This window comes from Pseudomonas syringae (genome assembly GCF_021606685.1).
GTDB lineage: Bacteria > Pseudomonadota > Gammaproteobacteria > Pseudomonadales > Pseudomonadaceae > Aquipseudomonas > Aquipseudomonas syringae_R.
On the sequence record NZ_WKCB01000005.1, the window covers coordinates 1 to 57671 of the forward strand.

At 60.3% G+C, this 57671-nt stretch carries 43 protein-coding genes, 1 tRNA gene and 1 pseudogene (1 of these 45 running past the window's edge); 22 read left to right on the forward strand and 23 right to left on the reverse strand.

The features are described from left to right. On the reverse strand, window positions 1-684 hold a 684-nt coding region (locus tag GIW02_RS03235; protein WP_236421773.1), incomplete at its 3' end, for a type II secretion system F family protein. 201 nt (window positions 685-885) lie between these two features. Between GIW02_RS03235 and GIW02_RS03240 the strand changes: the two genes are divergently transcribed. From GIW02_RS03240 to GIW02_RS03255, 4 genes are all read left to right on the forward strand, one after another. Beyond that, window positions 886-1299, forward strand: a complete 414-nt coding sequence (locus GIW02_RS03240; RefSeq protein WP_268935283.1) for a pilin — start codon at window positions 886-888, stop codon at window positions 1297-1299. 35 nt (window positions 1300-1334) lie between these two features. Then, entirely contained in the window at window positions 1335-2732 is a 1398-nt protein-coding gene (locus GIW02_RS03245; RefSeq protein ID WP_236410826.1) for an O-antigen ligase family protein, read from the forward strand. 48 nt (window positions 2733-2780) lie between these two features. After that, window positions 2781-2853 (forward strand) — tRNA-Thr (locus GIW02_RS03250). 167 nt (window positions 2854-3020) lie between these two features. Next, on the forward strand, window positions 3021-3326 hold the full coding sequence (locus tag GIW02_RS03255) for a DUF6388 family protein (protein ID WP_033903347.1): 306 nt from the start codon (window positions 3021-3023) through the stop codon (window positions 3324-3326). A 48-nt stretch (window positions 3327-3374) separates the two neighbouring features. Here the strand turns inward: GIW02_RS03255 and nadC are convergent, their stop codons facing one another. Further along, a complete protein-coding gene (gene nadC / locus GIW02_RS03260; protein ID WP_236410827.1) occupies window positions 3375-4223 on the reverse strand; it encodes a carboxylating nicotinate-nucleotide diphosphorylase in 849 nt (282 codons plus the stop codon). A gap of 246 nt (window positions 4224-4469) precedes the next feature. Between nadC and GIW02_RS03265 the strand changes: the two genes are divergently transcribed. The 5 genes and pseudogenes from GIW02_RS03265 to GIW02_RS27190 all read left to right on the forward strand — a co-directional run bounded on the left by GIW02_RS03265 (window position 4470) and on the right by GIW02_RS27190 (window position 10279). Then, complete coding sequence (locus GIW02_RS03265; RefSeq protein WP_236410828.1) at window positions 4470-6620, forward strand: DUF1631 domain-containing protein; 2151 nt, start codon at window positions 4470-4472, stop codon at window positions 6618-6620. Window positions 6621-6681: 61 nt separating this feature from the next. Further along, window positions 6682-7245 carry a 1,6-anhydro-N-acetylmuramyl-L-alanine amidase AmpD gene (gene ampD, locus GIW02_RS03270; RefSeq protein WP_236410829.1) on the forward strand — a complete coding sequence of 188 codons (564 nt, stop codon included), beginning with the start codon at window positions 6682-6684 and terminating at the stop codon, window positions 7243-7245. Next, window positions 7242-8078 (forward strand): regulatory signaling modulator protein AmpE, encoded by an 837-nt coding sequence (gene ampE, locus GIW02_RS03275; RefSeq protein ID WP_236410830.1) that lies wholly within the window; start codon window positions 7242-7244, stop codon window positions 8076-8078. The genes ampD and ampE overlap by 4 nt, the downstream gene beginning before the upstream one ends. Before the next feature lie 1139 nt (window positions 8079-9217). Then, window positions 9218-9421: pseudogene (locus GIW02_RS27185) on the forward strand (HAMP domain-containing protein); the annotation flags it as partial. Between the two features lie 153 nt (window positions 9422-9574). Continuing rightward, window positions 9575-10279: a methyl-accepting chemotaxis protein gene (locus tag GIW02_RS27190; protein WP_456362083.1), complete on the forward strand. Its 705-nt coding sequence runs from the start codon at window positions 9575-9577 to the stop codon at window positions 10277-10279. Between the two features lie 22 nt (window positions 10280-10301). Here GIW02_RS27190 and GIW02_RS03285 read toward each other — a convergent pair whose 3' ends face one another. Together GIW02_RS03285 and cra are read right to left on the reverse strand one after the other, a co-directional pair. After that, entirely contained in the window at window positions 10302-11078 is a 777-nt protein-coding gene (locus GIW02_RS03285) for a TatD family hydrolase (protein ID WP_236410832.1), read from the reverse strand. Between the two features lie 2 nt (window positions 11079-11080). Beyond that, window positions 11081-12076: a catabolite repressor/activator gene (cra, locus tag GIW02_RS03290; RefSeq protein ID WP_236410833.1), complete on the reverse strand. Its 996-nt coding sequence runs from the start codon at window positions 12074-12076 to the stop codon at window positions 11081-11083. A gap of 294 nt (window positions 12077-12370) precedes the next feature. Here cra and ptsP point away from each other — a divergent pair, with 294 nt between their 5' ends. From ptsP to GIW02_RS03310, 4 genes are all read left to right on the forward strand, one after another. Continuing rightward, entirely contained in the window at window positions 12371-15229 is a 2859-nt protein-coding gene (gene ptsP / locus GIW02_RS03295; RefSeq protein ID WP_236410834.1) for a phosphoenolpyruvate--protein phosphotransferase, read from the forward strand. Further along, window positions 15230-16150 (forward strand): 1-phosphofructokinase, encoded by a 921-nt coding sequence (gene pfkB, locus GIW02_RS03300; protein ID WP_236410835.1) that lies wholly within the window; start codon window positions 15230-15232, stop codon window positions 16148-16150. A gap of 11 nt (window positions 16151-16161) precedes the next feature. Continuing rightward, window positions 16162-17877: a PTS fructose-like transporter subunit IIB gene (locus tag GIW02_RS03305; RefSeq protein WP_236410836.1), complete on the forward strand. Its 1716-nt coding sequence runs from the start codon at window positions 16162-16164 to the stop codon at window positions 17875-17877. Window positions 17878-18070: 193 nt separating this feature from the next. Further along, window positions 18071-19612, forward strand: coding sequence for an alkaline phosphatase D family protein (locus tag GIW02_RS03310; RefSeq protein ID WP_236410837.1), 1542 nt, complete (start codon window positions 18071-18073; stop codon window positions 19610-19612). A 149-nt stretch (window positions 19613-19761) separates the two neighbouring features. Here GIW02_RS03310 and GIW02_RS03315 read toward each other — a convergent pair whose 3' ends face one another. Together GIW02_RS03315 and GIW02_RS03320 are read right to left on the reverse strand one after the other, a co-directional pair. After that, entirely contained in the window at window positions 19762-22287 is a 2526-nt protein-coding gene (locus GIW02_RS03315) for a sulfite reductase flavoprotein subunit alpha (protein ID WP_236410838.1), read from the reverse strand. Between the two features lie 136 nt (window positions 22288-22423). Beyond that, on the reverse strand, window positions 22424-24709 hold the full coding sequence (locus GIW02_RS03320; RefSeq protein WP_236410839.1) for a TonB-dependent siderophore receptor: 2286 nt from the start codon (window positions 24707-24709) through the stop codon (window positions 22424-22426). A gap of 206 nt (window positions 24710-24915) precedes the next feature. Between GIW02_RS03320 and GIW02_RS03325 the strand changes: the two genes are divergently transcribed. The 4 genes from GIW02_RS03325 to GIW02_RS03340 all read left to right on the forward strand — a co-directional run bounded on the left by GIW02_RS03325 (window position 24916) and on the right by GIW02_RS03340 (window position 27156). After that, a complete protein-coding gene (locus tag GIW02_RS03325) occupies window positions 24916-25596 on the forward strand; it encodes a Fe2+-dependent dioxygenase (protein ID WP_236410840.1) in 681 nt (226 codons plus the stop codon). Window position 25597: 1 nt separating this feature from the next. Further along, complete coding sequence (locus tag GIW02_RS03330; RefSeq protein WP_236410841.1) at window positions 25598-26347, forward strand: tetratricopeptide repeat protein; 750 nt, start codon at window positions 25598-25600, stop codon at window positions 26345-26347. A 169-nt stretch (window positions 26348-26516) separates the two neighbouring features. Next, the gene (locus GIW02_RS03335; protein WP_236410842.1) at window positions 26517-26699 is read left to right on the forward strand and encodes a type II toxin-antitoxin system HicA family toxin; all 183 of its coding nucleotides are present in this window, start codon (window positions 26517-26519) and stop codon (window positions 26697-26699) included. Between the two features lie 55 nt (window positions 26700-26754). Then, window positions 26755-27156: a type II toxin-antitoxin system HicB family antitoxin gene (locus tag GIW02_RS03340; protein WP_122773679.1), complete on the forward strand. Its 402-nt coding sequence runs from the start codon at window positions 26755-26757 to the stop codon at window positions 27154-27156. 58 nt (window positions 27157-27214) lie between these two features. Here GIW02_RS03340 and GIW02_RS03345 read toward each other — a convergent pair whose 3' ends face one another. The 5 genes from GIW02_RS03345 to GIW02_RS03365 form a co-directional block, all read right to left on the reverse strand. After that, window positions 27215-28378 (reverse strand): type III PLP-dependent enzyme, encoded by a 1164-nt coding sequence (locus GIW02_RS03345; protein WP_032886216.1) that lies wholly within the window; start codon window positions 28376-28378, stop codon window positions 27215-27217. 477 nt (window positions 28379-28855) lie between these two features. Further along, window positions 28856-30013 (reverse strand): osmoprotectant ABC transporter ATP-binding protein OsmV, encoded by a 1158-nt coding sequence (locus GIW02_RS03350; RefSeq protein WP_099587069.1) that lies wholly within the window; start codon window positions 30011-30013, stop codon window positions 28856-28858. Further along, complete coding sequence (locus GIW02_RS03355) at window positions 30010-30663, reverse strand: ABC transporter permease (protein ID WP_236410843.1); 654 nt, start codon at window positions 30661-30663, stop codon at window positions 30010-30012. The genes GIW02_RS03350 and GIW02_RS03355 overlap by 4 nt, the downstream gene beginning before the upstream one ends. An 11-nt stretch (window positions 30664-30674) precedes the next feature. Beyond that, window positions 30675-31571, reverse strand: coding sequence for a glycine betaine ABC transporter substrate-binding protein (locus tag GIW02_RS03360; protein WP_236410844.1), 897 nt, complete (start codon window positions 31569-31571; stop codon window positions 30675-30677). A gap of 19 nt (window positions 31572-31590) precedes the next feature. After that, window positions 31591-32307, reverse strand: a complete 717-nt coding sequence (locus GIW02_RS03365; RefSeq protein ID WP_032886220.1) for an ABC transporter permease — start codon at window positions 32305-32307, stop codon at window positions 31591-31593. A 331-nt stretch (window positions 32308-32638) separates the two neighbouring features. Between GIW02_RS03365 and GIW02_RS03370 the strand changes: the two genes are divergently transcribed. The 3 genes from GIW02_RS03370 (at window position 32639) to GIW02_RS03380 (ending at window position 35885) form a co-directional block, all read left to right on the forward strand. Continuing rightward, entirely contained in the window at window positions 32639-34222 is a 1584-nt protein-coding gene (locus GIW02_RS03370) for a peptide chain release factor 3 (RefSeq protein ID WP_236410845.1), read from the forward strand. A gap of 1070 nt (window positions 34223-35292) precedes the next feature. After that, window positions 35293-35538, forward strand: coding sequence for a hypothetical protein (locus tag GIW02_RS03375; RefSeq protein WP_236419075.1), 246 nt, complete (start codon window positions 35293-35295; stop codon window positions 35536-35538). An 83-nt stretch (window positions 35539-35621) separates the two neighbouring features. Then, the gene (locus GIW02_RS03380; protein WP_236419077.1) at window positions 35622-35885 is read left to right on the forward strand and encodes a hypothetical protein; all 264 of its coding nucleotides are present in this window, start codon (window positions 35622-35624) and stop codon (window positions 35883-35885) included. Window positions 35886-36003: 118 nt separating this feature from the next. Here GIW02_RS03380 and GIW02_RS03385 read toward each other — a convergent pair whose 3' ends face one another. The 11 genes from GIW02_RS03385 to GIW02_RS03435 all read right to left on the reverse strand — a co-directional run bounded on the left by GIW02_RS03385 (window position 36004) and on the right by GIW02_RS03435 (window position 52597). Beyond that, on the reverse strand, window positions 36004-36975 hold the full coding sequence (locus tag GIW02_RS03385; protein WP_124422362.1) for a peptide ABC transporter ATP-binding protein: 972 nt from the start codon (window positions 36973-36975) through the stop codon (window positions 36004-36006). Next, window positions 36975-37943 (reverse strand): ABC transporter ATP-binding protein, encoded by a 969-nt coding sequence (locus tag GIW02_RS03390; protein WP_101266469.1) that lies wholly within the window; start codon window positions 37941-37943, stop codon window positions 36975-36977. The genes GIW02_RS03385 and GIW02_RS03390 overlap by 1 nt, the downstream gene beginning before the upstream one ends. Before the next feature lie 10 nt (window positions 37944-37953). Continuing rightward, window positions 37954-38865, reverse strand: coding sequence for an ABC transporter permease subunit (locus tag GIW02_RS03395; RefSeq protein ID WP_027604858.1), 912 nt, complete (start codon window positions 38863-38865; stop codon window positions 37954-37956). A 10-nt stretch (window positions 38866-38875) separates the two neighbouring features. Further along, complete coding sequence (locus GIW02_RS03400) at window positions 38876-39886, reverse strand: ABC transporter permease subunit (protein WP_003171721.1); 1011 nt, start codon at window positions 39884-39886, stop codon at window positions 38876-38878. 76 nt (window positions 39887-39962) lie between these two features. Further along, window positions 39963-41561: an ABC transporter substrate-binding protein gene (locus tag GIW02_RS03405; protein WP_236419078.1), complete on the reverse strand. Its 1599-nt coding sequence runs from the start codon at window positions 41559-41561 to the stop codon at window positions 39963-39965. Window positions 41562-41641: 80 nt separating this feature from the next. Further along, entirely contained in the window at window positions 41642-43045 is a 1404-nt protein-coding gene (locus GIW02_RS03410) for an OprD family porin (RefSeq protein WP_236421774.1), read from the reverse strand. Window positions 43046-43218: 173 nt separating this feature from the next. Next, a complete protein-coding gene (locus tag GIW02_RS03415; protein ID WP_236416738.1) occupies window positions 43219-44823 on the reverse strand; it encodes an ABC transporter substrate-binding protein in 1605 nt (534 codons plus the stop codon). Window positions 44824-45127: 304 nt separating this feature from the next. Beyond that, a complete protein-coding gene (locus GIW02_RS03420) occupies window positions 45128-46756 on the reverse strand; it encodes an ABC transporter substrate-binding protein (RefSeq protein WP_236416741.1) in 1629 nt (542 codons plus the stop codon). A gap of 258 nt (window positions 46757-47014) precedes the next feature. Beyond that, a complete protein-coding gene (locus tag GIW02_RS03425; RefSeq protein ID WP_236416755.1) occupies window positions 47015-48616 on the reverse strand; it encodes an ABC transporter substrate-binding protein in 1602 nt (533 codons plus the stop codon). 102 nt (window positions 48617-48718) lie between these two features. After that, window positions 48719-51460: a hypothetical protein gene (locus GIW02_RS03430; RefSeq protein ID WP_236416757.1), complete on the reverse strand. Its 2742-nt coding sequence runs from the start codon at window positions 51458-51460 to the stop codon at window positions 48719-48721. A gap of 426 nt (window positions 51461-51886) precedes the next feature. Continuing rightward, a complete protein-coding gene (locus tag GIW02_RS03435; RefSeq protein WP_236416769.1) occupies window positions 51887-52597 on the reverse strand; it encodes an SIMPL domain-containing protein in 711 nt (236 codons plus the stop codon). A 205-nt stretch (window positions 52598-52802) separates the two neighbouring features. On the opposite strand from GIW02_RS03435, the gene GIW02_RS03440 reads away from it, so the two are divergent. After that, a complete protein-coding gene (locus tag GIW02_RS03440) occupies window positions 52803-54065 on the forward strand; it encodes an ATP-binding protein (protein WP_236416771.1) in 1263 nt (420 codons plus the stop codon). Next, window positions 54058-54618: a response regulator transcription factor gene (locus tag GIW02_RS03445; protein ID WP_003171731.1), complete on the forward strand. Its 561-nt coding sequence runs from the start codon at window positions 54058-54060 to the stop codon at window positions 54616-54618. The genes GIW02_RS03440 and GIW02_RS03445 overlap by 8 nt, the downstream gene beginning before the upstream one ends. A gap of 107 nt (window positions 54619-54725) precedes the next feature. On the opposite strand, the gene GIW02_RS03450 is transcribed toward GIW02_RS03445, so the two are convergent. Beyond that, window positions 54726-57671, reverse strand: partial view of a dermonecrotic toxin domain-containing protein gene (locus GIW02_RS03450; protein ID WP_236416788.1) — the 3' portion only. 96 nt of this gene lie beyond the right edge of the window; only the last 2946 of its 3042 coding nucleotides appear in the window; the start codon falls outside the window, past its right edge; it ends in the stop codon at window positions 54726-54728.

Here is a 57671-nt window from a genome sequence, read left to right on the forward strand (position 1 = left end):
GCCCAGCGCCAACCCCCACCAGGCGCGCTGCATGAACTCGGAGAGGGCGATCACCTGCAGGGTAAATGCCGGCAGTTGGCCGTCCACTCCGGCGAACAAGGTCTGGAACTGAGGCACCACGTGCACCAGCAACACGCCGGTGACCAGGCCGGCGACCACCAGCACCGCGGCCGGGTAAGTCATGGCCTTTTTGATTCGGGTTCTGAGCTGCTCACTTTTTTCCCGGTGGATCGCCACGCGCTCCAGCAAGGTTTCGAGTGCCCCGGCGTGTTCGCCGGCCGCCACCAGGTTGCAGTACAAGTCATCGAAGTAACGCGGTTGTTTGCGCAAGGCTTCGTTCAGGCTGGTGCCAGCAGCGATCTCCTGTTTCAGGCCCTGCACCAGTTCACGCATCGACCGGTTGTCGAAGCCCTCGCTGATGATGTCGAAGGCTTGCAGCAGCGCAATCCCGGCCTTGAGCAGCGTGGCCAGTTGGCGAGTGAACAGGGTGATATCGTCGGTTTTTATCGACGGCGCGAGGTTGGGCAGCAGCGCGGATTTCTTGTACACCCGCCCAGGGCTGATGCCTTGCTGGCGCAGCTGCGCCTTGATCAGCGCAGCATTGTGCCCACGGGTTTGCCCGCACACTTTGCGTCCTTTGCGGTTGGTGCCTTCCCAGGCGTAAGTCGTCGAAGCGTTGTTCATGTCGCGGTTCCGCACACAAGGGTCGAAGCTTCATAGCTTAGTCAGGTGGCGGATTCGGACAGGCCGTTGGCCAAGGATAAAATGTCAGAATGTGCGTCTTGCAGGCGCTTGACCGCGTACGGATGAGTACACTGGCGCCGCTGCACACCACGGGGCGCAGGAAGCGCCTTGTCATGAGTTCTATTCTGGAGAGTGAATGTGATGCGTCAGAACGGTTTTACCTTGATCGAGTTATTGATCGTCGTGGCAATCATCGGCATTTTGGCCACCATCGGCCTGCCGATGTACACCACCCACCAGGCCAAAGCCAAGTTCACCGCTGGCCTGGCTGAAATCAGCGCGTTGAAGGCCGGGTACGAAGACACCCTCAACCAGGGCACCGTACCCACCCTGGCACTGATCGGCGGCACCAGCCCCACCGCCAACTGCACGATCGACGTGACGGGCGACGTAGCCACCGGTGCGGGTGCCATCAGCTGCGAGTTACTCGACGCTCCGGCACCGGTGCTGGGCAAGACCATCAGCCTGACGCGCAGCGCCACCACCGGTTGGAAGTGCACCACAAACGCTGAAGCAAAATATGTCGGCAAGGGCTGCGGCGCCGACGGGGCATAACTGCTAAACCATCCACAGGGATGTAGAGGTGGCCGATGGTGTTATCCGTGCAGCAGCGTGGCAGTGTTTTCCTGGTAGTGACCGCGTGTTTGTTGATTGTTGGGGTATGTGCACCGTTCGGTGGGCATGACCTGCAACGTGCAATGCAGATCGCCATCGGGTTTTGCGCGGTGCTGTATGGGCTGGCGGTCACCCCGGCGCAGCGCTTGGTGGATCGGCCCACGGCCATCGGTGTGGCGTTGATTGTGGTGCTTGGCCTGATGTCTTCGGCGCTGGCGCACCAGCCGCTGTGGGCGTTCACCGAAGTGGCGTTGTTTGTCAGTTGCGCCGCGATTGCGGTGGCGTTTGCGTCGCTGCGGCGCAGTGGTGGTGAGCCTTTGGATCGTGTGCTGATCCTGGTGGTACTGCTGATCTGCCTGATCAAGTCGAGCCAATACCTGTATGCCGCGGCACTCGCGTTTTCCAGTGGTGGGCGCTCGCTTGACCCTGACCTGCTGCTGTCCGGCTTTTCCAACAAGCGTTTCTACGGCCAGTTCCAGACGTTTACCCTGCCGCTGCTGGCGCTTCCCCTATTGTTGCCCTCTGTCTCCCGCACCCTGCGAGGTGCGGTATTTGCGTTGCTGTGCGTTTGGTGGTTGATCGCGATCAGCGGCGGTACACGCGGCACGTGGCTGGGCATGGCCGTGGCCGGTGTGGTGGTGGCGCTGCTGGGGCCGGGACGGCGTTGGCTGGGTTGGCAGTTGGCCGCTGTGCTGGGCGGACTCTTGCTGTATTGGCTGGGGTTTACGCTGTTGGCGGATTACTTGGGGATCGAGATCACCAAGGACGCCAGTGACCGCCTTACCACCTCGCTGTCAGGGCGCGGCCCGATCTGGTGGCAGGCCTGGCATATGCTTCTTGAGCGCCCGTGGCTGGGCTTTGGGCCGATGCATTTTGCCGATATTGCCAACCGGATTGCTGCCCATCCTCACCAGTCCATCCTGCAGTGGGCGAGCGAATGGGGCGTGCCCTCGGCGCTGTGCGTGGCGGTGCTGGCGTGGCGAGCTGGCTGGGCCACGTTCGGTGTGTTGCGTGAACGCGCGCAGTGCACCGAGCGTGCAGACCTGCTGCGCTTATGCCTGTTTGCGGCGTTGGTCGCGGCGCTTGTGCAGTCCATGGTCGATGGTGTGATCGTGATGCCCAACTCGCAGGTCTGGTTGGCGCTGGTGGTGGGCTGGCTGATGGCGCTGCATCGGTGGCGAACGCCGGTCAGCGTTGTTCCGCCGATGGCCTGGAACCTGTGGAAGGGCCTGAGTGTGCTGGCCGTTGGTCTGCTGGTAGTGATCGCGCTGCGCGACGTGCCCCATCTGCAGCAAGCCCAGCAACACTACCTGGATGCCCATGAAGGCCGCCTGCAGCCACGCTTCTGGGCCCAGGGGGTCATTGCGCGCTGAAGGCCGCAAGTTGCCGGACGCCCGATGCGGTGCTAGCTTTAGTCCACCGCCCGTGTAGCTCAGTTGGTAGAGCAGCGCACTCGTAACGCGAAGGTCGCAGGTTCAATTCCTGTCTCGGGCAAAAGGGCAGCACCGTTTCAAATGCAACGCTTCAAAGGCAGCACTGTTTTCAGATGATCCCAGAATGGTTCTGAAGGCCAGACGAGTCGGCATTCGTGCCCGCTCTTTTGTATCTGCGCAACCTTGATGACCCAGATGCATCCCCATTCCTTGATCTAAGAGAACAACATGACCACGACAGAAATGACCCAGGAAGTTCGGCACCAAGCAGCCCTCGAAAAATACCTCGAGGAATCGCCGCAGCTTAAAGAAGAGATCAAGGACCTGAGCGCCGATGATCAGCGCGACCAGATTCAGTGGGCATTCGAGGACGAGGCCGAGAGCCAGGGTTACCAGCCTTGGGAGTTGACCCTCAAGTACACCTCGACACCTGAAGAGTTTGAAGCCGCACGGCTGGCCCTGCACAAAGAGGCAGCCGAGGTGCTGGGTGTTGAGTGGGAAGAGTATTGCGAGATGAACGACCTGGTCGTTTAAGCGCGTACTTGAGGCAGGAGCGAGCGCGCTCGCTCCTGCACACACACGTCAGATACTGAGGCGCATCGACAGATCGACCGCCTTCACATCCTTGGTCATCGCACCGATGGAGATGTAGTCCACGCCGGTTTCGGCGATCGGCAGCAGGGTGCTTTCATTGATCCCGCCGCTGGCTTCCAGCTTGGCCTTGCCGCCGTTGAGGCGCACGGCTTCACGCATATCGTCCAGGCTCAATTCATCCAGCATGATGATATCGGCGCCTGCCGCCAGTGCGTCGCGCAGTTCTTCCAGGCTCTCTACTTCGATTTCCACCGGCTTGCCCGGGGCGATCTTGTGCGCGGCCGCAATGGCCTGGCCGATGCCGCCACAGGCAGCGATATGGTTTTCCTTGATCAGGAACGCGTCATACAGCCCGATACGGTGGTTGTGGCAGCCGCCGCAGGTTACCGCGTATTTCTGCGCCAGGCGCAGGCCCGGCAGGGTTTTGCGTGTGTCCAGCAGCTTGACTTGGGTGCTGGCGACAAAGTCCGCCAGGTACTGAGCACGTGTGGCGACCCCGGACAGCAATTGCAGGAAGTTCAATGCGCAGCGCTCGCCGCTGAGCAGCGAGCGAGCCGGGCCTTCGAGGTGAAACAACACTTGGTTGGGGCTGACGCGATCACCGTCGGCCACCTGCCAGTGCACGGCGACCCGTGGGTCCAGTTGGCGGAACACCGCGTCGACCCACGCAGTACCGGCAATGACGGCGGTGTCGCGGGTGATGATGGCTGCGGTGGCCAGCCGTTCGGCCGGGATCAACTGTGCAGTGATGTCGCCGCTGCCGATGTCTTCCAGCAGTGCGCGGCGCACGTTGGCTTCGATTTCGGCGGTGAGGTCGGCAAGACGGAGATTCGGCATAACACGCTCCACAAACAAAGTGCCCCGATTATAGGGGCAGTGCGGGCTCCAACCCAGACTCAACGCACATTTACCGCGCAACGACAGAGTTTGCTGGCGCAACCCCCCTCATTTGCAAGATAATCTCGCGCCTTGCAATTGGCGTCATAGCTTTGACGTCCTGGTGATAACCGGTTTTTCATAGCGCCCACACGGGCCCTGTACCCGAGCTTTACCCACCCAATACCGCCGTTTCAGGAGGCCAGGATGCACAATGACGGAAAGGTGGTGCCAATCAACAAGGCACAGGCCACGCCATCGCCGCTCGCCCGACTGCCGGTGGTGTTGCTGCAGGTTCGCGACAAGGCTGCACAGCAGTTGCAGCAGGGTCTGCAGGACCTGTTCGATAACGCCGACGACACCCTGTTCGAAATGGCCGACAAGGCCCGTAGCAACGTCGATCACCATATCTTTTTTGAAGCCATGCGCGACCTGCGCCTCAAGCGCAAGAATTTCGAGCGCGTGTTCATGGAGCGGCTGTTCGAAGCCTTCGCCGACCTGGGCCAGGCTGGACGGGGTGAGCGGCAACTGGTGCCGGTGGTGTCCTATGACGTAGCCAAGGGTGCCTCGCGTGATGATCTGGAAAAAGCCGTGGCACTTGAGGCCATGCTGGGCCGGGTGCGCCACCGCGATGGCTTGGCGCTAGGGCAACTGACTGCGCGCTTGAGCGCGTTGCTGGGCAATCGCCTGGACGACCGCGAGAACCCGCTGGGCCCGGCGCTGCTCTGCGAGTTTTTCCTGCGGGCGGGGCGCAGCCTGGGCGTGGAGATCCGGGTCAAACTGATCATGCTCAAGCTCTTCGAAAAATACGTGCTCAGTGACGCCGACCAACTGTACGGCGAGGCCAACCGACTGCTGGTGGCGACCGGCGTGTTGCCAGCCCTCAAGGCCGTGCCATCGCGGCGTCCCGGTGGGCGTGCAGCCGGTGAGCAGCCGAGTGAGCAAGCGCCGCCGAGCGCCGAGCTGCCAGGTGACGAAAACGGCCAGGAAGCCTTCGTCGCCTTGCAGGCATTGCTGGCCACGATGCGTGGCAGTGTCGCGCCCACTCTCGAAGCCAGCGCCGAGCCGCTGCCCATTGCCACCCGCGATCTGCTGCGCCTGCTGTCGCACTTGCAGCAATACGTGCCGGAGCCGGAGGCTGAAGATGATGTCGACCTGCGCAACCAGCTTGAGCAGTTGCTCACTCGCGTCAGCGTCAAGAGCGGCAAGTCGCGGGTCCTGGAGGCTTGGGACGAAGACGTGATCAACCTGATCGCCCTGTTGTTCGAGTTCATCCTCAACGACCGCACGGTGCCCGATGCGCTCAAGGCGCTGATCGCGCGCCTGCAGATTCCGCTGCTGAAAGTGGCGGTACTGGACAAGCGTTTTTTCACTCGCGCCAGCCACCCGGCGCGATGCCTGCTCAATGAAATCGCGGCGGCGGCCATGGGCTGGAGCCCGCGCGAAGACTACCAGCGTGACCCCCTCTACCTGCGCATCGAGCAAGTGGTGCAGCGTTTGCTCAACGAATTTGTCGAAGACCCGGCGATTTTTTCCCAGTTGCTTGCGGAGTTCGGCGCGTTTACCGCCGACGAGCGCCGGCGCAGCGAGCTGCTTGAGCAGCACACCCGCGATGCCGAAGACGCGCGCGTGCGCACCCAGGCGGCCCGCCAGCGGGTGGCCGCGGTGCTGGATCAACGTTTGTTGGGCAAGGTGTTGCCCAAGGCGGTGGTGCAGTTCCTGCAACAGGCCTGGAGCCAAGTGCTGTTGCTGGCCAGCCTCAAGCAGGGTGAGCAGTCGGTGCAATGGCAGGCGGGGCTGCGCACCATGGACGAGTTGATCGGGAGCGTCAGCCTGCAGCAAGACACCCAGGCCGCTCGCCATCTGCTGGAGCAACTGCCGGGCTTGCTCAAGGCGTTGCGCGACGGCTTGACCAGCGCCGCGTTCGACCCGTTCAGCACGCGTGAATTTTTTCTGCGGTTGCAGGCCCTGCATGTCCAGGCGCCCAACGGTGTCGACGGCCTGATCGAAGTGCGCGAACCCTGTGCTTTCGGCGCCGCGCCGCACGATCCCAGCGCCGAGCTGCCGGCCAATGATCCCGACCTGCTCAAGGTTCAACGGTTGCGGATCGGCACCTGGATAGTGTTCCAGGAGCGCGCCAGCACCCCGTTGCGCTGCCGGCTCACCGCGATCATGGCACCGGCCGGCGGCTATATCTTTGTCAGCCGAACCGGCCTCAAGGTCCTGGAGCGCAGTGCCGGGCAGTTGGCGCTGGCGTTCAAGTGTGGCGAGCTGCATGTGCTGGACGACGGGCCGCTGTTCGAGCGTGCGCTGGCGGCGGTGGTGGGCAAGCTGCGACAACTCAATCACGGCAAGTGATCGCAACCACAGGGGCGAACGCGGCATACTGGTAACACGTTGTCTCGTTCAAGGAACCTGTATGCAGTTGGACCCCACCAGCGGTTGGTGCCAGGGCATCCGTCATTGCCCTTCGCCCAACTTCAATGAGCGCCCCGCAGGCGAAATTTCACTGTTGGTGGTGCATAACATCAGCCTGCCACCGGCGCAGTTTGCCACCGGCAAAGTGCAGGAGTTTTTCCAGAATCGCCTGGATGTCACGGAACATCCCTACTTTGAGGGGATCGCCGACCTACGGGTGTCCGCGCATTTCCTGATTGAGCGTGACGGTGCGGTGACGCAGTTTGTGTCCTGCATCGACCGGGCCTGGCACGCCGGCGTTTCGTGCTTTGAGGGGCGTGAAACCTGTAATGACTTTTCCCTGGGGATAGAGCTGGAAGGCACGGATGACCTGCCGTTCACCGACGCCCAATATGCGGCGCTGATCGACCTGACCCGCCAACTGCTGGCGGCCTACCCAGGTATCACTGCGCAGCGCATCTGTGGCCACAGCGATATTGCCCCGGGACGCAAGACCGATCCCGGCCCCGCTTTTGATTGGGCGCGCTTTCGCAGCGCCCTGCAGGATGGAGGACACGCACGATGAGTTTTCTGGTGTTGGTGCTGGCCGTGTGGATCGAGAAATTCTCGGCCCTGCGCCAGCGGTTGCAGCGCGATGGCGGTTGGCTGCGCGAGCTGGCCAGGCTGGAAGCGAGCCCGCGCATGGGCAAGCAGCCCTGGCTGATTCTGACGGTATTGGTGTTGTTGCCGGTGGCGTTGCTGGCGCTGTTGCTGCTGGTGCTGGAGCCAGTGGCCTACGGCTTGCTGGCCTTGCCAGTGCACCTGCTGGTGGTGATCTACAGCCTGGGGCGCGGTGATGTGCTGGCCGGTCTTGGCCCGTTTCGCGATGCCTGGCGGCGTGGGGATCTGCAAGCCGCCGAGCATGTGGCCGAGCGCGATCTGAACCTGAGCGCAGACAGCGGTGAACAACTGCTCGAGCGCGTTCAGGGGCATTTGCTCTGGCAGGCCTACCAAAGCTTTTTTGCGGTGATTTTCTGGTACTTCCTGCTGGGGCCAGTCGCCGCGCTGGCGTATCGCCTGCTGGCCCTGGCCAGTGAACACAGCAAGAACCCGTTGGTGGCCGAACGTGCCGGGCAGATGCGGCATGCCTTCGACTGGCTGCCGGTGCGCCTGCTGGCAGCCAGCTTTGCACTGGTGGGCAACTTTGTCGCGGTCAGCCGCGTGATGCTCCATGAGCTGTTGAGCTGGGACATCAGCGCCGCGCAATTGATGGAGAAAGTCGGCCTGGCCGCCGCCGAAATCCCGCCGCCAGTGGTAGGCGCCGATGGCATCAACAGCCTGGACCGTCTTTGGGAACTGCTGCTGCGCGCGGCGGTGCTGTGGTATGCCGGGTTTGCTATCTGGACCGTGCTGCCTTAATCGAGTCAGCACGCTCAACACGGTGGGAGGGAGCAACTCCCTCTCGCCGTTCGTTAACCTTACGTTACAAAACTCCCTTCCAATTTGAGCTATACAGACAGAGCGCCAAATAGTGGCTTTCTGCCGCCGCCCTGCGCCTCAAATAAAAATAATAGAAAGGGAGATCACCTGTGAAGCGCTTGCTCTATCCCGCCGTTGCGCTGATGAACCGTCTGAGTTTCGGTATGAAGTTCAGCCTGATCAGCGTGCTGTTCCTGCTGCCCATGCTGGCGACCAACTACTACCTGGTGCGCGATTCCTGGCGTGAATTCCAGGGCACACGCACCGAACTGCAAAGCCTCGACCTGCTCGGCAGCAGCCTGGCGCTGCGCCGTGACCTGGAAACCCTCAACAACCAGGTGCAGATCAACGCGACCCTCGGCCAAGCCGGCAAGGCCGGTGACCTGGAGGGCAAGATCAGCACCCTGGAACAGCGCGTGTTGAGCCGTCTGCAAAGCCTTGAGGCGATGACCTCCGAGCCCGAACAGATCGCTGCCTTTGAGGGCAAGCGCGATGAGTTGGTGGCCGCCTTCAAGGCCCAGCAACAGGAAACCTCGCTATTGAGCAAAAGCGCGCTGATCGGCAAGTTGCTCAACAACGCGCACATGCTCAGCCAGATCGTCGCCAGCCAGGCCGGCCTGAGCCGCGACCCCCAGAGCGATCTGCGCCAACTCACGGCGCTGATCACCAGCGTGACCCCGCACGTCACCCAGACGTTGGGCGAGGGGCGGGCGATGGGTGCCTATTCCCTGGGCCAGGGCTTTCTCAATTCCTCGTCCAGTACGCGATTTGACGAATTGCTGCAGCAGTTGGAAAAACTCCAGGCTGAATACGGCCTGAAATTGCACGACGCCCTCGGCGCCAGCAAGCCCGCGCACGCGGCCCTCGACAGCCTGGCCAAGGCCAGCAACGCCAGCCTCAAGCAAGGCAGCGAGCTGTTTGAAGAACAGGTGGTGATGGCCGAAACCCTCGATGCGCCGTGGCAGGTTTTTTACGACAACGTCAGCCAATTGATGGCGCAGACCTATCAGCTCGATGAGGCCACCCTGGCGTTTATCGGGCAGCAACTGGAGCAACGCCTGGCGCAGAACCGCACGCACATGGTCGCGCTGATCGCAGCGCTGACGGCGGTGTTTTTGCTGATCTTCTACTTGTACGCCGGGTTCTATGCCTCCACGCGTACAACGCTGCGGCGCCTGGGGGCGATGATGGACAAGGTCGCGGCCGGCGACATGACGGTTACCTTTGTTGCCCACAGCCGTGATGAGCTGGGCGACCTTGGCCAGGTGTTCAACGGCACCGTGGCGAAGATCCATGACTTGATCGAGCGCGTCGGGCACACCGTCGCCCAGGTCGAACTCCAGGCCGGTCAAGTGCAAGCGGTGTCGGCCCAGAGCAACCAGGCCGTTTCCGGCCAGCGAACCCAGATCGAGCAGGTGGCCACGGCCATGAACCAGATGTCGTCCACCGCCCAGGAGGTGGCGCGCAGTGCCGCTGCAGCGGTCAGCAGTGCCCACAGCGTCAACGATGAAACCGTCAGCGGCCGTGGCCTGGTGCAATCCCAGCAGGGCAGCATCGCGCGGCTGGCGTCGGAGATCGATCAGTCGGTGCGGGTGATCAACCAATTGGCCAGCGACAGCCAGTCCATCAGCAGTGTGTTGGAGGTGATCAAGAGCATCGCCGAGCAGACCAACCTGCTGGCCCTCAACGCCGCCATCGAGGCGGCACGGGCCGGCGAGCAGGGGCGTGGTTTTGCAGTGGTGGCCGACGAAGTGCGCACCCTGGCCCGACGTACCCAGCATTCCACCGAAGAGATTGAGCAGATGATCAGCCGCTTGCACAACGGCGTGGCCGCAGCGGTGAAGGCCATGAGCAGCAGCCATGTAATGGCCAGCGGCACGGTGGGGGAGTCGGAAAAAGTCCAGCAGGCCCTGGAAAATATCCTCGGCGCCGTAGGCATGATCGTCGATCAGAACCAGCAAATTGCCGCCGCCGTGGAGCAGCAGACCGCTGTGGCGCACGATATCGACCAGAACATCGTCGCCATCAACCGGGCCGGTGAGCATGCGGCCGAGGGCGCGAATCAGACCGAGGCGGCGAGCCGGCAGCTATCGATGCAGGTGGTCGAGTTGAAGCAGTTGATCGGCGCGTTTCGAGTGTAGGGTTGGCGCCGGGGCGCCGCCCTTACCAGTTGAACAGCTCGCACGCATTGCGTGTGCTCGCTTCAGCCAGCAGCAGGGGGCTGATGCCCATGTGCGCGGCCAGGGCCGTGCAGATCGCCGGCAAGTGTTGCGGGCTATTGCGTTGGCCGGGGTACATGGCGGGGGCCATATCGGGTGAGTCGGTTTCCAGCACCACCGCGTCCAGCGGCAGTTGCGCCAGCACCTTGTGCATGCGCAGCGCCTGGGGCCACGTCGCCGCGCCGCCCAGGCCCAGTTTGAAGCCGAGCTTGATGTATTCGCGGGCTTCTTCGCGGCTTCCGGCAAAGGCATGAATGATGCCGCCTCGTGGCACGCGGATGCGTTTGAGGGTGGCGATCACCGCCGCGTGGCTGCGGCGTACGTGCAGCAGCGCGGGCAGTTGAACATCCACTGCAAGCTTGAGTTGAGCCTCGAACAGCGCTTGCTGGCGTTCGCGGTCGAGGGTGTCGAGGAAGTAATCCAGGCCGATCTCGCCGACTGCGCACACCTGCCGGTGCCCCTGCAAGCGGGTCAGCCAGTCGCCCAGTTCCGTCAGATCGGCGGGGCGGTGATCCTCCAGATACACCGGGTGCAGCCCGAACGCGGCGAACAGGTCGGCATCCGTTTGCACCAGCTCCCACAGCCGCTGCCAGTTCTGCTGATACACGCCCAACACCACCATGCGCCGCACGCCCAGTTCGCGGCTGTGGGCGAGGACTTCGCGGCGATCGCTGTCGAAGTCCGGGAAGTCCAGGTGGGTGTGGGTGTCGATCAGCTCCACGCTCAGGCCTCGTGGATACGCTGCTTGAACGTACGGCCGATGGCATGCACGCCAGGTTGATACTGTTCTTCTTCAATGGCGGCCAGGGCCAGGCGCAGGGCGGTGTCGGCGATCAGCTGATGTTGCTGGGCCATGGCATTGACCGGCAGCGGCAGGAAATCCAGCAGTTGGGTATCACCAAAGGTGCCCAGGCGCAGCGGTCGCGACTTGAGCGGGAAGTCGTGCAGCGCGTCGAACACGCCTTGCAGCAGCACGTAGGACGTCGTCACCAGCGCGTCAGGCAAATGCCCCAGCCGCTGAAGAAGTTGCTCCATCAGCTGTCGGCCACAATCGCGGCTGAAGGCTTCGCCGTGCTCAAGGATCACCTCGCCGGTGAAGCCCTGGAGTGCTTCACGGAAACCGGCGGCACGCTCCTGGCTGATGCTCAGCTCGGGCCGCGCGCCGATCAGCGCGATCTGCTTGGGCAGCGGTTGCAGCAAGCTGCTGGTCAGTTGCTGGCAGGCTTGGCGGTCATCGCTGACCACCGAGCAGAACCGCCCGGGTTCCATCACCCGGTCGATGGCAATCACCGGCAGGCCCTTGGCTTGCAATTCGCGGTAACTGTCATCGCTGGCGGGCAGGCAACTGGCGACGAACAGCGCATCACAACGGCGGGCGCGGAACAACTTGGCCAGTTGGCGCTCGCTGCCGGCTTCGTCGTCGGAACTGGCGATCAGCAACTGATAACCCCGGGCTCGCGCACCTTGCTCCAGTAGCTTGGCGATGCGTGCGTAACTGGGGTTTTCCAGGTCCGGCAGGATAAACCCCAAGGTGCGCGTATGCCGGCTGCGCAGCCCGGCCGCCTGGGGGTTAGGGGTAAAGCCATGGGCTTCAACCACCGCACGCACCCGTTCGACGGTTGCGTGGCTGATCCGTTGCTGCTCGGCCTTGCCATTGATGACATAGCTGGCGGTGGTCACGGACACACCGGCGAGACGTGCGATATCACTGAGTTTCAAACCGGGATTTCCTTGTTTTTTGGCGCTTGCCCCGACATTTTGTCCGATCGTAACCGATTACTGCACGCGACTAATGTCTCAGCTCAAGCGCCGAGTGGTCCTTCAAGGATGCGCAATTAACGCGTAATCTGCCATAAATTCTAGATTAAACGTTTCAGCCAGCGTATTTTTACGACGTTCGCGACTGAGTGCCTACTGCCAATTGACTGCTCAGTCAGTAATTGCGAAAGCCCCTTACACTGTTTTATTTAAAACAATACCTAGTGCGGCCACCGCACTAACTAGGAGAACGGCATGCTTGAGCTCACTGTAGAGCAGATTTCCATGGGCCAGACGGCTGTGGATAAATCTGCGGCCCTGCACCTGCTCGCTGACACACTGGTGGCCGATGGCCTGGTTGCCGAGGGTTACCTCAGTGGCTTGCAGGCCCGTGAAGCCCAAGGCTCGACCTTTCTTGGCCAAGGTATTGCCATCCCCCACGGCACCCCCGAAACCCGTGACCAGGTATTTTCCACCGGCGTGCGTCTGCTGCAGTTCCCTGAAGGGGTGGATTGGGGCGACGGCCAGATCGTGTACCTGGCCATTGGCATTGCCGCCAAATCCGACGAACACCTGCGCCTGTTGCAACTGCTTACCCGCGCCCTTGGTGAAACCGACCTGGGCCAGGCGTTGCGCCGTGCCGGAACCGCCGAAGCCTTGCTGAAACTGCTGCAAGGCGCGCCGCAGGAACTGGCGCTGGACGCACAGATGATCAGCCTGGGCGTGTCCGCCGATGATTTCGAAGAGCTGGTATGGCGCGGCGCTCGCCTGTTGCGTCAGGCCGATTGTGTCAGCAATGGGTTTGCCGCCGTGCTGCAGCAGGTTGACGCGCTGCCCTTGGGCGATGGCCTGTGGTGGCTGCACAGCGAGCAAACCGTCAAGCGTCCGGGCCTGGCGTTTGTCACCCCGGACAAACCCATGCGCTACCTCGGCCAACCGCTCAATGGCCTGTTCTGCCTGGCCAGCCTGGGCGAGGCGCATCAGGCCTTGCTGGAGCGCCTGTGTGCGCTGCTGATTGAAGGTCGCGGCCAGGAACTGGGCCGCGCTACCAGCAGCCGCGCGGTGCTTGAAGTGCTTGGCGGCGAACTGCCGCCGGACTGGCCCAGCGCGCGCATCACCCTGGCCAACGCCCACGGCTTGCACGCGCGTCCGGCGAAGATCCTCGCGCAGTTGGCGAAAAATTTTGAAGGCGATATCCGTGTGCGCGTCATCGATGGCCCGGTAGGCGCCGTGTCGGTGAAAAGCCTGAGCAAACTGCTGAGCCTCGGCGCACGTCGCGGCCAGGTGCTGGAATTTGTCGCCGAACCGACGATTGCCGGCGATGCGTTGCCGGCTTTGCTCGCCGCCGTGGAAGAGGGCCTGGGTGAAGAGGTCGAGCCGCTGCCAACCGTGAGCGCCCCGCCCGCCGTTGTCGATATCGCGCCGGTGATCAGCGCGCCGCAGGCCGGCAGCCAGCTCCAGGCCATCGCCGCCGCGCCAGGCATCGCCATCGGCCCGGCGCATATCCAGATTCAACAGGTGTTCGACTACCCGTTGCGCGGCGAATCTGCCGCCATCGAGCGTCAGCGCCTGCACGCTGCCCTGGCCGATGTACGCCGCGATATCCAGGGCCTGATCGAGCGCAGCCAGGCCAAGGCCATCCGCGAGATTTTCATCACCCACCAGGAAATGCTCGACGACCCGGAACTCACCGACGAAGTTGACACCCGCCTCAAGCAAGGCGAAAGCGCCCAGGCCGCGTGGATGAGTGTGATCGAAGCCGCTGCCAAGCAGCAGGAGTCGTTGCAGGACGCCTTGCTCGCCGAACGCGCGGCCGACCTGCGTGATATCGGGCGCCGCGTGCTCGCGCAACTGTGCGGCATCGAAACCGCCCAGGAGCCAAGCGAGCCCTACATTCTGGTGATGGATGAGGTCGGCCCATCGGACGTCGCGCGTCTGGACCCGGCCCGCGTCGCCGGCATCCTCACGGCCCGAGGCGGCGCAACGGCGCACAGTGCGATTGTCGCGCGCGCCCTTGGGATTCCTGCATTGGTAGGTGCAGGCCCAGCCGTGCTGTTGCTGGCCAGCGGCACCGCGCTGTTGCTGGATGGCCAACGCGGTCGCCTGCATGTGGACCCCGACGCCGCCACCCTGCAACGCGCCACCGTCGAGCGCGATACCCGCGAGCAGCGCCTGCAAGCCGCCGCCGCCCAGCGCCATGAGCCGGCCCTGACCCGTGACGGCCACGCCGTGGAAGTGTTCGCCAACATCGGCGAAAGCGCCGGTGTGGCCAGCGCGGTCGAGCAGGGCGCCGAGGGTATTGGCTTGCTGCGCACTGAACTGATTTTCATGGCCCACCCGCAAGCGCCGGATGAGGCCACCCAGGAAGCCGAATACCGCCGCGTGCTCGACGGCCTCGGCGGTCGCCCGCTGGTGGTGCGCACCCTCGATGTCGGCGGCGATAAACCGTTGCCCTATTGGCCGATTGCCGAGGAAGAAAACCCCTTCCTCGGCGTACGTGGCATTCGCCTGACCCTGCAGCGCCCACAGATCATGGAAGCCCAATTGCGCGCACTCCTGCGTTCAGCGGACAACCGGCCGCTGCGCATCATGTTCCCGATGGTTGGCAGCGTGGATGAATGGCGCGCCGCTCGCGATATGACCGAGCGCCTGCGCCTGGAAATCCCGGTGGCCGATCTGCAACTGGGCATCATGATCGAAGTGCCGTCGGCGGCCTTGCTCGCGCCGGTGCTGGCCAAGGAAGTCGACTTCTTCAGCGTCGGCACCAACGACCTGACCCAATACACCCTGGCCATCGACCGCGGCCACCCGACCTTGTCGGCCCAGGCCGATGGCCTGCACCCGGCGGTGTTGCAACTGATCGACATCACCGTGCGCGCCGCCCATGCCCATGGCAAATGGGTGGGCGTGTGCGGCGAGCTGGCGGCGGACCCGTTGGCGGTGCCGGTGCTGATCGGCCTGGGGGTGGACGAGTTGAGCGTGTCGGCCCGCAGCATTCCCGAAGTGAAGGCGCGCGTGCGTGAATTCAGTCTGAGCGAGGCCCAGGGCCTGGCGCAAAAAGCACTCGCGGTGGGTTCGCCCGCCGACGTGCGTGCCCTAGTGGAGGCCGTGTAGATGGCAAGGATTCTGACCCTGACGCTGAACCCGGCGTTGGACCTGACGGTACGCCTGGCGCACCTGGAACCGGGCGCAGTCAATCGCAGTGAAACCCTGCTCACCCATGCCGCCGGCAAGGGCGTGAACGTGGCGCAGGTGTTGGCCGACCTGGGCCATGACGTGAGCGTGGGCGGTTTTCTCGGCGCCGCAAACCCCGAGGCTTTTGATGCGCTGATCGCCAGCCGTGGGTTTGGCGATGAGTTCGTGCGTGTGCCGGGTGAAACCCGCAGCAATATCAAGATTGCCGAACGTGACGGCAGGGTTACCGACATCAATGCGCCGGGGCCACTGGTCAGTGAGGCGGCGCAGGCACAACTGCTCAAAAGCATCGCAATCATCGGCCCAGAATTCGATGCTGTGGTGGTCGCCGGCAGCTTGCCGCGTGGCGTCAGCCCGGAGTGGTTCCAGGGGTTGCTGGCAGAACTCAAACGCCTGGGTTTGAAAGTCGCCCTGGACACCAGTGGTGAAGCATTGCGCGCCGGTTTGCAGGCTGGCCCGTGGCTGGTCAAACCCAATACTGAAGAGCTGGCTGACGCCCTCGGGCATGCCCCGGACGCGATCAGCCAGCTTCACCAACAAGGCGTGGAACACGTGGTGGTGTCCGACGGTGCCGCAGGCGTGAGCTGGTACAGCTCGACTGCGACCCTGCAGGCCACGCCGCCCAAGGTGACGGTCGCCAGTACCGTCGGTGCCGGCGATTCGTTGCTGGCCGGGATGCTGCACGGTTTGCTCAGTGGCCACACGCCGGAGCAGACCCTGCGCCGCGCCACGGCGATTGCCGCGATGGCGGTGACGCAGATCGGTTTCGGCATCAGCGATGACGCGCAGTTGGCGCGCCTCGAAAGCGGCGTCCACGTACGTACGCTGACAGAACAATAAGAGGGTTTGTGATGAAGTTAGCCATTGTTACCGCCTGCCCGAACGGCATGGTCACCAGTGTGCTGTGCGCCCGCTTGTTGGACGCCGCCGCGCAGCGCCAGGGTTGGAGCACCAGCGTTGAGGTGGTGGATGTGCAGCGGCCGGAACGCCAGTTGTCCCAGTCCACCATCGACGACGCCGAATGGGTGTTGTTGGTCAGCAGCACGCCGGTGGACATGCAGCGGTTCGTCGGCAAGCGTGTGTTCCAGAGCACACCGGCCCAGGCGTTGGCGGATGTTGACGCGGTATTGCGTCGGGGCGCCGAAGAGGCTGAGGTCTATGTCGCAACGCAGCAGACGGCCAAAAACGCCCCGCGTATCGTGGCGATCACCGCCTGCCCGACCGGCGTCGCCCACACGTTCATGGCTGCCGAAGCGTTGCAGCAGACGGCCAAGCGTCTGGGCTATGACCTGCAGGTCGAAACCCAGGGCTCGGTCGGTGCCCGTACACCCTTGAGCCCGCAGGCCATCGCCGATGCCGACGTGGTGCTGCTGGCCGCCGATATTGAAGTCGCCACCGAGCGTTTCGCCGGCAAGAAGATCTACCGTTGCGGTACCGGCATTGCGCTCAAGCAGTCCGAGGCGACCCTCAACAAGGCCCTCGCCGAAGGCGCAGTAGAAAGCGCCGCCAGCGGGGCGGTGGCCAAGAAGTCGGAAAAAACCGGCGTCTACAAGCACCTGCTCACCGGCGTGTCGTTCATGTTGCCGATGGTGGTGGCGGGCGGGTTGCTGATTGCCTTGTCGTTTGCGTTTGGGATTCATGCGTTTGAACAGGAAGGCACGTTGGCGGCCGCATTAAAAACCGTCGGCAATACCGCCTTTACGCTGATGGTGCCGCTGCTGGCGGGTTATATCGCCTACTCGATTGCCGACCGTCCTGGCATTGCGCCCGGCATGATCGGCGGCCTGCTGGCGGGCACATTGGGCGCAGGGTTTATCGGCGGTATCCTGGCCGGTTTCCTGGCGGGCTACTGCGTCAAACTGATCACCCGTGCCGTGCAATTGCCGCAAAGCATGGAGGCACTCAAGCCGATCCTGATCATCCCGCTGCTGGCCAGCCTGTTCACCGGTCTGGCGATGATCTACCTGGTGGGCCCGCCGGTGGCGCGCATGCTCACCGGCCTCACCGACTTCCTCGCCACCATGGGCACCACCAATGCGGTGCTGCTGGGCATCCTGTTGGGCGGCATGATGTGCGTCGACCTGGGCGGGCCGATCAACAAGGCGGCGTATGCGTTTTCCGTCGGCCTGCTGGCGGCATCGAGCGGTGCGCCGATGGCGGCGACCATGGCTGCCGGCATGGTGCCGCCGATCGGCATGGGTATCGCCACGTTCCTGGCGCGACGCAAGTTCGCCCAGACCGAACGCGAGGCCGGCAAGGCGGCGATGATCCTCGGCCTGTGTTTTATCTCTGAGGGCGCGATTCCATTTGCTGCCAAGGACCCGCTGCGCGTGATCCCGGCCAGCATCGCCGGCGGCGCGTTGACGGGGGCGCTGTCGATGTATTTTGGCTGCAAGCTGGCAGCGCCCCATGGCGGCCTGTTTGTGTTGGTGATTCCGAATGCGATAAACCACGCGCTGTTGTACTTGCTGGCGATTGTCGCCGGTAGTGTGCTGACGGGGTTGGTGTATGCGCTGATCAAACGTCCGGAAGCGGTGGAGCTGGCTGTGGCACCCTCCAAGGCCTGAAACAGGTTAAAAATGTGGGAGGGGGCTTGCTCCCGATGGCGGTGTGTCAGTTAGCTAATTTTCTGCTGACACACCGCCATCGGGGGCAAGCCCCCTCCCACATTTGGATCCCCAGTGTTGCGGAATAGGGTGTCATCTGCGCTTCATCCCTGCATGCTTTAGTGGCTCTTTTGATACTCAAGAGGGCACCTGCATGACTCATTTCGATCTTGGCCGCCGCCGCGTGATGCAAGCCGTCGGCGCCGGCCTGTTGCTGCCGGGCCTGGCGCCGGCAGTGATCGCGTCGGTCAAGGACCGTCCGCAACTCACCGATGGCGTGCAGTCCGGCGACCTGCTGGGCGACCGCGCGATGATCTGGAGCCGCAGCGACCGCCCCGCGAAAATGGTGGTGGAGTGGGACACCCGCAGTGTGTTCAGCAACCCGCGCAAATTCGTCTCGCCGCTGGCCGACAGCCGCACTGATTTTACCGCCCGCGTCGAACTCACCGGCCTGCCCGTCGACCAGGCGATTTTCTACCGCGTGCACTTCGAAGACGCCCAGACCGGCGTGGCCAGCGAGCCCTGGTTCGGCCACTTGCGCAGCGTGCCGTCAGCGCGTCGCGACATCCGCTTTGTGTGGAGCGGCGACACCGTCGGCCAGGGCTTCGGCATCAACCCGGACATCGGCGGCATGCGCATCTACGAAGCCATGCGCCTGCGCCTGCCGGACTTTTTTATCCACAGCGGCGACACCATCTACGCCGACGGCCCGGTGCCTGCACAGCTGACCACCGAAGGCGGGCGTATCTGGCGCAACATCACCACCGACGCCAAGAGCAAAGTCGCCGAAACCCTGGATGAATATCGCGGCAATTACCGCTACAACTTGCTGGATGAAAACGTGCGGCGCTTCAATGCCGAGGTGCCGCAGATCTGGCAATGGGACGACCACGAGGTGGTGAACAACTGGTCGCCGAGCAAGCAACTGGATGAGCGCTACCAGACCAAGGACATCAACACCTTGGTGGGCCGTGCGAGCCAGGCCTGGTTGGAATATTCGCCGATGCGCCGGCAAAGCGCGGATGGCGGCGGGCGGATTTATCGCAAGCTCAGTTATGGTCCGTTGCTGGATGTATTCGTGCTGGACATGCGCAGCTACCGTGGCCCGAACGACGACAACCTGGGCGCGGAAAAACCCTTCCTCGGCCGTGAGCAACTGGACTGGCTCAAGCGTGAACTCAAGGGCTCCCAGGCGCAGTGGAAGGTGATTGCCGCCGACATGCCCATCGGCCTTGGCGTGCCCGACGGCGAAGTCAGCCCTGGTGTGGGGCGTTGGGAAGCCATCGCCAACAATGATCCAGGTGCGCCGCAGGGCCGCGAGCTGGAGATCGCCGAGTTGTTGGGCTTTTTAAGGGCGCAAAAGGTACGCAACCATGTGTGGCTGACGGCCGATGTGCATTACTGCGCGGCGCATCACTACCACCCGGATCGCGCGGCGTTTCAGGATTTCGAGCCGTTCTGGGAGTTCGTTGCCGGGCCGTTGAATGCCGGGAGTTTCGGGCCGAATCCGTTGGATAAAACCTTTGGCCCGCAGGTGGTCTTCGAGAAGGCCCCACCGGCGCAGAACACCTCGCCGTTCGCGGGTTTTCAGTTTTTTGGTGAAGTGCAGATCGACGGGCAGACGGCGGAGTTGACGGTCATCCTGCGGGACTTGGATGGGGTCTCAGTGTTCGAGCAAAAACTGCAACCGGTTTGATTTGGAATGCGGTTAAAAATGTGGGAGGGGGCTTGCCCCCGATTACGGTGTGTCAGTCAGCTTAGTTTTAGCTGATCCACTGCTATCGGGGGGCAAGTCGAATCGTCGCACCGCCCCTCCCACATTTGATCTTCAGTGTTTTTGAAAAATCAGTACACATCCCGGCGATAGCGCCCCTGCTCGATCAAGCGCTCCACCGCTTCGCTGCCCAACACCTCATGCAGCACCTGATCCACGCCCGACGCCATCCCCTGCAAACTCCCGCACACATAAATCGCTGCGCCGTCGGCCAGCCATTTGCGCAGCACATCCGCCGATTCGCGCAAACGATCCTGCACGTAGATCTTCTCTTCCTGATCCCGCGAGAATGCCAGGTCCAGCAGCGCCAGATCACCGCTGGCCAACCAGCCTTGCAGCTCGTCCTGGCACAGGTAGTCGTGGGCGATATTGCGTTCGCCGAACAACAGCCAGTTGCGTTGCTGGCCCTCGGCAATGCGCGCTTTGAGCAAACTGCGCAGGCCGGCCAGGCCCGTGCCGTTGCCCAGCAGAATCAACGGCACCGGCGCGTCCGGCAGGTGGAAGCCACTGTTACGGCGCAGGCGCAGGCGGATGCTGGAACCGATGACGGCATGCTCGGTGAGCCAGCCGCTCGCCAGCCCCAGGCTGCCGTCGGGGTGGCGTTCCTGGCGTACGATCAACTCCAGCACGCCATCGCTGGCAATCGAGGCAATCGAGTATTCGCGCATGCCCAAGGGCACCAGCGCGTTGACCAGCGCCTGGGCGTGCAGGCCTACCAGATGCGCGCGGTTGTCCGGCAGTTGGCGGGTGGCCAGGGCTTGGTTGAGCGGTTGCGCCAAGCCGTCGACCACAACGCCGTCGCTGCTGGCCAGGCCCAGGCCCTCGAGGAAATGTTCGATGGCCCAAGGGCAGTTGTGTGGCAGCACTTCGACCAGGTCGCCGGCTTGCCAGTGTTGTGGCGACGGCGAAGTAAGCCCCAGCAAATAGACATCCGAACCGCTGCTGTCGCGGTTGAGCAGCTTGCGCTGGCTGAGCGTCCAGTTTTCATACTGGGCGGTCGGCCAGGCCGCTGCCGGGGCATGGCCTGTGAGTTGGCCCAGTTGTTGTTGCCAGAGCAGCAGGGCGGCGGTGTCGCCGCTGTCCACTTCCACCGTGGCAAACAACGGGTTGCCGCCCTGGTGGGTCAGCCAGAAATGCAGGCGCCGCGCAAAGCCGCAGAAGTGTTCGTACTGCCGATCACCCAGGGCCAGTACCGAGTAATTCAGGCCCTTGAGGGGCAGCGCCTGACCGAGCACGCTGCGCTCGAAGCCACGGGCGCTGTCAGGCGCTTGGCCGTCGCCGAAGGTGCTGACGACAAACAGCGCGTTGTGCGACTGGCGCAGGTCGTTCTGGCTGACGCTGCCCAAGGGCTGCACCTTCACCGGCAAGCCCGCCGCCTGCAATTGCCCGGCGGTCTGCCAGGCCAACTGTTCGGCGAAACCGCTCTGGCTGGCAAAGCCGATTAACCACGCAGGAGCCTCACTGTGGTTGGCGCTGAGGCCGTTGCGCGCGTCGCGCACCTGGCTTTTTTTGCGGCGACGGTCGAGGTACAGCAGCCAGCCGGTGATGAAAAACAGCGGCATGAGCAGGGAGCTGACGGTCAGGATAATCCGCCCCGCGAGGCCGAAATAACTGCCGGTGTGCAGCGCGTAGACGCTGGTCAGCAGCCGGGCGCCGAGGGTCTTGCTGGCGTAGCGGTCGTGGGATTTGACCTCGCCGGTGGCCGGGTCCAGGTTGATCTGGTTCAGCGCCCGGTCATGGGGCGAATTGTCCAGCAGGTAGTACACCGTGGCCGGTTGCCCGGCGACGGCTGGCATGCGGATGTTGTAGGCCGTCAGGCCTGGGCCGGCGTTGCTGTAGAGGCTGCTCCAGATCGCGTCGTAGTTGGCCACGGGCGCGGCACCCTCGGGCGCCGGGCCGCGCTTGCGCGCGCGTTCGTTGTGTGGGGCGTCGGACAGCAGTTGGGTCAGGCCCTGGCTGTACCAGTCGTAGGACCAATACAAACCGGTGAGTGCCGACAGCAGATACGCCAGCAGGCACCAGGTGCCGAATACCGAGTGCAGGTCCCAGTTGAAGGCGCGGCCCTTTTTGCGCCAGTCCAACGTCAGCCAGGCGCGCCAGCTCGCGACCTGGCGCGGCCAGCGCAGGTACAAGCCGGAGAGGCAGAAGAACACCAGGATCAGCGTGCACGCGCCGGTGATGTTTCGCCCGGTGTCGCCCATTACCAGGAAACGGTGAAATTGCAGCAGGAAGCCGAACACGTCCTGGCCGGCCACCTCGCCCATGTAGTCGCCGGTGTAAGGGTCGAAATAGCGCAACTGGCCACGGCGCTCGCCGGGCGGCGGGGTGAAGAACACGCGCGCAGCGTTGCCGCTTTCGCTTTCCAGGAACAGCATGGCCACGGTCTGGCCTTCGGTGGCTTCCAGCTTGCGCACCAGCTCGGCAGGCGGCAGCACGCCGGCTTCACGTTTTTGCACGGTGAGTACGCTTGGGTTGAGCGCCCGCAGTATTTCATCCTGAAACGAGACCGCAGCCCCGGTGATCCCCATCAAGGCCAGTACCAGCCCGGCAGTGATGCCGAAGAACCAGTGCAACTGGAACAGGGTTTTCTTCAACACGTCTGACCGCCTCGTCTATCCGGATATGTAGGGCACGGCGCGCATTATGCCGTGGGTTATCGAGAAAAATTCTGTTTTGCACGCAAAAGCCCCGCGCATCCGATGCGTGGGGCTTTTTGCGCTGGGCTGCGCGCTTTTAGAAGTGAAAGCTGGTGCTCAGCAGGGCGGTGCGACCGGCCGCCTGGTTGGCGAAGTGCGCGGCGTAGGCCTTGTCGTAGTAGGTCTTGTCGGTGAGGTTTTGCACGTTCAGTTGCAGGTCGATGTTCTTGGTCAGTTTGTAGCTGGCCATGGCGTCGTAGCGGGTGTAGGACGGCACGTAAACGGTGTTGGCCGCATCGCCGTACACCTGATCGACGTAGAACGCGCCGCCGCCGATGGTCAGCTTGGACGTGATGTCATACGTGGTCCACAGGCTGAACGCGTTCTGCGGGGTGTTGGGCATCTGGTTGCCTTGGTTGGAACCGGGCTGCACCACGGCCTGACGGTTGCCGTTCTTGCCAGGGTCGACCAGCTCGCTTTTCAGGTAGCTGTAGCCGGCGAACACTTGCCACTGATCGGTGATTTTGCCGCTGGCCGACAGCTCCAGGCCATCGACGCGGGATTCACCGGCGGTTTCATAGGTGTTGGAGTCCACCAGGATGCGCGTGTTTTTCTTCTCGGTGCGAAACACCGCTGCGGCCAGGGACAGGCGGTTGTGGAACAGGTCCCACTTGGTGCCCAGTTCGTAGTTGACGGTTTCTTCCGGTTTCAGGTCGCTGGTGTTGATGCCGGTAGGGATCGCGTTGCTGTCGACGCCTTCGCCCACCAGGCCGCCGGCCGGCGAGGCCGAAGTGGCGTAGGAGGTGTAGATGCTGCCGTTCTCCAGCGGCTTCCAGACCAGGCCGGCCTGCCAGTTGAAGAACTGGCTGTCGTCCTTGACCGTGGAGCGTCCCGTCGTGGCGTTGGTGTTGGCTTGGGTGTCGAAGGTGTCGTAGCGCAGGCCGACGTTGAGCAGCCATTTGGGGTCCAGTTCGATGGTGTCGAACACATAGGCGGCGCGGCTGGTGGCCTTGGTGTTGGTGCCGTTGTAGTTGCGCGCGATGCTGCCGTTCCAGGCGTCGTCCGGGTTCGGGTTGCCCAGTGAGGTGCACTGACCACCCAGGCTGCCGGCGGCCACGGTGCAATTGGGGTTGGCGTTCGGGCTGACGGTGTAGCCGCTCACGCGGGTTTCTTCACCGGTGAATTCCAGGCCGGTGGAGTAGCTGTGCTTGAAGCCCAGGGCCTGGAAGCTGCCGAACAGATCGGTCTGGTTGGTGGTGGTTGTGGTGGTCGATACGCGGGTGTTGGCGCGACGCCACACGGTGCTGTACTTGTTGACGTTGAGTTTGCTGTCATCCGGCTGGGTCAGGATGTAGTCCTGGCCGGTGCTGCCGTGGCGCAGGGTATTTTTCAGGGTCATGGTGTCGCTCAGGTCGTGCTCGACGGAGAACGTACTGATATCGGCGCGGGTCTTGCGGAAGTCGCGATGCTTGAGGCCGTAGAAGTTATCGCTGTCGCCGCCGTCGGTGGGTTTGTCGTGCACGTGGGTGGTGGCGGTCGACGAGCTGTAGCCGTAGGGAATGCCAGAGTCCGGCAGGTCGTTGCTTTCCATGTGGTAGTAGCTGAGGTTGACGCGGGTCGGGGTGCCCAGGCCGAACGTCAGCGACGGAGCGACGCCCCAGCGGTCATAGTTGACCGCATCGCGACCGGCCACGTTCTGTTCGTGGCTCATCAGGTTCAGGCGGAACGCGGCGCTGTCGAGGAACTGGCGGTTGACGTCGAGTACATAGCGACGGGTCTGGTCGGACCCATAGGTGAAGCCGCCGTTGGTGAAGTCCCGCGCTTGGGGGGTCTTGCTCACCAGGTTGAGGCTGCCACCGGCCGAGCCGCGGCCACCGAACGAGGAGTTGGGGCCTTTGCTGACTTCGATGGATTCGATGTCGAAAATCTCGCGGCTCTGGCCGCCGGTGTCACGTACGCCGTCCAGGTAGGTGTCGCCCTGGGCGTCAAAACCACGGATGAACGGGCGGTCGCCCTGCGGGTTGCCGCCTTCACCGGCGCCGAAGGTAATGCCCGGCACGGTGCGCAAGGCATCCTGCAGCGAGGTGGCGGCGGTGTCCTTGAGGACTTGTTGCGGCACCACGGTGACCGAGCGCGGTGTGTCCACCAGCGGCGCGGTGTATTTCTGCGACGAGGCCTTTTCGACCTGGTAGGAGGTGTTGTCCTGTTCTTCGCCGGTGATGCTGGTGGCGCCCAGGGAGATGCTGTTGCGCTGGCCTTTTTGCTCAGTGTCTTCGGCTGCTTGCGCCAGATGGGCGACAGAGCTGGCCCCGAGGGCAACGCCAATGGCCGAAGCCAGCAGACGCGGTGAGCTGGCAGGTGTTTTTATTGAAGTGCGCGACATGACGTGTCCTTTCCCCAAGGATGTGAGGCCGCGGAATATAGTGTTAACAAGTATTTCTATCAATTGAGATACATTGCTAATTGCACTGAATTTACATTCTTTACACTTTTTGCTTACGGTTTTTACAAGCTCAACCGTCTTGCGCGTTTTACAGGGCGGATAGGAATCAATACCATTGGCGCCTCCCTGCTGACTGGTATTGCCCCATGCTCCTGCACATTCCCGGCCTGTTCTCTCGCGAGGAGGTGCAGCGTATCCGCCAGGCCCTGGAAAACGCCGATTGGGCCGACGGAAAAATCACCGCCGGGCACCAGTCCGCCAAGGCCAAGCGCAACCTGCAATTGCCCGAAGGCCACCCGCTGGCCAAGGAAATCGGCGCCGCGATGCTTGAGCGCTTGTGGCAGAACCCGCTGTTTATGTCAGCGGCGTTACCGCACAAAGTCTTCCCACCGTTGCTCAATTGCTACACGGCCGGGGGCAGCTTCGACTTCCATATCGACAACGCAGTGCGCCAAGCCAGGGGCAGCCATGAGCGCGTGCGTACCGACTTGTCGTCCACCTTGTTCTTCAGCGACCCGGAGGAATACGACGGCGGTGAACTGGAGATCCAGGACACGTTCGGGCTGCAACGCGTCAAGTTGCCGGCCGGTGACATGGTGCTGTACCCCGGCTCCAGCCTGCACAAGGTCAACGCCGTCACCCGTGGTGCGCGCTATGCCTCGTTCTTCTGGACACAAAGCCTGGTGCGCGAGGACAGCCAACGCACGCTGCTGTTCGAAATGGACGGTGCGATCCAGCAACTGACCCGGGATGTCCCCGACCACCCGGCGCTGATCCAGCTCGCCGGCACCTACCACAACCTGCTGCGCCGCTGGGTCGAGGTCTGACATGGGGTTTTTACTGCGCCGCGAAGAAGTGCTCAATGTCGAACAGTTGCAGAGCATGCTCGACGACTCGCCGGTGCGTGCGGCCCAGGCCATCCTGATCGCGGCGAAGGAGGGCGTGGTGGAGGCCCAGGCGCTGCTCGGGCAGATCCTCCTGGAAGGCCGCGGCATTGCGCGTGACGAGGCGCTGGCTTTGCGCTGGTTCCAAATCGCGGCCCAGGGCGGCCATTTAATGGCGCGCAATATGGCCGGGCGTTGCCTGGAGCATGGCTGGGGCTGCGCCGTCGATGAGGCGGCCGCTGCGCAGGAATACCGCAAGGCCGCCGAGGCGGGGCTGGACTGGGGCCAGTACAACTACGCCAACCTGCTGGCCACCGGGCGCGGAATCGCTGAAGACCAGCCACAAGCGCTGAGCTTCTATCGCCGGGCAGCAGAGCAGGGCCACGCCAAATCGATGAACCTGCTGGGGCGTTATCTGGAAGACGGTCAACATTGCCCGCGCGATGTGCAGGCGGCTGTGGACTGGTATCGACGCTCGGCCGAAGGCGGGGATTTCCGTGGGCAGTTCAGCTACGCGGCGGTGCTGGCCGACCGAGGCCAGGTCGATGCGGCGCTGGACTGGCTGCGCAAGGCGCTGGCGGGAGGCAATCTCAAGTTTTTGCGTACAGCCCAAAATGCCCTGGCGGCGGCGAATGATCCGCAGATTCGAGCGATGGCTGAGGCTTACAAGCAACGGGCTTTCAGTCTTTCGTAGCTGGCACAAAAACTGACATTAGTTCGCTGGCGAAAAGGATTTGCCCATCGTCATCATCACCTCACACAAGCCCGCTTGATCGTTAAGCGGGCTTTTTCATTGGTGTGTCTCGTGTGTATAAAAACATTGCCGTCTGGTGGTGTGTAATGTACACACTCAAGGGTGGGCGATGAGAAGTCGAGAGGTGATTGAGTTGCTGGTAGCGGATGGTTGGTTTGAGGTCGCAGTGAAGGGTAGCCATCATCAGTTCAAACACCCGATGAAGCGAGGGCGAGTTACAGTCCCTCATCCCAAGTCAGAAATTGCCAAGGGCACGCTCTACAGTATTTTCAAATCAGCCGGCCTCAAGTGATAGTTCTGATTGATGAGTTGAATGAGTTCCGTGGGTCTCGTTCAGAGGAGCAACGATGAAATTTCCAGTGGTAGTTCATAAAGACGCTGATTCGGATTACAGCGTGACTGTTCCCGATGTACCCGGGTGTTTCTCGGCTGGTGGGTCTTTTTCCGAGGCGTTGGATAATGTCCGTGAGGCATTGGCGTTGCACTTGGAGGGGCTGGTTGCTGACCAGGAAAAACTTCCCCAGGCGTTGGAGGTGGATGCCCATTTGGATAATCCGGATTTTGCCGGTGGCGTATGGGCGATTGTCGACTTTGATCTCACGCCTTATCTGGGGCGCTCGGTGCGGTTCAATGCTTCTTTACCCGAGCAGTTGTTGCACCGAATTGATGAGCGCGTGCAGAAGGACCACCGCTATGCATCACGCTCAGGTTTCCTGGCGACGGCGGCGCTGCGTGAGTTGTCTGCGTGAGTCAGGCAGCCATAAAAAAACCCATGACAAGTCATGGGTTTTTTTATGCGTGGCGTGCTTACACGTAGAACGACTTCAACGGTGGGAAGCCATTGAACTCAACTGCGCTGTAGCTGGTGGTGTAGGCACCGGTCGACAGCCAGTACAAACGATCACCGATCGCCAGGTTCAACGGCAGGCCGTACTTGTAGTTTTCGTACATGATATCGGCGCTGTCGCAGGTAGGACCGGCGATTACCACTTCTTCCATCTCGCCTTTCTTCTCGGTCCAGATCGGGAACTTGATGGCTTCGTCCATGGTTTCGATCAGGCCGGAGAATTTGCCCACATCCGTGTACACCCAACGCTCAACGGCGGTACGCGATTTACGCGCCACCAGTACCACTTCACTGACCAGGATGCCGGCGTTGGCAATCAACGAACGGCCTGGTTCCAGGATGATTTCCGGCAGGTCGTCACCGAAATCTTCCTTGAGGAAGCGGATGATTTCTTCGGCGTAGGTTTCCAGGCTGTTGGTGCGGGTAATGTAGTTGGCCGGGAAGCCGCCGCCCATGTTGATCAGCTTGAGGTGGATGTTGTCTTCTTCTTTCAAGCGCTCGAAGATCACTTTGACCTTGGCGATCGCCGCGTCCCACACGCTGATGTCGCGCTGTTGCGAACCTACGTGGAACGAAATGCCGTACGGCACCAGGCCCAGGTCACGGGCAAGGATCAGCAGGTCCATGGCCATGTCGGTCTGGCAGCCGAATTTGCGCGACAGAGGCCAGTCAGCCGTGGTCGAGCCTTCGGTGAGGATGCGCACATAGACTTTCGAGCCCGGTGCGGCCTTGGCGATGTTACGCAGGTCGGCTTCGGAGTCGGTGGAGAACAGGCGCACACCCTTCTCGTAGAAGTAGCGGATGTCCTTGGATTTCTTGATGGTGTTGCCGTAGCTGATACGGTCGGCGCTGACGCCGCGGTCCATGACCTTGTCCAGCTCGTAGATCGAGGCGATGTCGAAGCTCGAGCCTTTGTCTTTCAACAGGTCGATGATCTCGACGGCCGGGTTGGCCTTGACCGCGTAATACACCTTGGCGAATTCGAAACCGGCGCGCAGGTCATCGTAGGCCTGGCTGATCATCGCGGTGTCGATCACCACGAACGGGGTTTCCTGTTTGTCGGCGAACGCCTTCATTTTGTCAAAGGTGGCGCGCGCGAAATAATCTTCGACGTTGATCGACATGCTGGGAACTCCTAAGGGCAAACTGAATTGATCAATGGGTGCAAATGAACGTCCTCCGTATCCCCACTTTGGTTCGCCTACTTCCCAAGGCATGTCGCCGAAAGCAAAAAGGCCACGGGATAAACTTCCCTTGGCCTTGCTGTCTCGTCGTCAGTACTTGAGCCGGATGGATCGTTTCCAGCATGGACGTTCGGCGCGAACTTTAGGGCGTGAGGGGCTCGAGATCAACTAAAAATGTCGCGTTTTTGCACGCGTTCGTCGCGGGACCGCGTGCAGCTACTTATGTAACCGACAGGTGTGACGGATTGATGTTCCCCGGATGGGGCAATTTGAAGTGTTTCAGGCGCGGTGAAGATCCAATGTGGGAGCGGGCTTGCTCGCGAATGCGGTGTATCAGCCAATGCATCCGGTGACTGACACGCCGCCTTCGCGAGCAAGCCCGCTCCCATATTTTGATCCCAGGTGTGTCAGCTCAGATCAGGCCAGGGCAGTCTCGGCAGGCGACACAATACTGGTCTTGCCCCCACGCGACTTACCAGAGCTCAGGTACTCGGCAATCGACTCCTGGGTTACTTCACCCAGGAACACCCGCTCCGCATCCATGACCGGCAACCACGAGCGGTTGAACTCGTACATGCGCGACAACAGGATGCGCAAGTGCTCGTCGTACGCCGCCGTGGCGTTGAACTCGCGCAGGTACTGGCCGCAGGTACCGGTCTGACGGTGCAGGTCGCGACGTCGTACGTAACCCAGCGCCTTGTTCTCGGCGCACGTGACCACCACGTAGCGGCGGTCGGTTTCGTCCATCAGCTCCAGGGCATCGGCCACCGGGGTTTCCGGGCTTACCGACGGGGCGTTGTCCGCCGCGTCTTCGGCCTTCACCAGCAGCAGGCGCTTGAGGGTGCTGTCCTGGCCGACGAAATTGCTGACGAACTCGTCAGCCGGATGCGCCAGCAGGGTGTCCGGGTGGTCGATCTGCAGCAGCTTGCCGGCACGGAAGATCGCGATCTTGTCGCCCAGCTTGATGGCTTCGTCGATGTCGTGGCTGACCATGATCACGGTCTTGTTCAGCGCGCGTTGCATCTCGAAGAATTCGTTCTGGATCATCTCGCGGTTGATCGGGTCGACCGCGCCGAACGGCTCGTCCATCAGCAGCAGCGGGGCGTCGGCCGCCAGCGCGCGGATCACGCCGATACGCTGTTGCTGGCCGCCCGACAGCTCGCGCGGGTAGCGATGCAGGTACTGCTTGGGTTCCAGCTTGATCATGCTCATCAACTCGCGGGCGCGGTCGTGGCATTTCTGTTTGTCCCAGCCGAGCAGCTTGGGCACGACCACGATGTTTTCCTCGATGGTCATGTTGGGGAACAGGCCGATCTGCTGGATCACATAGCCGATGTTGCGACGCAGGGTCACTTCATCGAGGTCGGTGGTGTCTTCGCCATTGATCAGGATCTTGCCCGAGCTGGGCTTGATCAGGCGGTTGATCATTTTCAGCGTGGTGCTTTTGCCGCAGCCCGAAGGGCCGAGGAACACACAAATCTCGCCTTCATTGACGGTCAGGCTTACATCGTTAACGGCAGTGATAGTCTTGCCGTTGCTTTGGAAGGTCTTGGACAGGTTTTGAAGTTCGATCATTTGAGCAATCCTTTTGGAGTCAGCGAGCGTTGCAGCCATTGCAGAAGCAGGTCGGCGAAGATGGCCAGGAGACTGACCAGCACGGCGCCGACGATCAGCATCGACATGTCGCTGCGGCTGATGGAAGCCAGAATAAGTACACCCAGGCCACCGGCACCGATGGTGGCGGCGATGGTCATCACGCCGATATTCATCACCACGGCGGTGCGCACACCGGCGAGGATCACCGGCACGGCAATGGGCAGTTCGACCATGCGCAGGCGCTGGCCGAAGGTCATGCCGATGCCCTTGGCGGCTTCGCGAATGCCCGGCTCGACGCCGGTGAGGGCGAGGTAGGTGTTACGCATGATCGGCAGCAGGGAGTAGAGGAACACGGCAGTGATCGCCGGCATCGGTCCCAGGCCCTGGCCGAATTTGGAGTAGAACGGCAGCAGCAGGCCGAACAGCGCGATGGACGGCACGGTCAGCAGCACCGTGGCGCTGGCCTGCAGCGGGCCGGCCAGGGTCGGGAAGCGGGTCATCAGCACGCCCAGGGGCACGCCGACGACAATCGCCAGGACCACGGCGATGCCGACCAGGGTGATGTGCTGCAAGGTCAGGTGCAGGACTTGGGCCCAATCAAGATGGGAAAAGGCGTTCAGGAATTCCATGTCTTCTCCTCTTATTGATTGATGGGATGTTGGCGCAGGAAATCGGCGGCAACAGCGGACGGGCTTTCATGATCGACGTCGACGCGCGCATTCAGCTGGCGCATGGTTTCGTCGTCGAACAGATCGGCCAGCGGCTTGAGCTCGGCAGCCAGTTGCGGGTGCTTGTCGAGGTATTCCTGACGCACCACCGGCGCGGCGGTGTAGTCCGGGAAGTAGTGCATGTCGTCTGCCAGCAGCTTCAATTTGAAGGCGTTCAGGCGACCGTCGGTGGTGTAGACCAAACCGGCAAACACCTGGCCATTACGCAGGGCGGTGTAGACCAGGCCTGCGTCCATTTGCCGGGTGTTTTTGCGGGTCAGGTTCATGTCATACAGCTTGACCATGCCGGCCAGGCCGTCGGAGCGGTTGGCGAACTCGGTGTCCAGGGCCACCAGGCGGTGTTCCTTGGTGTCTTGCGCCATGGCTTTGGTGAGGTCGCTGATGGTGTTGATCTCGGGGTGTTCCTCGGCGACTTTTTCCGGCAACGCCAGGGCGTAGGTGTTGCTGAAGTGCGACGGCGAGAGCCAGACCAGGCCTTTTTTCGCGTCGAGTTCTTTAACTCGTGCGTAGGACTGTTCGCTGTCGAGTTTCTCGTCGATGTGGTTGTAGGCCACCAGCGACACGCCGGTGTATTCCCAGATCAGGTCCAGTTGCCCGCTTTCCTGGGCACTGCGCGCCAGGTTGCTGCCCAGGCCGCCGGTCACCTGGGTGTCGTACCCCTTGGTGCGCAAGTACTGGGAGGTGATTTCGGCGAGCAGGGTCTGTTCGGTGAACACCCGGGCGCCGATGCGGATTACAGGTTTTTCAGCGGCTTGCGCAATGCCTGCAAACAGCAGGACGCAGCTCAATATCAAGGTCAGTTTTTTCATGTCGTTTCCTTTGCCAAGCCTAAGACGGACGCAACCCGCGTTCCAGCCAGAGGCGGCTGGCCATGGTCACCAGACCGTCGAGCAGCAACGCCAGCAGCGCGGTGCACGCGGCGCCCAGCAACAGTTGCGGCTGATTGTTCAGGGCGATACCGGGGAAGATCAGGCTGCCCAGGCTGTTGGCACCAATCAGGAACGCCAGCGGGGCAGTACCCACGTTGATCGCCAGGGCCACACGCACGCCGCCGATGATGATCGGCACGGCGTTGGGCAATTCCACACGAAACAGCACCTGGCGCGGCGTCATGCCGATACCGGTGGCGGCTTCCTTGAGCGAGCCTTGAACGTTTTTCAGGCCTTCGTAGGTGTTGCGCACGATAGGCAGGAGGGAGGCGAGGAACAGCGCGAAGATGGCCGGGCCGCTGCCGATGCCGAGGACGCCGAGGGCGATGGCCAGTACGGCCAGGGGCGGGACGGTGTTGCCGATGTTGAAGATCTGCATGAAGCGTTCTGCGCGCCCGACCATGTTCGGTCGACTGAGCAGGATACCGGCGGGGATGCCCACAATCAGGGCCGCCAGCATGGAGACTAGAACAAGGATCAAATGAGCTTGCAGGTAAAACAACAAATCGTCGCGGTACAGTTCGATCGTGTTGATGCCGATCCAGTGGACCAGCAGGGCCAGGAGAGCGACGACAACCACTCCTCCTATCAGCCCTTTGCCATAGCGAATAGCCACAGGCGGACTCCTTTTTTCTTTTGTCGGCGAACACATTTCCGAGCGGCAATGCCATTCCTGGCTGTCGGCGAATGTGTTCGCGAAAAGCAGCTCGCCGATACTGGCAATGCAGTATGCGATCGAGCCATGAGCGCAGCCTCGTCAGGCTAACTTGCTGATTTATCAGCCCCTGTTCCGAGTGCGGTAGCAGGGGAGTGGACGTCTCTACCTTTTAAAAGGTTCCACACTTGGCAGCATTTAGCCACCCCCAATGGGGTGAACGGTGGTCCGGCCCCCTGGGTTTGCGCTATACTCGCCGCCCTTTTTTGACTCACCTGCCAGGCGATTTCCCATGACCCACCAGGCCGCCGAAGTCGCGAAACGCCGCACTTTCGCCATTATTTCCCACCCCGATGCCGGTAAAACCACCATCACCGAGAAGCTCCTGCTGATGGGCAAGGCAATCGCGGTGGCCGGCACGGTGAAATCGCGCAAATCCGACCGCCATGCGACATCCGACTGGATGGAGATGGAGAAGCAACGGGGTATTTCCATTACCACGTCGGTCATGCAGTTCCCGTATCGCGACCACATGGTCAACCTGCTCGACACCCCGGGCCACGAAGACTTCTCCGAAGACACCTACCGCACCCTGACTGCGGTGGACTCGGCCTTGATGGTCCTCGACGGCGGTAAAGGCGTTGAGCCGCGTACCATCGCGTTGATGGACGTGTGCCGCCTGCGTGACACGCCGATCGTCAGCTTTATCAACAAACTCGACCGCGATATCCGCGACCCGATCGAGTTGCTGGATGAAATCGAAGCGGTCCTCAAGATCAAGGCTGCGCCGATCACCTGGCCGATCGGTTGCTACCGCGACTTCAAGGGCGTGTACCACCTGGCTGACGACTACATCATTGTCTACACCGCCGGCCATGGTCACGAACGTACCGATGTGAAAATCATCGAGAAGCTCGACTCCGACGAAGCCCGCGCCCACCTGGGTGACGAGTACGACCGCTTTGTCGACCAGCTGGAACTGGTGCAGGGCGCTTGCCATGAATTCAACCAGCAAGAGTTCCTCGATGGCCAACTGACCCCGGTGTTCTTCGGCACCGCCCTGGGCAACTTCGGCGTCGACCACGTGCTCGACGCCGTGGTGGATTGGGCGCCGCGCCCACTGCCGCGCGTGGCCAACGAGCGCACCGTGGAGCCGGTGGAAGAGAAATTCTCGGGTTTCGTGTTCAAGATCCAGGCGAACATGGACCCCAAGCACCGCGACCGCATCGCCTTTATGCGCATCTGCTCCGGCAAGTACGAAAAAGGCATGAAGATGCGCCACGTGCGCACCGGCAAGGACCTGCGCATCGGCGACGCGCTGACGTTCTTCTCCTCCGAGCGTGAACAGCTCGAAGAAGCCTTTGCCGGCGACATCATCGGTTTGCACAACCACGGCACTATCCAGATCGGTGACACCTTCACGGAAGGCGAAGTGCTGGGCTTCACCGGTATCCCACACTTTGCGCCGGAGCTGTTCCGTCGGGTGCGCCTGCGTGACCCGCTCAAGTCCAAGCAACTGCGCCAGGGTTTGCAGCAGTTGGCGGAAGAGGGCGCCACCCAGGTGTTCTTCCCGGAGCGCAGCAACGACATCATCCTCGGCGCCGTCGGTGTGCTGCAGTTCGATGTGGTGGCCAGCCGCCTGAAAGAGGAATACAAGGTGGAATGCTCCTACGAGCCGATTACCGTGTATTCCGCGCGCTGGATTGACTGCAGCGATAAGAAGAAGCTCGAAGAGTTCTCCAACAAGGCCGTAGAAAACCTGGCGGTCGATGGCGGTGGGCATTTGACTTACCTGGCGCCGACGCGGGTTAACCTGGCGTTGATGGAAGAGCGGTGGCCGGATGTGAAATTCCGTGCGACCCGCGAGCATCATTAAGGTTTGGGGGTATATCCGTTATTTGGGTAACGGCGGCCTATGGTTCCGCTCTTACAGCGGGTCACTTTTGGAAAGGCCCAAAAGTAACCAAAAGGCCTTCGCCCCACCACTCGGCACCTCGCCTAGGCTCGGTGTGCCCGCCCGCAGGTCTTGGAGCGTGCGGCCAGCGTAGTTGACAGGGCGCCTCAGATCAAAAGCCAAAGCGCGGCGGCCTGTTAGCCGACCGGTCTTGCGTGTTGGAACTCAATTAAAAATGTGGGAGGGGGCTTGCCCCCGATGGCAGTGGGTCAGCTACAGATTTATCAGCTGACACACCCTCATCGGGGGCAAGCCCCCTCCCACATTTGGATCTCCATGTATCAGGGGTATATCAACCTTCTGTTGATCTGGCCCTTGGATCCTTTGCGCTGACAAGCCTGCGTTCGGCCAGCGTGATTGACGGGGCGCCTGAGATCAAAAGCCGGAGCGCGGCGGCCTTCGAGCCGACCGGAGTTGCGTGTTGGAACTCAATTAAAAATGTGGGAGGGGGCTTGCTCCCGATGGCAGTGGGTCAGCTACAGATTTATCAGCTGACACACCCTCATCGGGAGCAAGCCCCCTCCCACATTTGACCGAGTGAGGCTTCAACGATCCGGCCGGCTGCCAGGCCGCCTTGCTTTGTTTTTGATCTGGCCCTTACATCCTTTGCGCTGACGAAGTCAGCGGTCTTTTGATCTGCGCTTTTGATCGTGATCTTGATCTGAGGCGCCCCATAAAAACACGCTGGCCGCACGCAGGCTTGAATCCGTAGGCAACCCGGCAGGACGCCGGGTTAGCCGCGCTGGGCCATGGATGGCCCATCGCGGCGGCCCACGGATTCAAGTCTGCGTGCGGGCACACCGAGCCCAGGCGAGGTGCCGAGTGTTGGGGCAAGAGCGTTTTGGTTACTTTTGCGCTTTTCAAAAGTGACCCGCTGTAAGAGCGGAACCAATATCCGCCATAACTACAACAACGGATATACACCCAAACACTGGCAAGAACCCCACATACGGTCTAGCGTTTCCCCACTCCCTACCAAAAAGGAAACCCTAGTGCGCCGCGCTAAACTCATCCTCCACCTGGCCCTGCTCGCCACCTTCGCGCTGCCCATCCCCCTGGCCGTAGCAGGCGCCGGAACTCCCCAGTGGAAAGACACCGGCCCGGTCACCAAGAAAAAGCAGAACGAGGTCAACTCCGGCAGTTGGCAACCCCAAGCCCAGCCTGCCCCCAAGGAAGATGCGGAAAACCCCTACAACGAAGGTGAAGACAGCGAAACCTACGACGACGGCGACACCTGAGCCCTGGCGCAAACCCCGCATCGGGGCTAGCGTCAACGCTGGCGGCGGTACGTCACTGCCGAGCTGACTGGACGGAATCAACCATGAGTATTTTTCAACGAGTCGTGCTGTTGATAAAAGTGCTGGTGCTGTTGTCGTTGGGGATGTCGCCGGCCTGGGCCTATAACCCGGTGCACAGTGGTGCCGCGCTGTCGGCGGTGCACAGTTCGCAGGATCTGCAACTGGCCAAGTCCGAGGCCGAACCCGGTGACCAGGACCAGGGCGGCAGCAGTGACGATGACGACGCCACCACCAACGAGCCGGACAGCGATGACCCGGACGACGATGACGGCGACAGCCAGACATAGGCAGTCGCCAAAAAAAAGCCCCGCCTGACAGGCTGATGCGCAACCTGACGGGAAGGGCTGTGTAACGCGGTGTATGCCCTGGACTTATCCCCAGGGCATTTTTTATGGGTACAACGCCTCAGGCCACAAACTGCTCCGCGTAGTGGCAAGCCACTTGGCGGTTATCCAACGGCCGCAACAGCGGCTCCTCGGTGCTGCAGCGAGCGGTCGCATACGGGCAGCGCTTGTGGAAAGCACAGCCTGGCGGCGGGTTCAGCGGGTTGGGCAACTCGCCGACGATCTTGATTTTCGGCTTGTTCGGATCCGGGTGGATGGTCGGGGTCGCCGACAGCAGCGCCTGGGTGTAGGGGTGCAACGGGCGGGCGTAGATGTCTTCCTTGGGGCCGACTTCTACGGGGCGGCCGAGGTACATCACCATCACGTCATCGGCGACGTGCTGCACCACCGCCAGGTTGTGGGAAATGAACACGTAGGCCGTGTTGAATTCCTGCTGCAGGTCCATGAACAGGTTGAGCACCTGGGCCTGGATCGACACGTCCAGGGCCGAAGTCGGCTCATCCGCCACCAACACTTTGGGTTGCAGCATCATGGCGCGAGCCAGGGCGATGCGCTGGCGCTGGCCGCCGGAGAACATGTGCGGGTAGCGCTGATAATGCTCGGGGCGCAGGCCCACTTGCTTCATCATCGCCTGGACTTTCTCGCGGCGTTCTGCGGCGGACAGGTTGGTGTTGATCAGCAGCGGCTCGCCGAGTTGATCACCGACCTTTTGGCGCGGGTTCAACGAGGCGTACGGGCTCTGGAACACCATCTGCACGTCTTTGCGCAGTTGCTTGCGCTGGGCCTTGTCGGCACCGGCGACTTCCTGGCCGGCGATTTTCAACGAACCCGACGACGGCTCTTCAATCAGCGTCAGCGCACGGGCCAGGGTGGATTTGCCGCAACCCGACTCGCCAACCACGGCGAGGGTCTTGCCGGCTTCCAGTTCGAACGACACACCATTGAGCGCGCGTACTAGCGCGTGGCCCTTGAACAGGCCACGGGACACTTCGTAGTGACGGGTCAGGTCGCGGGCGGTAAGAACGACGGCCATTACGCCACCTCCTGGTTCAAGGGGTAGAAGCAGCGCGCCAGGCTGTTGGATTTAGGGTCAAGGCCCGGGCGGGTCTGGCGGCAGCTCTCTTGCACATACGGGCAGCGCGGCGACAGCAGGCAACCCTGCGGGCGGTCATAGCGGCCGGGTACGATGCCGGGCAGCGTGGCCAGGCGCGTGGCGCCCAGGCTGTGCTCGGGGATCGCCTTGAGCAGCGCTTCGCTGTACGGGTGCGCGGGAATGTCGAACAGTTGCGGCACCTGGCCGACTTCCACCGCTTGGCCTGCGTACATCACGCACACGCGCTGGGCGGTTTCGGCAACCACGGCAAGGTCGTGGGTGATCAGCACCAGGCCCATGTTCTGCTCTTTTTGCAGGGCCAGCAGCAGTTCCATGATCTGCGCCTGGATGGTCACGTCCAACGCGGTGGTCGGCTCATCGGCGATCAGCAGTTTCGGCTCGCCGGCGATGGCCATGGCGATAGCCACACGCTGGCTCATACCACCGGACAGCTGGTGCGGGTAGGCATCCATACGGCTGGCGGCGCCTGGGATTTCAACTTTTTCGAGCAGTTCGATGGCACGTTTGCGCGCTTGCTTGCCGGACATTTTCAGGTGCAGGCGCAGCACTTCTTCAATCTGGAACCCCACGGTGTAGCTGGGGTTCAGCGCGGTCATCGGGTCCTGGAACACCATCGCCAGGTCTTTGCCGACGATCTGGCGACGCTGGCGGTTGCTCAGCTTGAGCATGTCCTTGCCGTCGAAGGTCAGCGAGTCGGCGGTGACGATGCCGGGGTGCTCGATCAGGCCCATCAGCGCCATCATGGTCACGGATTTACCCGAGCCCGACTCGCCAACGATCGCCAGTACTTCGCCTTTGTCGACGGAAATGTCGAGGCCATCGACCACCGGCACGGCGGTCTTGTCGCCGAAGCGTACGTTGAGATTCTTGATTTCTAACAGTGACATGGGAATCTCCTCAGGCGGCGTTCTTGAGTTTCGGGTCCAGCGCGTCGCGCAGGCCGTCACCCATCAAGTTGATTGCCAGCACGCTGAGCAAAATGGTCAAACCAGGCAAGCTCACTACCCACCAGGCGCGTTCGATGTAGTCACGGGCCGAAGCCAGCATGGTGCCCCACTCAGGGGTTGGCGGTTGTACGCCAAGGCCGAGGAAGCCCAGGGCCGCGGCATCGAGGATCGCCGAGGAGAAACTCAGGGTGGCCTGCACGATCAGCGGCGCCATGCAGTTGGGCAGCACGGTGATGAACATCAGGCGTGGCAGGCCGGCGCCGGCGAGGCGGGCGGCAGTCACGTAGTCGCGGTTCAGTTCGCCCATCACCGCCGCGCGGGTCAGACGTACGTAGGACGGCAGCGAAACAATGGCGATGGCGATTACGGTGTTGATCAGGCCAGGGCCGAGGATCGCGACAATGGCGACAGCCAGCAGCAGCGATGGCAGGGCCAGCATGATGTCCATCAAACGCATGATGGTCGGGCCGAGCAAGCGCGGGAAGAACCCGGCGAACAGGCCCAGCAGGATGCCCGGGATCAGCGACATCACTACCGACGACAAACCGATCAGCAAGGAAAGGCGCGAACCCTGGATCAGGCGCGAGAGCAGGTCACGGCCCAGTTCGTCGGTGCCGAGCAGGAACTGGATCTGCCCGCCTTCCAGCCACGATGGCGGGGTCAGCAGGAAGTCGCGGTATTGCTCGCTGGGGTTATGCGGGGCAACCCAAGGCGCGAAGATCGCGCAGAACACGATCAGCAACATGAACAGCAGGCCGGCAACCGCGCCTTTGTTCTTGGAGAAGGCTTGCCAGAATTCTTTGTACGGGGACGGGTACAGCAGGCTTTGATCGACTGCTGACACTTGAGTAGGTGTGGTCATGGTCATGATCTCAGCGCTGGTGACGGATGCGTGGGTTGGCGAAGCCGTAGAGGATATCCACCACGAAGTTCACCAGGATCACCAGACAGGCGATCAGCAGGATGCCGTTTTGCACCACCGGGTAGTCCCGTGCGCCAATGGCTTCGATCAGCCATTTGCCGATGCCGGGCCACGAGAAGATGGTTTCGGTCAGCACAGCACCCGCCAGCAGGGTGCCGACTTGCAGGCCGACCACGGTGAGTACCGGGATCAGCGCGTTACGCAGGCCGTGGACAAATACCACGCGTGCCGGCGACAGGCCCTTGGCCTTGGCGGTGCGGATGTAGTCTTCACGCAGCACTTCGAGCATCGACGAACGGGTCATGCGCGCAATCACCGCCAGCGGGATAGTGCCGAGCACGATGGCCGGCAGGATCAGGTGGTGCAGGGCGTCCCAGAACGCATCCGGCTCGTCGGCCAGCAGGGTGTCGATCAGCATGAAGCCGGTGCGCGGCTCGATGTCGTAGAGCAGGTCGATCCGCCCGGAAACCGGGGTCCAGCCCAGGCTCACCGAGAAGAACATGATCAGGATCAGGCCCCACCAGAAGATCGGCATCGAATAACCCGCCAGGGAGATGCCCATCACCCCGTGGTCGAACAGCGATCCTCGCTTGAGTGCCGCGATCACCCCGGCCAACAGGCCCAGGATACCGGCGAACAACAGGGCGGCCATGGACAGTTCCAGGGTCGCCGGGAAGAGGGCGGTGAATTCGGTCCACACGCTGGTGCGCGTGCGCAGCGATTCGCCAAGGTCGCCTTGGGCGAGTTTGCCAACATAGTCCAGGTATTGCGCATACAACGGCTTGTTAAGGCCAAGGCGTTCCATTGCCTGTGCGTGCATCTCGGGGTCGACGCGCCGCTCGCCCATCATGACTTCGACGGGGTCGCCAGGGATCATGCGAATCAACGCAAACGTGAGCAACGTGATGCCGAAAAACGTGGGGATCAATAACCCCAATCGGCGGGCAATAAAACTAAACATCTTGTTGTGTACCTCAATCAGCCGGTTAGGCAAGTTCGGCACCGTCCTGGTGGGCGGTGCCGAGCGTTTCTCTTATTTACTTCACCTGAGTGGTGGCGAAGTTATTTGTACCTAGAGGGCTTTGGGTGAAGCCCTCTACGTTCTTACGCATAGCGGTGAACAGTTTCGGGTAAGCCATGGGAAGCCATGGTTGGTCCTTGTCGAAAACGTCCTGTGCTTGTTCATAGAGTGCGGCGCGCTGGGTGGGTTCAGCGATGGCGCGCGCCTTGTCGATCAAGTCCTGAAACTCTTTGTTACACCAACGCGCGTAGTTTTCGCCGTTTTTGGCTGCATCGCAACTCAGGTTCGGCGTGAGGAAGTTGTCCGGGTCGCCGTTATCGCCTACCCAGCCTGCCGAAACCATGTCGTGCTCGCCGTTTTTAGCGCGCTTGAGCATCTCGCCCCATTCCATGACTTTGATATTGACCTTCAGGCCAATCTGCGCCAGATCCGCCTGCATGCGCTGGGCGCCGAGCATCGGGTTAGGGTTGGTCGGGCCGCCGCCGTTACGGGTGAACAGGGTGAACTCGGTGCCTTCCGGCACGCCGGCTTCCTTGAGCAGGGCGCGGGCCTTGTCCAGATCACGCGGCGGGTTTTTCAGCTTGTCGCTGAAACCCAGCAAGGTCGGCGGATAAGGGCCGGTACCCACCACCGCATTGCCTTTGCCGAACAGGGCTTCGGTATAACCGGCCTTGTCGAACGCGATGTTGATCGCGTGACGCACCCGCGCATCGCTCATGTATTTGTGGGTGGTGTTCAACGCGGTGTAACTGGTGGTCATCGCCGCCAGCTCATCGACTTTCAGGTTCGGGTCTTTCTTGATGCTTGGAATGTCATCCGGCTTGGGGAACAGCGCGATCTGGCATTCATTGGCCTTGAGTTTCTGCAGGCGCACGTTGTTATCGGTGCTGATCGCCAGGATCAGCGGGTCGACAGCCGGTTTGCCGCGGAAGTAGTCAGGGTTGGCCTTGAAGCGCGCCTGGGCGTCTTTCTGATATCGGATGAAGACAAACGGGCCAGTGCCGATGGGCTTGGCGTTGAGGTCTTCGGTCTTGCCGGATTTGAGCAACTGGTCGGCGTATTCCTTCGAATGGATTGAAGAGAATGCCATGCCCAGGTCGGCCAGGAACGGTGCTTCAGGACGGGTCAGGGTAAAGACGACGGTGTAATCGTCGATCTTCTCTACGCTCTTGAGCAGTTCCTTGAAACCCATGCTTTCGAAATACGGGTAGCCCACGAGGGACTTGTTGTGCCACGGGTGATTCGGGTCCAGCTGGCGCTGGAAGCTCCAAAGCACGTCGTCGGCATTCAGGTTGCGCGTGGGTTTGAAGTAGTCGGTGGTGTGGAACTTGATGTCGTCACGCAGGTGGAACGTGTAGGTCAGGCCATCGGCGCTGATCTCGGGCAGGTCTTTGGCCAGCGCGGGGATCACTTCGGTGGTGCCGGGCTTGAAGTCCACCAGGCGGTTGAACATGGTTTCTGCGGCGGCGTCAGCGGTGACGGCCGTGGTGTACAGGACCGGATCGAAACCCTCTGGGCTGGCTTCGGTGCAGACCACCAGCGGTTTGGCCGAAATGCCCACAGCCACGCTCAACAGGGCGGCAGCAATGGCGGCTTGTAGCGGTAGCATTTTCATTCAGAGCCCTCTGCAATCGATGGGACCAGACAAACGTAGACGGCGGGCTCGTCCTGAGCCCGCCGTCTACCTGGCGCTAGTTAAAGGATGTTGAACGGGATGGTGGTAACCAGACGGAATTCTTTGATGCTGCCGTCAGATTGGTTGGCGCTGGCACGGTGTTCCACGTAGGTGGCACGAATCGCGGTGGCCTTGAGCGGGCCGCTCTGGATGGCGTAGCTTGCGCCTACACCGTATTCCTGATGCTTCTCGCCATCCTGGGTCAAAATCTGCGCGCCGTAGCCGAGTGCGCCGTTGCCGCTGCGGTAGTGAGTACCGTCGATGCCCCAGCCGCGAGCGGAGTAGGCGTTGAACTTCAGGCCAGGCACGCCGTATTCGGCCATGTTGATGGCGTAGGCGATCTGGAACGATTTCTCGTTCGGGCCGTTGAAGTCGGACGTCAGGGAGTTGGCCAGGTAGATGCCGTTGGTTTCGTGCAGGTAGTCGAAGTACTCGTTACCGTCTACTGCCTGATAGGAGAAGGTCAGGCTGTGAGCCTGGTGAGCCAGGCCGAGCGACAGCGAGTAGGTATCGTTGTCGATCTCGCCCATCAGCGCTTTGCCTTCGTCCACGGTCTTGTAGTAGTTCAGGCCGGTGGTGAGGGACAGGGTCTGGCTGTCACCCAACTCGTGGGTTGCGCCGAAGTAGTACTGGTTCCAGAAGTCCTTGACGTTGGCACCGAAGACGCTGGTCTTCAGGCTCTTGAACGGCTGGTAGTTGGCACCCAGGGTGTAGACCTTGTCGGTGGTCGCGCCATTTGCGCCGCCTGCGCTGTACTCGGAACGGAATTTCGACAGGCTCTGTTCGGTACGTGGCGAAACGCGGTCAAACGCGCCGCCCTGGAACGACAGGTTGCTGAACTCTTCGCTGTTGAAACTCACGCCCTGGAAGCTCGACGGCAGCGCACGGTTGCCGATGGTGTCGACGATTGGCGTGCTGAAGTTCTGACGACCGGCGGTCAGCGTGGTGTTCGAAACGCGGAACTGCACGTTGGCCAGGCCCAGTTTGCTCCACTGGTCTACAGCGTTGCCGTCGGAATCAGCCAGGGTACGGTTGGAACCGCCCTTGATGTCGCGCTTACTGCGGTCCAGAACCAGAGCGTTGTACACCGCCACTTCGGTCTTGACGCCTACGGTGCCCTGGGTGAAACCCGAGCTGGCGTTGATGATGGTGCCCTGTACCCAGTTGGTACGGTTACGGTCGGTCTTGGCTACGCCGTGCTCGGTGTAGTCGAAGGAACCGCCACGATAGAGGCTTTCGTGGGAGTACCAGTTACGCGTGGTGCCGCCGAGGCTGAAATCTTCGATGAAGCCTTTGGCTTCGCCTTGTGCGCTGGTGCCGGCCAGGGTGGTAGGAACGAATTCCTGGCTGGCGGGTTCAGCGTAGGCGGTGGCCGTGATGCTGCTGATGGCCAAGGCCAGAAGCGCTTTGCTGCTCAGTTTCATGGGTGAAGCTCCTTTGGTTCTCTTTTTTAATGCCGGTCTTTTTTGGTGATCCGGCTATTTGGGTGTGTAACTCGTTCAAGCTTTTGCAAACGTTTGCCGTGGGAAATTTCCCAACAAAAGGCAGCACGTTTGCCGGAGAGCGGCTTCCCGCCCTCCTGCATCCGGTTATTTTCTTATGGGGTGATACTGACGCCCGAGAACACGTTGCGGCCGAAGGGGCTCACTTTGAAACCTTCGACTTTGGCGCTTAACGGCTGGTTGACCGTTGAGTGGGCGACGGGCGTGATCGGCACCTGCTGCTTGAGCAGTTGCTGCGCCTGTTTGTACAGAACAGTCCGTTGTTCGCGGTCGGTGACGACCTTGGCTTGCTTGATCAGCTTGTCGTAGGCCGGGTCGCACCACATGGAGTAGTTGTTCCCGCCGATGGCGTCGCAGCTGTAGAGGGTGCCCAGCCAGTTGTCCGGGTCACCGTTGTCGCCGGTCCAGCCGATCAGGCTGATATCGTGCTCACCGTTCTTGGTGCGCTTGATGTATTCGCCCCACTCGTAGCTGACGATCTTGACCTTGAGGCCGATCTTGGCCCAGTCGCTTTGCAGCATCTCGGCCATCAGCTTGGCGTTGGGGTTGTATGGGCGTTGCACCGGCATCGCCCACAGGGTGATTTCGGTACCTTCCTTCACGCCGGCGGCCTTGAGCAGTTCCTTGGCTTTTTCCGGGTTGTAGGCGGCGTCCTTGATGCTGTCGTCGTAGGACCATTGGGTCGGCGGCATGGCGTTGACCGCCAATTGGCCTGCGCCCTGGTACACGGCATTCAGAATGCTCTGCTTGTTCACCGCCATGTCCAGCGCCTGACGCACTTCGAGCTGGTCGAACGGCTTGTGGCGCACGTTGTAGGCGATATAGCCGAGGTTGAACCCAGGCTTGGTCAGCAATTGCAGGTTCGGGTCAGCCTTGAGGGCGTCCACATCCGCCGGGCGCGGGTGCAGGGTGACCTGGCATTCGCCGGCCTTGAGCTTCTGCACGCGCACCGAGGCGTCGGTGTTGATGGCGAAGATCAGTTGGTCCAACTGGACCTTGCTCGGGTCCCAATACTGTTTGTTGGCCACATAGCGTATCTGCGAGTCTTTCTGATAGCGCTGGAACACGAACGGCCCAGTGCCGATCGGCTTCTGGTTGATGTCGCTGGGCTTGCCTTCCTTGAGCAGTTGCTCGGCATATTCGGCCGACAGGATCGCGGCGAAGCTCATAGCGATGTTCTGCACGAATGCGGCGTCGACCGAGTTCAGGGTCATCACCACGGTGTGCGGGCCGGTTTTTTCGACCTTGGCAATGTTCTTGTTCAGGCTCATCCCGTTGAAGTACGGAAACTCGGTGGGGTAGGCCTTGCGAAACGGGTGGTCGGCATCAAGCATGCGGTTGAAGGTGAACAGCACGTCGTCGGCGTTGAAGTCGCGCGTCGGCTTGAATTCCTTGTTGCTGTGGAATTTCACCCCTTCACGCAGGTGAAAGGTGTAGGTGAGGCCGTCTTCGGAAATATCCCACTTGGTTGCCAGCGCAGGCACCACGTTGGTCGCGCCTTTTTCAAACTCGACCAGGCGGTTGTACAGCGGCTCGGCCGCGTCGTTATCCGTCGCGGTCGTGTATTGCGCGGTATCAAAGCCAGCCGGGCTGCCTTCAGAGCAGAACACCAGGCTCTTTTTATCGGCGGCCTGGCCCATCGTGGCCACAGCCAACAGGCTGGTGCCAAAAATTGCGGATAGAACGGTGGTATGGCGCATGACGATCCCGATCCTTGTTTGTAGTTGTCATCAGTGAGCAATCGCCCCGGTTTTCGGCCAGGGAGACATCACTGATCCCACACGCAGCAAGTGCCTTTCCCAAGTTGGAGCTTCTGCTGTCCTACGACGGTATGAGCCGTAGACTTCGCAGTAAATGCGCCAAAACGGACTGACTATGTAGGCAACAGAGCAACATGACGCGGTACGTTGCTGTAGGACACAACCACTGCGAATGCGATCTGTTGCCTGCGGTCCAGGCGGATGCAATAACGGCGACGTTATGAAACGTCGCCGCCAGTGATCCTTACTTGCCGCTTACGCTAACGCCGTAGAAGGAGTTCAAGCCAAACGGGCTGATCTTGAAGTCCTGCACGGTGTTGCGCATGGGTTGATACACCGTCGAGTGCGCGATAGGTGTCATCGGGACTGCATCTTTGAGGATATGTTGCGCCTGCTTGTACAGCTCGGTGCGTTTGGCGACATCCGATGTGGCCTTGGCTTCTTTCACGATGCCGTCGAATTTCTTGTCGCACCATTTGGAGAAGTTGTTACCGGCCAGCGAGTCGCAGCCGAACAGCACGTTCAGCCAGTTGTCCGGGTCACCATTGTCGCCGCTCCAGCCAATGATCATGGCCTGGTTCTCGCCGCCTTTGGAGCGCTTGATGTACTCGCCCCACTCGTAGCTGGTGATCTTGACCTTCAAGCCGATCTTGGACCAGTCGTTCTGCAGCATTTCAGCCATCAGCTTGGCGTTCGGGTTATACGGACGCTGAACCGGCATGGCCCACAGGACGATCTCGGTGCCTTCCTTGACGCCTGCTTCCTTGAGCAAAGCCTTGGCTTTCTCAGGGTCGTACTTGGCGTCCTTGATGGTGGTGTCATACGACCATTGGGTCGGCGGCATGGCGTTGACGGCCAACTGGCCAGCGCCCTGGTACACGGAGTCGATGATCTGCTGCTTGTTCACCGACATGTCCAGTGCCTGGCGCACTCGCAGGTCAGCCAGCGGGTTAGGCTGGTCGCTGCCCTTGACCTTGTCCATGACGTTGTAAGCGATATAGCCCAGGTTGAAACCGGCCTGGTTCGGCAGTTTCAGGTCCTTGTCTTCGCCCAGCGCCTTGAGGTCGGCCGGACGCGGGAACAGGGTGACCTGGCATTCGTTTTTCTTGAGCTTCTGGATACGCACCGACGGGTCGGTGGTGATGGCGAAGATCAGGTTATCGATCTTCACGTCTTCAGGTTTCCAGTAGTCCTTGTTGCCGGTGTAACGGATGTTCGAGTCTTTCTGGTAGCTCTTGAACACGAACGGGCCAGTACCGACCGGCTTCTGGTTGATGTCGGCAGCTTTGCCTTCCTTCAACAGTTGCGCGGCGTATTCGGCAGACTGGATGGAGGCGAAGCTCATCGCCAGGTTCTGGATGAAGGCCGCGTCCACGGTGCCAAGGGTGAACTTGACGGTGTGGTCATCGACTTTCTCGATGTTCTTGATATTGGTGTCCATCCCCATGTCCGTGAAATACGGGAATTCGGTGGGGTAGGCTTTGCGGAACGGATCGTCCTTGTTGATCATGCGGTTGAACGTGAACAGCACGTCATCGGCATTGAAGGTACGCGTCGGTTTGAAGTACGGGGTGGTGTGGAACTTCACGCCATCACGCAGATGGAACGTGTAGGTCAGGCCATCCGGGGACACGTCCCAGTTGGTGGCCAGCCCAGGAATCACAGCGGTGCCGCCGCGTTCGAACTGGGTCAGACGGTTGAACATGGTTTCGGCCGAGGCATCGAAGTCTGTTCCGGTGGTGTACTGGCCTGGGTCAAAACCGGCCGGGCTCCCTTCGGAGCAGAACACCAGGTTAGTCGCCGCTTGGGCGAAAGGGGCCGCGGCCATAAGGCCAGCGCTAACGATTAACGGAATGACTGCGTTTCTAAGCATGTTGGCCTCATGATTTGTTGTCATTTTTGGTGGTGAGGGCGACCTCGTGAGTCGGCCTGCGGATACTTATGCAGGCGCCGTACCCATTGCAAGATGTTGAACCGTTGCAATAGGCAAACAGTGGTACGAACGTACAGGAATGTCGCAATTATGAAAGTTTTTACATAATTGCGACTATTTCGAGGGTTTTTTCGGTGCAAGGTGTGCACCAGGAAGGCCCAGCCGAGGCGTCTAGCGCACTCGGTTGGGGCGTTGCTGTTACTTATCTAGACTCACGCCGTAGAAGGGCGTCAGCCCGAATGGGCTGATCTTGAAGTCGCGGACTTCCTTGCGCAGGGGCTGGAAAACCGTCGAGTTTGCGATAGGCGTTATAGGTACTTGTTCTTTAAGTATTTTTTGCGCCTGCTGATACCACTTGATGCGCTGTTCTCGGTCGCTGCTGACCTTGGCTTGCTGCACCAGGCTGTCGTAGGCCGGGTTACACCACTTGGCGTAGTTGCTGCCCTTGACTGCCGCACAACTGTAGAGCACGCCCAGCCAGTTATCGGGGTCGCCGTTGTCGCCGGTCCAGCCATAAATCATCGCGTCATGCTCGCCATTTTTGGCGCGCTTGATGTATTCGCCCCACTCATAGCTGACGATATTGGCCTTGATGCCGATTTTGGCCCAATCCTGCTGGATCATTTGTGCTGACATCCGCGCGTTCGGATTAGAGGCGCGCTGGACCGTCATGGCCCACAGATTGATGGTGGTACCGGGTGCAACCCCTGCTTCTTTTAGTAGCGCCCGGGCCTTGGTTGGGTCATACGGCGCGTCCTTGACTGTCGGGTCATAAGACCACTGCGCCGGTGGCAACGCGTTCTGCGCCAATTGCCCGGCGCTTTGGTATACGGCCTTGATGATGGCCGGCTTGTCGATGGCCATGTCCAGGGCCTGGCGCACTTTAAGCTGGTCCAGTGGCGGGTGCGTCACGTTGTAGGCCAGAAAGCCCAGGTTGAACCCGGCTTGCTGCAGCACCCGCAGGTTGGGGTCCTGTTTCATCACGTCGATGTCGGCGGGGCGTGGGTAGCCGCTGACCTGGCATTCACCGGCCTTGAGCTTTTGCAGGCGCGAGGCGGCATCCGGGGTGATGGCGAACACCAGGTTATCGAGCTTCACATCCTCGGGTTTCCAATAGTGTTTATTGGCCACATAGCGGATCTGCGAGTCTTTCTGGTAGCGCTTGAACACAAACGGCCCGGTGCCTACCGGCTTCTGGTTGATGTCCGAGGCGGTGCCTTGCTTGAGCAATTGCGCGGCGTATTCGGCGGACTGCACCGAGGCAAAGCTCATGGCCAGGTTTTGCACGAACGACGCATCGACGTTGTTCAGGTTGAAGCGCACCGTGTGCTCGTCGATTTTTTCGACGCCCTTGATGGTGGTGTTCAAGCCCATGTCGGTGAAGTACGGCGACTCGGAGGGGTAGGCCTTGCGGAACGGGCTCTCGGCGTCCAGCAAGCGATTGAAGGTGAAGAGCACGTCGTCCGCGTTGAAGTCGCGGGTAGGGGTGAAGTAGTCGGTGGTGTGAAATTTGACGCCGTCGCGCAGATGGAAGGTATACGTCAGCCCGTCATTGGACACCTCCCAACGCGTCGCCAGGCCAGGTTCGACTTCGGTGCCGCCACGCTTGAACTGGGTCAGGCGGTTGAACACGGTTTCAGCCGAGGCATCAAAATCGGTGCCGCTGGTGTACTGGCTGGGGTCGAAGCCGACCGGGCTGGCTTCGGAGCAGTAAACCAACGTGCTGGCGGCCTGGGCCATGGGCATAAAGGCCAGCAGGCCGGCGGCGAGGAGCAGTGGTTTTAAGGTGATTCTTTCCATGGAGACCCCTGAAGTGGCAGGCATATAAACGCTGCTTAAACGAAAACGGCGGTCACCGAGGTTACCGCCGTTGAGGAGGGGCAGATAGGGGGGACGTACTTATCAGACCTGCTTGGGAGTGATTTCTATACGTGTAGGTGCTGAGCGTCCAATGACATACGGCTCATTGTTAGGGTGGCCATTAATCGATATCGATCTTGAGGCTTTTACATTCACGTCTGTGAGCGTTTCAAGTTCGCCATTCTGTTCGTCTAATCTGGTAAGTATAAACTCGGATTTTGCTGTAACAGTGGTTGTAGTATCGGCAGGGTTATAGTCAATGACGTAGTGGGGGTCGCGACCGCTACCAAATACAGTGCCCTTGAATCGAGTGGTTTGAAATTCATCTGGGGCAGCGCCCAGTAACCATTGATTGGCCACTTCAGATATTCGTGCCCTTAACGCGGGATCGGGAATAGCGATCTCAAGTTTTTCAATGTTTTCTTGTATGACCTTATTGAGTTCGGCAGTTGACAACTTGGCGCCTTTTTTCAGCTCAAGCAGTTTTACCTCTTTGGGGATGTCAATTTCCAACGCGACACCTTCAGGTGTTTTTACGGTGAACCGGCTGCGATTGATGTCTTTTATGAATTGCTCGCTGTACTCGCTCGTACCGAACGTTGATTTTTCGGCTGTCGGGTGCGGCGTCGCATTGGCTGGGTTTTCCTCAACAGTCCAGGAAACTTGCGGTATGTGCTCACCTTGATCGTTTACAGCTATGCCGTAGGTATACGTGTGCTCCGCAGTATTGAGGTATTTATCCAGCGTTGTTGCGCCTTTCATTTTTGCCCCGTCTATTTCTAGAAACTGATCCGACAGCAGCGCGGGCTTGGATTCGACGCTTGGGGTTGGCGAATTTGAGCGCTGCCATGGCCATCCGCCGACTTCACCGCGTCGACTCCATATCCCGGCGTTATCAGGGTTGGCAATAATCCCGCTACTGGCTAATTTCGAAGGGTCATTGGGGTCCCGTACGCGTAACAAGTAATTTATCCCGTCCCCGGCATCAGGCTTCTCAGCCACGAAATACGTCTTTGCGTTGAACTCTATTTCTCGCATTCCCGGAAAGGACGCAGGCTGTGGCGTTGATGTCACTTGCGGTGTCTGTTTGGGCGTAACCGGAAGTTCATCAGCATTGCTTGTCGACTTGGGAGGACGCGCCAACTCAAATTCGCTGGTCTGCGCGTTGTATCGCCAATTGTAATGTTCGGTGCCGGAGGCGTTGAAATTAATGGTCGGCTCACCCAGTCCTGCCTCTGCCGCGGCCGGTATAATTTCGTGCGCCAGCAGCAGGCCTGTTATCACCGCGCCGGCGGTTCCTCCCACACGATCTTCTGCGGTTTTACCGTGAATACTGTCATGGATGCCGAAGACAATATTGCCTGCATTGCCGACAACGGGGAGGTAACCGAACGTATTCCCCCAAACCTCTTTTGCCGCCTTCCAGCTCTGCTGTGAGGCGCCAAATACTTCAGTTTGGTCGGCCCACACGGAATTCTTGGCATTCACTTCCTGGAATTTTGAGGCAATGCCATTGTTCAAAGGACCGAACTTCAAATGATAGTCGCCGTCTCGTGAATGAGCGTAATTGAACAGTTCTGAAACCGGTACTGGCTTATCCTTCACGAGATTTTGATAACCAGGGTAGTGTGCGTTAATGCCTTCAATCAGGTTGTCAAGAACGCCGACCGCGCTTGGCCAATGGGCATCTTTCCAGGCTTGCCGGTCGCCGGCATTAAAACGGCTAACTAAGTTGTCACGATTGTGTTTGGCCCAGGCGGCAAAATCTTTATCCCCATGAATTTCGCTGACAGTGCCATTTTTCAGGTCAACCATCACCCCTTGATTGGGTCTGTGATCAGGGTTGCCGTCATAGGCGGTATACGGAATAAATGCATACTCTGCCAGTGGGTAGCCGTATAAATTCGGGATTATAACTTGTCCATTCTTATCCAGTGTCCGCTCGACGGCTGCCTGGCCCTCAGGGCTTAAACGCTCGAAGGCATGTTTATCGCTACGCAGGCTGTGCAAGGTTCCCCGTAAAATATAGGTGTCTGCCTTTCCTGATCGTTGCGCCAGTTCTCCCGAGGCGTCTCGCATTGGTTTGGCGACGATATTTTCCCAACTGTTTTGGAGTTTCTTGCCAATCGACTCTAAATCGCTGACCGTATTTCTATCTTCACGTTCGATATTCATGAAATTAAAGTTGATCGGGCCACCTCGCGATACTTTATCGTGCTCCAGCGCACCTGCTGCGATTTCCCATGCGAAGTAGGGGCGTTGCTCTGAGTGGGTCATATGCTCGGGAGTACCCTTTCCCACATAAGACTCGAATGTCACGATGATTTTTTTATGCGGGTCGTACCCCGCTGACAATAGCCCACCACTGAAGTAACCTGCGGGTTCCATATATTGGCGAGCGTCTTGGAATTTAGCATTCCTTTCGCCTTCGTTACCGGATTCCACATACTTGATCTTCCACTTTACGCGGTAGGCATATTCACCAGCACGCTTTTCCCGTTCTTGCAGGGAGGCGTCCGCCTTGGGCGGGGTTTCGCTCCAACCATAAATGACTCCGTTGTAATTACCAGGTTTAAGATCTACGGCGGGTGGGTGTCCTTTAAGCCCGCCAATATAAAACTGACGACCCTGCGGCCTGTTGCTGTTCGGGCTTTCCCAAGGGGCGATTGCACGAGAGGCACGATGCGACTCGGATGCTTGTTCTGAATAATCCGCTGGGTTGGCTATCGGTGATGAATCAGGGGGGGCTGGAGTGTGCAGTGGGGAAGGTGCCAATGGTTGCATTGTAGGCTCGATTAGTTGGTTTATTCGTAGTTAATCGTCGAGCGGCCGTGCACTGCCATGCGGCAATGAGTGTTCGCGGCTCGGCATTGGTCGGTGCCGCGCAGACTGTCTTGAAGTGCTATATGCCTTATTAAAGTTGCGCTGGAATCGACAGTAACTAAGTGGCTATGGGGTGCGGGACGTTCCGTTTTTATAATCGAACTTCGCGTGTGATCTTGGGATTTAAGTTAATCCCTACAGTGCTGGGGAGGGGGCGGAAGCACGCAGCCTGTTGTAGTGTGGCTTTAATGAAGCGCTGCGAATATGGCGTTCGAGATGGGGTGTAAGTTTTGTTTTTATATTGGCAAGGGGCTGTTTGGCCAACTGAACACTGCCCAAAAAAAGCGCAGCCGTTCAGGCTGCGCCGTTTTTAATGTCGTAAGCGGTTTATTGCAACACTTCGATCACACCATCAGCACTCATGCTGACCTGGCTGGTGCCGGCTTCGACTTCCGGCGTCGGTGCCGAATCCGCCATGGCCGCTTTCATCATCATGGCGCCACGGGCATACGGTTGTGGATAGCCATTAGTGTTGAAGTTCAGGTTGACGATCTTATAGCCCTTGCCGCCCAGCGCATCGGTGGCCAATTGGGCGCGTGCCTTGAACGCGGCGACTGCGTCCTTGAGCAACGCATCTTCACTGGACTTGCGCGTGGCGTCGGCGATGGCGAAGTCCATGCTGTCCATTTTCAGTGTGTTCAGCAATTCGCCGGTGAGCTTGGACAGGGCCGGGAAGTCCGCACTTTCCAGGCGCAACTCGGCGCGCTCGCGCCAGCCGGTGATCTTCTGGTTTTTGTTGTCGTAGATCGGGTAGCTGTTACGGCTGCCCTGGCGCAGGGTCACGGCCTTGACCTCACGGGCCTCGCCCAGGGCCTTGTTCAGGGTCGTGGTGATTTCGGCTGCCAGCTTGGCTGGGTCGGCATTCTGCGACTCGGTGTAGAGGGTGACGATCATCTTGTCGCGGGCGACCTCCTGGCTGACCTCGGCACGCAGGGAAATCTGGTTGTAATGCAGCTCATCGGCGGCCATTGCCGGAAGGCTGGCCAGGGCGCTGGCGCTGAGGGTGATAACGGCTGCACTGCGAGTGAAACGAGACATGGAAGCTCCTTGGGATGTTCGTGTTCGGTATGACTGTAGACGGTGGCATCGGGTTCTTGGGGTTTACACATTCGCTACATGTAGTGGTGTTGCCGACGAACGGTCATCAAACGGGCCTGCGGCAAAGAGCCACACGCGCCGTGTCGGTGGGCCTGCTTCGTTTATACTCCTGCCGATCCGCCTGCAGCGCTCACCGGGAGAGCTCATGCTCGCCGCCGTAAAATTGACTTCCGCCACCCGCCAGAACCTCTGGCGCCTGACGTTTATCCGTACCCTGGTACTGGCCGCACAGGCCGGCTCCGTCGGGCTCGCCTATTGGTTCGACTTGCTGCCACTGCCCTGGCTGCAGCTGGGTGTGACCCTTGCGTTCTCCACCGTGCTCTGCGCGTTCACCGCTATCCGCCTGCGCACCACATGGCCGGTGACCGAGCTGGAATATGCGCTTCAGTTGGCGTGCGACCTGTTTATCCACAGTGTGTTGCTGTATTTCTCCGGTGGTTCCACCAACCCGTTTGTTTCTTACTACCTGGTACCACTGACCATTGCTGCCGTGACGTTGCCATGGCGCTACTCGGTCGTACTGTCGGGCATCGCCCTGACGTTTTATACCTTGCTGCTGGCGCAGTTCTATCCGTTGCAAACCTTCCCGATCGCGCGTGAAAACCTGCAGATCTACGGGATGTGGCTGAGTTTTGCGCTGTCCGCCGCCGTCATTACCTTTTTCGCCGCCCGCATGGCCGAAGAATTGCGCCGCCAGGAAGAACTACGCGCCATTCGCCGTGAAGAGGGCCTGCGTGACCAGCAGCTGTTGGCCGTGGCCACTCAGGCCGCTGGCGCCGCCCACGAACTGGGCACACCGCTGGCCACCATGAGCGTATTGCTCAAGGAAATGACCCAGGACCATCACGACCCTGCCCTGCAGGATGACCTCAGCGTGCTGCAGGAACAGGTCAAGCAGTGCAAGCAGACGTTGCAGCAACTGGTGCGCGCCGCCGAAGCCAATCGCCGCCTGGCGGTGGAGATGCAGGACGTTACCCAGTGGCTCGATGAAGCCCTGAACCGCTGGCACCTGATGCGCCCCGAGGCCAGTTACCGCTTCAACCTGCTGGGCCAGGGCAGTGTGCCGCGCATGGCGCCGCCGCCGGACCTGACCCAAGCGCTGCTTAACCTGCTGAACAACGCCGCGGATGCCTGCCCCGAAGGCCTCGGCGTGCAGCTGGACTGGGACGCGGAAGACGTCACCATCAGCATTCGCGATCACGGCGCGGGCGTGCCGCTGGCGATTGCCGAGCAGATCGGCAAACCGTTCTTTACCACCAAGGGCAAAGGCTTCGGCCTCGGCCTGTTTTTGAGCAAGGCCAGCGTGACCCGCGCGGGCGGCTCAGTGAAGCTCTATAGTCATGAGGAAGGCGGTACGCTCACCGAGCTGCGCCTGCCCCGTGTCGCACGAGGAGATATCGATGAGTGACGAGATCCAAGTCGAAGGCGAAGAACTGCCGCACCTGCTGCTGGTAGATGACGACGCCACCTTTACCCGCGTCATGGCGCGTGCCATGAGCCGTCGCGGCTTTCGCGTGAGCACCGCAGGTTCAGCCGAAGAAGGCCTGACCATCGCCCAGGCCGACCTGCCGGATTATGCCGCGCTCGACCTGAAAATGGACGGCGATTCCGGCCTGGTGCTCCTGCCCAAGCTGCTGGAACTCGACCCTGAGATGCGCGTGGTGATCCTCACCGGTTACTCCAGCATCGCCACCGCCGTCGAGGCCATCAAGCGCGGTGCCTGCAACTACCTGTGCAAACCTGCAGATGCCGATGACGTGCTGGCCGCCTTGCTCTCCGAGCACGCCGACCTCGACACCCTGGTGCCGGAAAACCCGATGTCGGTGGACCGCCTCCAATGGGAGCATATCCAGCGCGTGCTGACCGAGCACGAAGGCAATATCTCCGCCACGGCCCGCGCCCTGGGCATGCACCGCCGCACACTGCAGCGCAAGTTGCAGAAGCGCCCGGTACGACGCTAATCCCGCATCAAGCACTGAGCGGGTGCAACACGTAAGCTGCGTGCTTTTAGAAACGTGCTGTACCTGCTTTATCAGTGAATCGCTACTGCCAATTATTTACGGGGCTCTTAGAGTTTCTCGAAAAACTCACTGGGGTCCACGCCTTGTGCTGAGCGAAGGAAGTCCTGTTCGCTGAACTCACTAACTTCATATTCTGGAACAGTGGGGTCTGTACCAAAAGGCTGGCGTGAGCTAGCAGTGCCCCCGCTATTGAGTAGGCTCTCCAGGGATTTTTCCATTGATTCTTTCGTTGAGAACTTTGCCATTCCGTAATTAGGGTCATAAACGAAGAAGTCTTTTATACCGTTTTTCACAGTGGTGCCCGCTATGATGCCATGACTATTGTCCCTGATTCGAAGTATCGTTGTCTGTGTAGCCTTATCCAGCTCAGCGGCGATATACGTGTAAGGAACTTGTTTGCCCGGCTGCGCGCTGTGAAAGTGATATTCACTGACTTTTTGCAGATCCTTCATGTTTTTTCTGAAGCGGAGGATACTTGGCTCTTTTGAAGTGACAGTAGCCTTAAACAAGTTCTCGATCAGCACGTCTTCTTTCCCATGGAGAATCGCCAGTGCCATCGTATTGGCGAGCGCAGCGCATTCCCCGCCATTTAATGCACTGATCTCATGCAGGTAAAAACTTTGTGGCATTCCAACGGCCACTCCACCGGCAGCCTCCATGTCGGCTTTGAAAACCAAAAACCTTTCAAGGCTGAACGTGACCTCTCGCTTTTTCAGCAGCGCCACCAAGGTACCTATTTCCTCGGCCGTTCTTTGGGGCTCCATAATTAATGCTTTGATTTGGTCAGTCGCCATGTCGGCTCGGTAGTCTTTTATTTTGCGCGGGTCCCCCTGGGTCAGGCCTTTTTCATAAGCGTCGCGAAAAGGTCCCTTTTTTAGCGTGCCTTTTATCTTTTTTGCAAACAAATGATTATCGATAATTTGTCTGAATTTGCCATTTCCCAGCTCTCTCACCTGGGGCGCGTTGGCTGAAATACTCTCTCCCGGCTTGATCAGTTCAATGTTGTTATTTGCATTTAAACGTACCCTGTAGAGTACGGTGCCGTTGGTTCCATCCTCTGCTATTGGGATGTAGGGTTCGCCTTTTATCTTGTAGACTCCCCATTCGTCGGCTACGAACTCTCCGGTTGTTTTGTATTGACTGGCGTAGGGTTCGAACGTCGTTTTAATGGTGTTTTTTAGTCTGAATTTGTCTGTGAGTTCGCTCAGTCTGCTATTGGTTGGGGTTTGGGTTTGGGTTTGGGTTTGGGTTTGTGTCGGGGAAGGCTCTTCCCTCGGGGGCGCTGACTCCTCTACATGGGGGGCTGACCGAGGGCTTTGGTGTGGTGAGAACGCTACTTCGGGTTTTAATTTCGTTAGAATGCGGGGCACCACCACCGTGGCGGCGTTGAACAACCCGAATACTATTCGATCAGTTCCTTGCTCTTTGCCGTGAAGTACGTCGTCAATCCCAATGCCGGCAGTGGCGAGTCCATCTGCCAGGTAATAAAGATCCAACGCCACTGCCACTTCAGGGACCACCAACGCTAGCGGGGTGAGAAACATCGCGGCTTTGGCGGTCTTTTCCAAGCCTGCAATGATATGTCCTTTGGTGACGTCGCTGCCTGTGGTTATTTTGACTGCCGCATCCGCGTGTGACCGAGCTTTCTGTCGTTTCGATACTTCGTCGAACGGTAGGTTGTAAGGTTCTGTCTCGATGAACGCCTGAGGGTCCCACTTGCCGCTGAATGCCTTGTCGTTATAGAAGCCAGCGGGTTCATGGTAAGCGGGCCAGTCCCCGAGGCCGGCAAGGGTTTCATCTATTCCGGCGCGTGCCCAGCCATTAGGTTTGTCCTCGAGTTTGAAGTGAGAGGCCAGTGCATTTTGCTTGAGCGGTTCAGCCATTTGTTTCGCAAGCCACGCCTTCATTTCGGCGGGACTATTGAAGCTATGAATGGGTGAAGAGTTTCCCGGTATATAAAGCAGCGTGAGCGGGCGAGCCTTATTGCCGTCAGCGTCGGTTTTTGCACTTTTATCGGTGATATAGATAATGTCGGTGGATGGAAACTCACCGATTTTCAGCAAACCGACTTCGATGTTCGGGTCCTTGGGCGGATTCTTTAGAAGTTCTTCAAATTTTATGTCAGGCCATGAATTCTGATTGTCCGCCATTCCTGCTGCGCGCATCACTAACGCTCGGCCCGCTGCGCTCAGGCTGCCCTCTTGATGCTGCGCCATCGCCGATTTGATAAAGGCGGCTTTGGCTAGCGGTGCGTATTTTTCTTGATGGCTGCTCCAGAATTGATCCAGAAACGAGGCATACGGCTTTTGAAATTCAGCGTTCCATATCAATGCTTTGAAGTCTGCTGGCGAGAGCGAGCTTTGGGTTGAACTGTTGTACGCGAGGGTGGGTGAGCCGGCGGGTTCGTTGTAGATGCCTTGATAGCTGTGGGTGATATCCGCGTCTTTACTGTGTGGATCAAAGCGGCTTGAGAGGTCATAAAAGTGCGGACTGCGACGGTCAAGACTGTCCTGAAGTTTTACGTTCGGGCCACCTGTAAAGAAGGAAACGCTGTAGCCCTCTCCTTGTGGGGTATCTTGCGCATTTTTGATCAGCGCCTGGGTCAGTGTGATTCTTTCGGTGATTTTTGCCGGGTAGGGTTCTTTACCTTGGCTGTTGTAATCGTAAGTGACGAGATAAGTATTATCAGGGTCGATGTCCCACATCTGCTTCTTGCTCGGGTCTGTTTCCCGGGCTTTCATCTGTGCAAATTTCTCTTTGAGGAAGATGGACGCTTCCTGCTCCACACTTTTGAACGAAGTGGAGATCGCTTTCGCCGCAGGGTCGATGTTGATGTTGAGGCCAAGATTGACAGGCAGCGAGGTTTTTTGGTCGTTTGCCACACTTTTGCCGGGGTCGGGATCGACAACTGTTTCAACGTAAGAGTCATTTCGCGAGGGGGACTCTGGCTTTATATCAACGACCAATTGCTGCTCAATCGGCGCCGTGGAGTC

Coding starts and splice junctions, on each gene's coding strand:
- ptsP (WP_236410834.1), top strand. CDS start 12,371: ATGCTTGAGCTCACTGTAGAGCAGATTTCCATGGGCCAGACGGCTGTG.
- GIW02_RS03340 (WP_122773679.1), top strand. CDS start 26,755: ATGAAATTTCCAGTGGTAGTTCATAAAGACGCTGATTCGGATTACAGC.
- GIW02_RS03380 (WP_236419077.1), top strand. CDS start 35,622: ATGAGTATTTTTCAACGAGTCGTGCTGTTGATAAAAGTGCTGGTGCTG.
- GIW02_RS03360 (WP_236410844.1), bottom strand. CDS start 31,571: ATGAAAAAACTGACCTTGATATTGAGCTGCGTCCTGCTGTTTGCAGGC.
- GIW02_RS03415 (WP_236416738.1), bottom strand. CDS start 44,823: ATGCGCCATACCACCGTTCTATCCGCAATTTTTGGCACCAGCCTGTTG.
- GIW02_RS03410 (WP_236421774.1), bottom strand. CDS start 43,045: ATGAAACTGAGCAGCAAAGCGCTTCTGGCCTTGGCCATCAGCAGCATC.
- GIW02_RS03400 (WP_003171721.1), bottom strand. CDS start 39,886: ATGTTTAGTTTTATTGCCCGCCGATTGGGGTTATTGATCCCCACGTTT.
- GIW02_RS03320 (WP_236410839.1), bottom strand. CDS start 24,709: ATGTCGCGCACTTCAATAAAAACACCTGCCAGCTCACCGCGTCTGCTG.
- GIW02_RS03255 (WP_033903347.1), top strand. CDS start 3,021: ATGACCACGACAGAAATGACCCAGGAAGTTCGGCACCAAGCAGCCCTC.
- GIW02_RS03435 (WP_236416769.1), bottom strand. CDS start 52,597: ATGTCTCGTTTCACTCGCAGTGCAGCCGTTATCACCCTCAGCGCCAGC.
- ampD (WP_236410829.1), top strand. CDS start 6,682: ATGCAGTTGGACCCCACCAGCGGTTGGTGCCAGGGCATCCGTCATTGC.
- GIW02_RS03370 (WP_236410845.1), top strand. CDS start 32,639: ATGACCCACCAGGCCGCCGAAGTCGCGAAACGCCGCACTTTCGCCATT.
- GIW02_RS03240 (WP_268935283.1), top strand. CDS start 886: ATGCGTCAGAACGGTTTTACCTTGATCGAGTTATTGATCGTCGTGGCA.
- GIW02_RS03355 (WP_236410843.1), bottom strand. CDS start 30,663: ATGGAATTCCTGAACGCCTTTTCCCATCTTGATTGGGCCCAAGTCCTG.
- nadC (WP_236410827.1), bottom strand. CDS start 4,223: ATGCCGAATCTCCGTCTTGCCGACCTCACCGCCGAAATCGAAGCCAAC.
- GIW02_RS03335 (WP_236410842.1), top strand. CDS start 26,517: ATGAGAAGTCGAGAGGTGATTGAGTTGCTGGTAGCGGATGGTTGGTTT.
- GIW02_RS27190 (WP_456362083.1), top strand. CDS start 9,575: ATGTCGTCCACCGCCCAGGAGGTGGCGCGCAGTGCCGCTGCAGCGGTC.
- GIW02_RS03310 (WP_236410837.1), top strand. CDS start 18,071: ATGACTCATTTCGATCTTGGCCGCCGCCGCGTGATGCAAGCCGTCGGC.
- GIW02_RS03425 (WP_236416755.1), bottom strand. CDS start 48,616: ATGGAAAGAATCACCTTAAAACCACTGCTCCTCGCCGCCGGCCTGCTG.
- GIW02_RS03430 (WP_236416757.1), bottom strand. CDS start 51,460: ATGCAACCATTGGCACCTTCCCCACTGCACACTCCAGCCCCCCCTGAT.
- GIW02_RS03420 (WP_236416741.1), bottom strand. CDS start 46,756: ATGCTTAGAAACGCAGTCATTCCGTTAATCGTTAGCGCTGGCCTTATG.
- GIW02_RS03405 (WP_236419078.1), bottom strand. CDS start 41,561: ATGAAAATGCTACCGCTACAAGCCGCCATTGCTGCCGCCCTGTTGAGC.
- GIW02_RS03330 (WP_236410841.1), top strand. CDS start 25,598: ATGGGGTTTTTACTGCGCCGCGAAGAAGTGCTCAATGTCGAACAGTTG.
- GIW02_RS03265 (WP_236410828.1), top strand. CDS start 4,470: ATGCACAATGACGGAAAGGTGGTGCCAATCAACAAGGCACAGGCCACG.
- GIW02_RS03390 (WP_101266469.1), bottom strand. CDS start 37,943: ATGTCACTGTTAGAAATCAAGAATCTCAACGTACGCTTCGGCGACAAG.
- GIW02_RS03305 (WP_236410836.1), top strand. CDS start 16,162: ATGAAGTTAGCCATTGTTACCGCCTGCCCGAACGGCATGGTCACCAGT.
- GIW02_RS03345 (WP_032886216.1), bottom strand. CDS start 28,378: ATGTCGATCAACGTCGAAGATTATTTCGCGCGCGCCACCTTTGACAAA.
- ampE (WP_236410830.1), top strand. CDS start 7,242: ATGAGTTTTCTGGTGTTGGTGCTGGCCGTGTGGATCGAGAAATTCTCG.
- pfkB (WP_236410835.1), top strand. CDS start 15,230: ATGGCAAGGATTCTGACCCTGACGCTGAACCCGGCGTTGGACCTGACG.
- GIW02_RS03395 (WP_027604858.1), bottom strand. CDS start 38,865: ATGACCACACCTACTCAAGTGTCAGCAGTCGATCAAAGCCTGCTGTAC.
- GIW02_RS03350 (WP_099587069.1), bottom strand. CDS start 30,013: ATGATCGAACTTCAAAACCTGTCCAAGACCTTCCAAAGCAACGGCAAG.
- GIW02_RS03445 (WP_003171731.1), top strand. CDS start 54,058: ATGAGTGACGAGATCCAAGTCGAAGGCGAAGAACTGCCGCACCTGCTG.
- GIW02_RS03245 (WP_236410826.1), top strand. CDS start 1,335: ATGGTGTTATCCGTGCAGCAGCGTGGCAGTGTTTTCCTGGTAGTGACC.
- GIW02_RS03325 (WP_236410840.1), top strand. CDS start 24,916: ATGCTCCTGCACATTCCCGGCCTGTTCTCTCGCGAGGAGGTGCAGCGT.
- GIW02_RS03385 (WP_124422362.1), bottom strand. CDS start 36,975: ATGGCCGTCGTTCTTACCGCCCGCGACCTGACCCGTCACTACGAAGTG.
- GIW02_RS03440 (WP_236416771.1), top strand. CDS start 52,803: ATGCTCGCCGCCGTAAAATTGACTTCCGCCACCCGCCAGAACCTCTGG.